This is a genomic window from Pararhizobium sp. DWP1-1-3 (genome assembly GCF_049896125.1).
Taxonomy (GTDB): Bacteria; Pseudomonadota; Alphaproteobacteria; order Rhizobiales; family Rhizobiaceae; genus Pararhizobium.
In genome coordinates, this window is record NZ_JAFCTR010000014.1 from 1 (window position 1) to 54996 (window position 54996).

The following is a 54996-nucleotide window of genomic DNA, read 5'->3' on the forward strand; positions in this document are numbered from 1 at the left end:
GCAAAACCCGCAGCCGCGGGCGATGATCTTCAATCATGTCGGCCTCCAAATCACCGACACACTTGAATCAGACTCGTGAAATTTCCGAAATACCCGTTAACCCGAGTTCAGGGCCGTGGCTTTTCAGCCCCGGCAATTGACTTTCGCGGCCCTTTGCTCTTATAAGCCGCCCACGTCCGGACAAGTCCCCTTGCCCTGTGCAACGCCGTGTCCGGAACGTAACGCTCCCTTGCTAAGAAGCAAACCCAAGAAGGGCCGCACACCGCGGTATTAAAATAAATGACGAAGCGTACCTATCAACCGTCTAAGCTTGTTCGCAAGCGCCGTCACGGCTTCCGTGCACGTATCGCCACAAAGGGTGGCCGCAAGGTTATCGTTGCCCGCCGGGCACGTGGCCGTAAGCGTCTGTCGGCTTAAGGCCGTCTGGCGCGTGCCGCGTCTTCGCGCACTAATCTTCGCGAAACCTGCAAGCGCGGCTTCATGGCGCCGGAGCATCCTGCAAACGTCCGTCTGGACGATGGATGCTCCTGCTCCCGGAAGGAGCGCGGGCGAATGACATCACCCAAGCCTAAATCAACTGCCGGGCGGCTGAAAAGCCGGCCGCAGTTTCTTGCCGTGCGTAAGGGAGAGCAGCGGAAGGGTCCGTTGTTTCTTCTGGAAGTTCTTGATCGCAACGAGCCTGACACCGCCCCCCGCGTCGGTTTCACCGTCACCAAGAAGCATGGCAATGCCGTCGAACGCAACCGGATGCGCCGGCGCCTGAAGGAAGCGGTGCGACTTTCCGCCGGATTTGCAATGAAGCCCGGACTTGACTATGTGATTGTCGCCAGACGCGACCTTTTGAACGCGCCCTTCGAGCGGATCGGCAAGACGCTCTGCGAGCGGATCGAAAGCAAGCAAAAATATTCACGGCCACCGGCCGGCTCCAGGAAAGAATGATGGAAAAAAACCGCAACTACTTCGTGGCGATCGGGCTATCAGTGCTCATCCTGATTGCCTGGCAATTTCTCTATGTGAATCCGAAGATAGAGAAAGAACGGATTGCGGCGGAAGCCCATCAGAAGATCACCCAGCAGAACCAGCCGGCCGTTACGCCGGCTGTTCCAGGTCAGGCCCAGCCGGCCCAGGGTGCTGTCCCCGGCGCTGTTGAAACCCGCGACCAGGCGATCGCCAAATCGGCCCGTGTTTCCATCGACACGGCTGCGGTCAGCGGCTCGATCAATCTGACCGGCGCACGCTTCGACGACCTGAAGCTCAAGGAATACCACGAGACCGTCGACGACAAGAGCCCGCTGATCACCCTGTTCAGCCCCTCCGACACGCCGGACGGCTACTTTACCGAACTCGGCTTTATCGGCAACGAGGCATCCGGCACCGTTCCAGGCCCGGCGACCGTCTGGACGGTCAAGAGTGGCGACAAGCTGACGACGGCGACACCTGTTGTGTTGACCTTCACCAACGAGAAGGGTGTGGTTTTCACCCGCACGATCTCGATCGACGAACATTTCATGTTCCAGATCGTAGACTCGATCACCAACGGCAGCGGCGCGCCGGTATCGCTCTCCACCTATGGCCGCGTCACCCGCTTCAACAAGCCGACCACCCCGAGCGTCTACGTTCTGCATGAAGGCTTTATTGGCGTCATCGGCGAGCATGGTCTCAACGAAGTTGCCTATAGCAAGGTGGAAAACGACGTTCCGGCCAAGCATGAGAAGGCAACGACCGGCTGGCTCGGCATCACCGACAAGTACTGGGCCGCAACCATCGTGCCGCCGCAGAACCTGGCCTACGAATCCAAGTACGAGCACTTCACCGATGGCCGTCCGCGCTTCCAGGCTGACTACAAGCAGGATGCCGTGACGATCGCGCCCGGCCAGTCCACGGACCTGAAGACCCTGGTCTTTGCCGGTGCCAAGCAGGTTCCGCTGGTTGACGGTTACGAGAAGTCCTACTCGATCCCGCAGTTCGACCTTTTGATCGACTGGGGCTGGTTCTACTTCATCACCAAGCCGATGTTCAAACTGATGGACTTCTTCTTCCGTTATTTCGGAAACTTCGGCGTTGCGATCCTTCTGACCACCATCGTCGTCAAGCTGCTGTTCTTCCCGCTCGCCAGCAAGCAATACGCTTCCATGGCGAACATGAAGAAGGTTCAGCCGAAGATGGAGGAACTGAAGAAGAAACACGGCGACGACCGTATGGCGCTGCAGCAGGGCATGATGGCCCTCTACAAGGAAGAAAAGATCAACCCGATCGCCGGCTGCTGGCCGATCCTGTTGCAGATTCCGGTGTTCTTCGCGCTCTACAAGGTGATCTACGTCACCATCGAAATGCGCCATGCGCCGTTCTTCGGCTGGATCCAGGACCTTTCCGCACCGGATCCGACCTCACTGTTCAACCTGTTCGGCCTGCTGCCCTACGCCGTGCCGCACGCGCTGATGATCGGCGTCTGGCCGTTGATCATGGGCATCACCATGTTCCTGCAGATGCGCATGAACCCGACGCCGCCGGATCCGACACAGGCGATGCTGTTCACCTGGATGCCGCTGGTCTTCACCTTCATGCTGGCCAGCTTCCCGGCCGGTCTGGTCATCTACTGGGCCTGGAACAACACGCTGTCGATCACCCAGCAGGCGTTCATCATGAAACGCCACGGCGCCAAGGTCGAACTGATCGACAATCTCAAGGGATTGTTCACACGAAAACCGAAACCCGCCGAATAGGCCGGGACAAGGCGAAAACCACCAACCCCGGATCGGCTGATCCGGGGTTTTTTTCTTGGCCAGACACACCCTTGGCGCTTCGGCCGGTTCCTCGGCGGCTAGACCATCCGCTGCATTTCCTCGCCGAGCCATTTGCGGAATTTCCGGGTCATGCGGTTTTCATGGCGCTGGAAGACCACCCGGTAGTGGCCGAGATCCACCGGCCCGAAGCCCGGCAAAACCACCAGCCCGCCGGACCGGATTTCGCGCTCCGTCAAGAATGCCGGCGCAAGCACCATGCCCAGTCCCGCGGTCGCCGCGTGCAGGGCGGCATCGTCGGTGTCGAACACGTGCTGGATCTGTATGGCGCTGCGCTCGAGACCAAGCGTTCGGGTCCACAGCGCCCAGTCCCAATTGTCCACCGCACATTGCAGGGCTGGAACCTTGCCGAGATCACCGGTCTCCCCATAGCCGACCGCAGCCAGAAGCGCCGGCGATGCGACCGGGCGGCTCATGTCGGCTGCAAGCCATTCTCCCTCCACAGGGGTCGATCCGGCGCGATGATAGGAAATCGCCAGATCGCCGGAACCGAGGGAGATATTGGAACCGGTTTTCGTCTCGACGCGGACACGGGCGGCGGGATTGAGCGTCTTGAACCGCTCCAGCGCCGGGATCAGCCAGCGAACGGCAAGCGAGATCGAGACGCGAACGACAATTTCGTTCTGGTCGCGGCTGAGCGCTTCGGCTGATCGATCGATCGCCGCGATCGCTGCGGCGGCATCGTCGTGAAAGCGGCGTCCGGCATCCGTCAACTCAAGGAAATTGTGGCTTCGCTTGAACAGCGCCACGCCCAGTTCGCCCTCCAGCTTCTTGAGCTGATGACTGACGGCGCTCGGCGTGACGCCGATTTCTCCGGCGGCTTGCACGATACTGAGATGCCGTGCGGTCAGGACGAAAACCCGCACCGCGTTCAGCGAGACACTGCGCTTGTTCTGCATCGAAAATACTCATTCAGGGTTCAAAAATCGAATTTGCAATGTGGTGCGCCGATTTGGCAAGAGTTTCGATTGAAACCATTGAAAGTTATGGCCTTGCGGAAAAGTCTGTTGAACTCGAATGCCGAAGCCATGATCTGGGTCGTGCTCGGAACGGCATTATTTTCCTTGATCTTTGCATCCGGCAAGTTTGGCGGAGACAGCATGTCCGTGGTGCAAATCCAGTTTCTCCGGTACATCAGCGGCTTCGCGACACTGCTTTGCGTGGTTGCCTGCAAACGGGACAGCTTGCGCGTCTATCGCAGCGCCCGGCCGGTTTCGCATGCGATGCGCGCGGCGTTCGGTGTCTCCGGCGGTTTCGCGCTGATCTATTCCTCGGCGGCGATGCCGATTGTCGATGCGACGGCGCTTGGCCTTCTCTATGTGGTTTTCATCATTCCGCTCGCCGTTCTCGTGCTGAAGGAAACCGTGACGAAGCAGCATATGCTCGGCATTACCCTGAGTTTCGCCGGCGCCGGTTTCATCATGATCTCGCGCGGCGCCTTCACCCAGTTCGAGCCCGCCTATCTCGTGCCTGCGGGCATTGCCGTTCTCGGTGCCGCCCTGCTGGCCATCGAGGGCCTGATGATCCGGGTCCTGTCGCATGCCGACCGGCCGCTGACGGTGCTGCTTTATGTCAACGGCTTCGGCATCCTGTTCCTGGCTCTGCCCGCTGTCCTGACGTGGAAGGAAGCGTCCCTCTCCGCCATGGCGCCGTTTCTGCTGCTCGGCCCCATCGCGGTGGCGGCGCAATATTGCGTCGTGCGCGGATACCGGCTGGCCTCGCTGGCGATCGTCGGACCGGTCGATTATGCGTGGCTGGTCTTTGCCGCAGTCATCGGCTTCCTGTTTTTCAACGAAATTCCGACCACGGGCGTGCTCGCCGGCGCGGCCATCATCGCCATCGGCGGCGTGGTGCTTGCCGTGATCAAACCCGAGCCGGAAGCCGCTGCGGCCGAGGATAGATAGCAGCGCACACATGCGCGGAATATTTGCGACAGCGCCCCGTCGCGGATATGCGCGCATGTCGGTTCGCCTGCTCCTACACTTGACCACCGCAACCGGATTCCCGCCATGTCGCAGCCCCTGCCGCAATCCGCAAGCACCGGCCAACCCACTGCCACCCATGGCGCGGCGCTGGTACTTGGGTCCGCCATCGTCTGGAGTTTTGGCGGCACGCTGGCGCGCTTCCTGTCGATCGAAGATGGCTGGACGATCGTGTTCTGGCGTTCGTTGTTCGCCGCCGTCTTCCTCATCGGCTTCATGCTTCTGCGCGACGGGCCACGCGGCACCGTCACGCTGTTTCGCCACATGGGTCTGCCGGGCATTGCAGTCGGCCTGTGTTTTGCCATCGCCTCGACCTCGTTCATCCTGGCGCTCGCCTATACCACCGTCGCCAACATTGTGCTGATCCAGGCCGGCGTGCCGCTGATCGCCGCGCTGATCGGCTGGATCGTCTTTCGCGAACGTGTGTCGCTCCTCACATGGCTTGCCATTGCCGCAGTGATCGGCGGCGTCGCCATCATGGTGTCGGATTCCGTCGGCGGGACGGTCTCGCCGGTTGGCGATGCGCTGGCCGTCCTGATCGCCTTCGTCTTCGCGCTCGCCACCGTCATCACCCGCCGATACGCGCATGTGCGCATGACGCCCGCCGCCTGCTTCGGCACCCTCGTTGCCGGCACGGTTGCGGGCATCATGGCATCGGGCCTCAGCGTCACGCTGCCGGAACTCGGCATTCTCGCGACGTTCGGCGCTCTCAATTTCGGCCTTGGCCTCGCATTCTTCGTCACCGGCGCCCGGCTTATCCCGTCAGCACTCGCGGCCCTTCTCGGCACCGCCGAGACGATCCTTGCGCCACTTTGGGTCGCGCTGATCCATGGCGAAATCCCCAGCCTCAATACGATCCTCGGCGGAGCGGTGGTGCTGGTTGCCTTGCTGTCTTACCTCAGCGTCGAGATGTGGCGCCAAAGACGGGCGATCGGTTGAGCCAAAACCTCGAAAATCGCAAGTTTTCTTGACATGACGGAGCAAAACATCGAAGTCCTCTCCTGAAGCCAAGGACAGGACCGCCATGACAGACGTTAAGCCGCAGGACGACAAGCCCCTTTTCGGGCGGCCATGGGTATTCATCCGCGGCGTGCCGTCGATGAAGTTCCTGCCGCCGGAAGGTCCGCTGGAGATCGCCTTTGCCGGACGCTCCAATGTCGGCAAGTCGTCGCTGATCAACGGGCTGGTCGGCCAGAAGGGTCTTGCACGGACGTCGAACACGCCGGGCCGTACCCAGGAGCTCAACTATTTCGTTCCGGACGGCTATTCCGGCCAGCCCGGCGACCTGCCGCCGATGGCGCTGGTCGATATGCCCGGCTATGGCTATGCGCAGGCGCCGAAGGAACATGTCGATGCCTGGACCAAGCTGGTCTTCGACTATCTGCGCGGCCGCTCGACGCTGAAGCGCGTCTACGTGCTGATCGACAGCCGTCACGGCATCAAGAAGAACGATGATGATGTGCTCGACCTGCTCGACAAGGCAGCCGTATCCTATCAGGTCATCCTCACCAAGACCGACAAGATCAAGGATCCAGCGGTTCCCCGGCTGATTTCCGAGACGCTGGAAAAGATCAAGAAACGGCCCGCTGCCTTTCCGGAAGTCCTTGCGACATCGTCCGAAAAGGGCCTTGGCATCGAAGAACTGCGCGCCGCCATCCGGGTCGCCATCTCGACCTGACGCGCATCTCTGCAGGTCCTCCTTGCAAGCACGCCGCCGAACAATCGGCCACAGCTTTCGCGCGGCGTGCTTTAATTGCGGCTGTCACACTACCCCGACATGACATGTGCTCTATGTTGACGCTCGGGGCGGCCTTGCAGGCACCTCCAATGCGTTGAGCATTCAAGGAGAAAACGACATGTCCGATCTGATTGTTGTGGGTTTTGACAGCACCGAAGAAGCCGACAAGGTGCTTCTGAAGCTGAACACGCTGAAGAAGGAATACCTGATCGACCTCGAGGATGCCGTCGTCGTCGTGCGCGACGAGACCGGCAAGGTCCACTTGAAGCAGAGCATGAACCTGACGGCCATTGGTGCAACGTCGGGACTTCTCAGCGGCTCGCTGTGGGGTGGCCTGGTCGGCCTGTTGTTCCTCAATCCGCTTGCGGGCTTTGCCATTGGCGGCGCAATCGGTGCGGGCACCGGCGCGCTGTCGGGTTCGCTTGCCGATTACGGCATCGATGACGACTTCATCAAGTCGCTCGGTGAAACCATTCCCAACAACTCCTCTGCCCTCTTCGTGCTGGTCCGCAAGGTACAGCCGGAAAAGGTTCTGGCCGAGTTTTCCGGCCTGCGCGGCAAGGTGCTGAAGACCTCGCTGTCGCCCGACCAGGAAGCCAAGCTCCAGGCAGCGCTGTCCGATACCCAGCCGGCATCGCCTACGGCGGGCACCTTCTAAGAACGTTCAGGCAGCCGATGCGGGCATAAACGTCATTGCCATCCCGTTGATGCAATGGCGCATGCCGGTCGGCTGCGGACCGTCGTCGAAGATATGGCCGAGATGGCCGCCGCACCGGCTGCAATGACATTCGGTGCGGGTCATGAACAGTGACGTATCCTCGCGCTTGCCCACCGCATTCGGCAACGAGTCCCAAAAGCTTGGCCAGCCCGTGCCGCTGTCATATTTGGTTTCCGATGAATAGACCGGCAGATCGCAGCCGGCGCAATGGAATGTGCCCTTGCGCTTCTCGGTGTTCAGCGCGCTGGTGAATGGCCGCTCCGTGTCCTCATGGCGCAGGATCTGGTACTGCTCGGCAGTAAGGAGTGCCTTCCATTCCGCATCGGTTTTGGTCACTTCGAACGTTTCGGCCGCGATGGCTTCAGGTCTGAAACCGCGAAACGCCGCAGCCGCGGCAAGGGCAACTCCGGAAAGAAGAAAGAAGCGTCGGCTTGTCATGATACTCTCCCGTCTGCCGAATGGCGTCGGCAACGCCTGAAAGCTAGCGCGGCGGCCGCCCACCCGCAAAACAAATGCCGATCAATCCCGCGTGAGCAACAGCTTGTATACGAACCAAAAAGGCCACCGGTGAGTGAAAAACCGGTGGCCTTGTGGCCGGAGAGGATTTGATCCCCGGCCCGGAGCCGAAAATGCGCTTAGGATGCATCCGGCCCCCAAACCACAAAGGCGTGGATCAGGACTTCGGCAACAGAACCTTGTCGATCACATGGATAACGCCGTTCGACTGTTTGACGTCGGCGATGGTGACGGTGGCAACGCCGCCGGTTTCATCGGTCAGGGTGATCTTGCCGCCGTCGGCTTTTGCCTTGAGCACACAACCGCCAACCGTCTTCACATCATGGGTGCCGCCATCGTCCGCTACCATCTTGGAGATGGCGTCAGACAGTGCGTTGGCAGCCACGACATGGCATGTCAGCACCTTCGTCAGCATGTCCTTGCTTTCAGGCTTCAACAGCGTATCGACCGTGCCGGCCGGCAGGGCTGCGAACGCTTCGTTGGTCGGTGCGAAAACCGTGAACGGGCCCTTGCCCTGAAGGGTTTCGACGAGACCGGCAGCCTTGACGGCGGCGACCAGCGTCGTGTGATCCTTGGAATTGACGGCATTTTCGACGATGTTCTTGTTTTCATACATCGGCGCGCCGCCGACCATCGGATTTTCCGCATGAGCGGCAAAAGCGCCGGCGGCCAGTATCGAAGCGACGGTAACCGTGCGCAGCATGGACTTGAACATTTCTATTCCTTCCTGTTGATCTCTCGGACCCGGGAGCGGGCCTGTCCCGATTTTTTTGAAATTCGTGTTCTCTGCGCAGAGGACAACACAAGGAACGGCAAGGGGTTCGAAAGAGTTTCAGGAAAATTCGCGTTTCTCTAAATATTTGATTTTCTATGGTTTTATGACAAGCCCGGTCGATACAGGCAAAAAAATGCTGCGCTTTTTCGAGCCCAGCAACTGGCCTGCTGACAAAGTCATTTTCTGACCAATTTGCAGGTCACTTGGAAAATTATGCGATCATCAAATCTTCCGTCATTCCTGTGCTCGTCACAGGAATCCAGCCAGCTCAAGTCCTTGAGCTGAAAGAGTCTTTTGACCCGACAGACGTCGGGTCGCTGGATCCCCGCCACAAGGGCGAGGATGACGGAGAGTGGCGTTGCCAATCTCCCCAGACAATCTCATTCAGGGTTTGTCGGCATTCGGTAAGATTAAACTTACAATGAACAGTGAAGGTTAAGGCAGCCGCGTCTTGCCAACGGCAACCACCGGCCCGGTTGCCGTGCCCGTGGGCGAGCCGCCGAAGGGCTCGACGCTGACGGCGAGCGTGATGCCTTCGCCGAACTTCGAGCGAAGTTCCGGCGGGATGATGATTTCGCCCTCGCCCGTCTGCGGCAGGATGCCCAGCGACTTGGCCGGATTGTCCCCCTCGATCAGCCACAGTTCCAGCGACTTGGCTTCCGCCTGCTTGGCCGCGACCGGGGTGATTTTCAGCGCGCCGTTGGCGGCATCGTATTGTGCCAGGAGATTGATCGTCGTGCTGGCATCGCCGGTCAGTTCGGCCACCAGCGGCTTCGTCTGGCTCGCGGGCGTCAGGATACCGGTTGCGAAGGTCGCAACGGTGACAAGACCCGCCACCGATGCCAGCGTCAGCACACGCCACAGCGCCAGCGAATTCCACAACCCCCCTGTGGCAACGACCGGCTTGGCCTGCTCGGCAAACAACCGGCGCTCGACCGCAACCAGAACCTGCGGCGGCGGCGTAATGGGCTCATAGGCGTCGTTGAAAGAGGTGAGATTGCTCTGCCAGTGATGGACCATGGCCGCGAAGGCGCCGTCAAGAACGATGCGCGCCTCGACCTTGCGGCGATCGTCGGCAGACAGAACACCCAGCACATACTCGCCCGCAATCACCTGGTCGCGGCGGGAATCTCCGCTTTCGGGGTTCTGTGTGGTCATCGCTCCATGCACTCTCTGAGTTTCAACAGGCTGCGGCGCAGCCATGTTCGCATCGTGTTCAGCGGCGTGCCGAAAAGTTCGGCCAGTTCCTGGTAGCTCAGCCCCTCGACATAGGCCTTGCGCACGGCGTCGGCGCGGTCTGCCTCGAGTTCACTCATGCAATTGTCGATCCGGCGGCCCTCCGCCGTATTGATGGCGGTTTTTTCCGGGTCCGGCGCAGAATCCGCCAGATCATAGGCGTCGTCAATCGTGTTTGCTACCGGCTTTCTCGCCCGAAGATGATCGATCGCATGATTGCGCGCGATCGCCGAAAGCCAGGACATCGGATTGGTGTCGCCGCTGGCAAAACGGTCGGCCCGTTGCCATATCTTGATGTAGATTTCCTGCAACGCTTCTTCCGCTTCCGTCCGGTCTCGCAAGATACGCACGCAAATGGCAAAAAGTTTCGGGCTGGTCTGGCGGTAGAGAGCGGAAAACGCCGCGCGGTCCCTGAGCGAAACCCGGCCGATCAGCGTTGAGATGTCGTCTGTGGTCATCGATAATCCGGTCCTCGTCCTCAACGGCGAACATAGAGCACAAGCCTGGGGATAAAAAGGGGAGCTGCACGAGATTAAAACGGTTGCAGCAACCGATGTCACACCGGCTTTATCTTTGCCAAGGATCATTCCCTCCGCCGGAAACTTGCGCTAAACAGCACCCGGCTAATTTCGAGGTATTTCCATGTCCGCATCCGAAAGCGAAATCCAGGCAAATCTTCTCGCCAAGGCGCTGCCCTATATGCAGCGCTACGAGAACAAGACGATCGTCGTCAAATATGGCGGCCACGCCATGGGCAATGCCGAGCTCGGCAAGGCTTTTGCGGCCGATATCGCGCTTTTGAAACAGTCCGGCGTCAATCCGATCGTCGTCCATGGCGGCGGCCCGCAGATCGGCGCGATGCTGACCAAGATGGGCATCGAATCGAAATTCGAAGGCGGCCTGCGCGTCACCGACCAGAAGACCGTCGAGATCGTCGAAATGGTGCTGGCCGGTTCGATCAACAAGGAAATCGTCGCACTGATCAACCAGACCGGCGAATGGGCGATCGGGCTGTGCGGCAAGGACGGCAACATGGTCTTCGCCCAGAAGGCCCGCAAGACCGTGATCGATCCCGACAGCAATATCGAACGCGTGCTCGATCTCGGCTTCGTCGGCGAGGTGACGGAAGTCGACCGCACCCTGCTCGATCTCCTCGCCAAATCGGAAATGATCCCGGTCATCGCCCCGGTCGCTCCCGGCCGCGACGGCGCCACCTACAACATCAATGCCGACACCTTTGCCGGCGCCATCGCCGGGGCGCTCAATGCCACCCGCCTGCTGTTCCTGACCGATGTTCCCGGCGTCCTCGACAAGAAGGGCGAACTGATCAAGGAACTCTCGGTCGCCGAAGCCCATGCGCTGATCAAGGACGGCACGATTTCCGGCGGCATGATCCCCAAGGTCGAAACCTGCATCGAAGCACTTTCCCGCGGCGTCGAAGGCGTCGTCATTCTGAACGGCAAGACGGCGCACTCGGTGCTCTTGGAGATCTTCACGGAACACGGTGCGGGAACGCTGATCGCTCCTTAAGTGTGGTGCTTGAATTCAATAATGCCGAAGACACCGAGGCCGAAAAGTATCGAAAAGAGCCCGAAGATAAGAATGAAGAGCGGATAGCCCCGCCACATCTTTTCTTCGGGCTTCATTTTCATTCGAGGATCGTCAGGCCCGTCGCCATGATAGAAATCGGGTCCAAAATCCTTGCTGAAGTCCCAGCCGTTACGGGAATAGAAAAGCAAGGCCCGAACGTACCAGCAGAGCGACCATCCGAAGACAGCAGATGTCATCGCGAAAAATGCAGTTAGCGGCATCCTACTGCCCTTCTTCCTATCGCTTTTCGCCGTACACTCCGCTCGCCTCACCTTTCAGCCACGCGATCATCGCCCGGTAAGGCCCCGGTCCATAGCTGATCCGCGCGACGCCAAGTCCGGCCAGCGTCTTCTGATCCATGCCCGGCTGCATCATGATGTTGACGGGCAGCGACACGGCCTCGCAAACCCGTCCGATCAGGTCCGGGTTCGACAATCCCGGCACGAAGAAACCGCTGGCGCCGGCCTGCGCATACGCTGCCGCCCGCTCGATCGCCTCGTCCACCAGCGGCGCATGCCGGACGGGGTCGGAAAGCTTGAGGAACAGATCGGTACGGGCATTGATGAAGAAGGGAATGCCCTTTGCGTCCGCCTTGGCCCGGATCGCCTTGATCCGCGCGGCCTGGGCCTCGATCGTATGCAGCCCGCTTGCGCCGACCACCTGATCCTCGAAATTGATGCCGACGGCGCCGGTATCGATGACATGACCGACATTCTGCCCAGTCGCGTCAGGGTCTTCGGCATAGCCGCCCTCGAAATCGATCGACACCGGCAGATCGGTCGCCGCCACAATCGAGCGGGCGATATCGACGAGTTGCAGCATCGGGATTTGCTGGCCGTCGCCATAGCCGTTGGCATCGGCCACCGACCAGCTGCCGGTTGCCAGCGCCTTGGCGCCGGACGCTGTCACAGCTTGGGCGGTACCTGCATCCCAGATATTGTAGAGCACCACCGGATCGCCCTTGCGGTGCAGTTCCTTGAACGCCTTTGCCTTGTCCGTCTGGGTCATCGTCTTTCCTCCAAAAACAATTCGCCCCTGTCATGCCACAACAGCAGCGGCCTGCGCCAGAGCCAAGGGACGGCTCACGTCCACATCAGAAGCAGCAGGATACCCGCCACGATCAGCAGGCATCCCGCGGTTTCCATCCGGTTGATGCGCTCCCGGAACAGGAAGATCGAGGCCATGAAGGTAAACACCAGCTCGATCTGCCCGAGCGCCCGCACATAGGCCACCTGTTGCAAAGTCATCGCCGTGAACCAGCAGGCCGATCCGGTGACGCCCGCCAGCCCGACAAGCGCTGACGACCGCCAGGACCGCGCCACGCGGCCAATTTCGCTTTTATCCTTGATCACCATCCAGACCAGCATGAACACCGTCTGGAACGTTGTGACGCAGGCAAGGGTCACGGCGGCCTGCATGACCGCGTTCGGCCCGTTGAGCGACAACGATGCCGAGCGATAGGCGACGGCGGAAATGCCGAACACCGCCCCGGAGGCAATGCCGATCAATGCCGTCCGCCCAGTCAGCGCCACCAGAAGATTGCGCCAGGACAGCGGCATCCGCGCCACGGAAATCATCATCACGCCGGCGACACCGACGATGATCGCCGCGATCGCGCCCGGCGTCAGCCGCTCGCCCAGAAGGATCAGCCCGAAGATCGCCGCCTGCACCGGCTCCGTCTTCGAATAGGCGGTGCCGACGGCAAAGTTGCGCAGCGAGAACAGATAGACCAGCAGGATGGTCGCAAAGATCTGCGCGAGCCCGCCAAGCACCGCCCAGAAGACGAAGCTGCCGTTCAGCTGCGGAAAGGCATAGTCCGCAAGATAATGCAGACCGAGGACATAGGCGATCGCCAGCGGAAAGCCGAAGCCGAACCGCACGAAGCTGGCACCCGTCGTTCCGAGTGACCCCTGCAGGTGTTTTTGCAGCGCCGAACGCAGGTTCTGCAAAAACGCGGCGGCGATTGTGATGACGATCCAAGCTTCCATCCCTGCCCGCTAGCACGCCGTTATCGCAGAATCCATATCCACGCGCAGCAGAGCGCGGTTGCCGCCTTTCGGTCGCAGCAAGGCGCGCCCGGTTTCATCCAGCGAGCCCCTGCCGTCTCGCGGACGGATATCGAGAAACGATTGACTGTATCGGGACCGCGGGCCGGACAGGTTTTTGGAACTGGCAAGCCCAACCGGCCGACGCGGCCGTGCCGGAGGAAATGGTCTTCATCGTTCGGGCCGACTGATCGGACAGGCGGTTCAGACCGACTTTTCCCGGGCCTCCGGCGGTACCGCAGTCTGACGGAATGTCAGCGGCGGCGCCTCCTCCTCGGTCTTTTTCACGCGCTGGTCGTAATCCGGCGAAACGGTGCCCAGCACCCGATCCCAGAAGGAGAAATAGTTGCCGTAATTGTAGCGGAAGCCCGAATGGTGCTGGTCATGGAATGTGGTGCACAGCATCGGCGAGGGATAGCGCGCCGTCGAGGAGGCGAAATACTCGAACCCGCAATGGCCGAACATGCCGTTGAAATGCTCGAACACCCTTTGCCCGATCAGGATCGCCGGCGGAAACGGCACGACGAAGACGATGACGGCGGTAAATCCCTGCAGCAGGAAATTATCGAGCACATCTTCCGAATAGGTGCTCCAGACCGTCGGTGCGAGGCTTTTGTGGTGCAGCGCATGCAGCGGATAAAGCCACTTGGTGTGCAGCAGCCGGTGCATGAAATAAAACCAGGTATCGTAGAGGAACATGATCAGCAGAAACAGCGGCAGGGCCGTCCACCAGTTGAAATCCCAGGGCGTCAGCGCCCAGCCCTTCTCCTGTACGTAGAGGCCTATGGTCAGCGGCAGGCAGGCGCTGAACATCGAGGCCAGGCTCTGGCGGATTTCCGCATTGCGACGCTTGCCGGAGCCGCGGCCCTTTTGAATTTTCCGCTCCGGGTTGCGATCGTTGACGAAGGTCACGGCAAAACCGAAGGCAAAATATGTAACGACGGATGCCGCATAGAAGCCAAGCAGAAACAGACTGTAGAAGAGTTCGTCCGACATCGCCATTACAGCTCCTGGGTTCAAACCACCCGGGAGGAAACGTGCCATACCGTCCTGGCAATTCAAAGGAGAAATGCGAACGACGCTCAGAAAGCCCATTTCCTCGCCAGATTTGCCATGGCATAACGCGCCCATGACACAGCTCGACCGCCTGCCGACCAAAGCCGATTTCGCCCACGTCACCGACTGGGTGTTCGATCTCGACAACACGCTCTATCCGCATCACGTCAATCTGTTTTCGCAGATCGACCGCAACATGACGGCCTATGTGGCAGCGCTTTTGACGCTGGACCCGGTGGCTGCCAAAACCTTGCAGAAGGAATATTACCGCGATCACGGCACCACCCTGCAGGGCCTGATGATCCATCACGGCATCGATCCCAACGAGTTTCTGCAGAAGGCGCATGCGATCGACTATTCGGTCGTCCCGGCCGATCCGGCGCTTGGCGATGCCATCAAGGCGCTGCCGGGCCGCAAGTTCATCTTCACCAATGGCAGCGTCAAGCATGCGGAGATGACGGCGCGGGCGCTGGGCATCCTCGATCATTTCGACGACATTTTCGATATTGTCGCCGCCGAGTATGTGCCGAAGCCCGCCGGCGATACCTATCATAAGTTCATGAGCCTGCACCGGGTCGATACCAAACATGCCGCCATGTTCGAGGACCTGCCGCGCAATCTGGTGGTGCCGAAGACGCTCGGGATGAAGACGGTTCTGCTGGTGCCGCGCAATTTCGAATACGAGTTTGCCGAAGCCTGGGAAAAAACGGAGGATGGCGATGCGCAGGTCGATTTTGTTACCGAAGACCTGACGGGTTTCCTCAACCGGCTTCTGTCCGAAGGCTGACACCAGTCTTGCAACACAGTTTCGACACGGAAAAACCCCTTTCTTGTCAAACACTTAAATTACCAAAGTTTAACTGGCCATCCTGTTCAGGCTGTCTATCTTCCACTCAGGGACATTGATCACTGAAAGGATTTCGACATGCGCAGGAACACTTTGATTCTCGGAGCCGTCGCCGCCAGCCTCGCACTCACCGGCTTTGTTGCCCCCACATTCGCCGCCCGGCAGAAGCCGACGCCGGAGCAGCGGGCTGAATGGACGATCAAACGCTTCGATACCAATGGCGACAACAAGGTCGCGCTGGACGAAGTTCATGTCCGCACGGCAGAAACCTTCAAGGCCTTCGATACCGACGGCAACGGCCAGGTCACCCGTGAGGAAATCAAGGCGGTGCGCAAGGCCCACGGCCAGGAATGGCGGGCTGCCAAGGAAAAGACCGGCGCTGACAAGACTGCCGCGATGGAAAAGCTCCGCGAGACACGCGCGGCCATGCTGCCCGGCATGCGCCATAAGGGCTTCAAACGCGCCGATACCGACAAGAACGGTTCGCTGAGCCTTACTGAGGTTACAGCGCGGGCCGACGCGATGTTCAAGCGCCGCGACACCAATGGCGACGGCGCCATCGATGCCTCGGACTTCACCAAGACCAGGAAGATCTGATTCTTGTCGCCCCGGCCAGCTGATGGCCGGGACGTTCAGACTGCTAACAAACCCTGAAGCCGATATTTGACGAAAGCGGTACCCCCACTCTCCGTCATCCTCACCCTTGTGGTGGGGATCCAGCGACCCGACGTCTGTCGGGTCAAAAGACTCCTTCATCCCAAGGACTTGGCTGGCTGGATGCCCGCCACGAGGGCGAGCATGACGGAGGAAATTAAGTGCCCGAATGTTCAATACAGAACTCAGGCCCTCCCCCTTATGGGGAGGGGTCTTTCCTTCCTAAGCTACCGCCCTGCCCTTCAAGCAAACCGGATCGCGCGGCGGAAGTGCGGATAGCTCCAGTCGAGCGCAAGCATCACCACCAGCGAGAGCCCGACCAGCGGAAAGATGATGCCGCCGATCGCCAGCATTGCGATCAGGCCGCCGAACACCCGCTTGTCCGCAGGCATCGGCGGCACGCCGAGCGAACCCTTCGGCCGGCGCTTCCACCACATGATCGCAGCCGAAACCGCCAAGAGCACGATGGCAATGCACGCAGCGAGCAGCACCAGCTGGTTGGCCAGGCCGAATTGCTGGCCCATATGGACGTTGATCCCCCATTCCAGCGCCTTGCCGAGCGGGCCGTAATCCGCATAGCTCATGTCGATCAGCGGCTTGCCGCTATATTGATCGAGATGCACCACCCGTTGCTGCGCAACATCGTCCGGATAGACGGAGCCGGTATAAACCCCTTGCGGCTTCGTCGGGATATTCACCGCATAACCGTGATGCAGTCCCAGCCCGTCGAAGATGGCGACAGCCTGATCGAGGCCGATTGCCGCTCCCTCGCCTGTCGACTGCGGCACCTTTGCCTGCTCCAGCGACCACGTCGTCTTGGCAACATGGTCGAGATGCTCGCCCGACATCGGCACGGCAGTCCGCACCCCGGCCGGATAGCCGAAATTGCTGCCGTTTGCCCATTCATTGACCTTTGCGCCCCAGACGCCGGACCAAGGCATGCCGGTGATCGCCAGGAAGACGATGAAGAAGCCGACGAAAATGCCGCTGACCGCATGGGTATCGCGCCAGAACACCCGCCGCTTCGGCGTGCCGCGCACGCTTAAGACCCCGCCCGTCTGGGTGCGCGGCCACCAGAGATAGATGCCGGTGGCGACCAGAAGCAACGACCAGCCCGCAGCGATCTCGATCAGCGACCGCGCAAACGAGCCGAAATATTTTAGGCTGTGCAGGGTGCGGATGGTCCACATGATGGTGCCACGATCGGGCAGCGCGCCCAGCACCTTGCCGTCATAGGGGTTGACGTAAACCGCCAGTTTGCCCTCCGCCGGTGAATTGACGGTGATCTCGACCGAATCCGCAGGCGAAGACGGGTCGGTATATTTGACCGCCTTGCCGGGATAGGCGGAAAGGGCGGCTGCGACCATCGCCGACGGTGCGGCGGTGACGGTATTCTCCTGAACCTCGACATGTTTCAGGTCGGCGTAGACAAGGCCGTCGATCTCGTCGCGAAACAGGTAGAGAGCGCCGGTGACGGCCAGCGTGATCAGGAAGGGCAGGACGAGCAGGCCTGCGTAGAAATGCCAGCGCCAGACGGCGCGGTAAAGGTCGGACGGCGAACGCACCGCAACAGCAGCGTCCGCGCGGCCGATGGTGAAGTCGGACATGGATATCTCCAGATGAGCAAAAATGACGGCCGTCGCCTTGCGAACGGCTCTGATTTTATGGCGTCATGCGGAGATCAACGGAGGTGCCCTGGCTTCAGCAAAGAAACTGCGCAGGTCAATCCGGGGCACAGGCTTTGCAGCGAAATGGATTTCAACCACAACGCTGAGCGCTGGAGAAACGATATCGACCGAGCGGCCGGGCAAAGCCGGCGTATAACCAGCGGCAAGCTGACAGAGCGTCGCGCACAGGTCGTGCGCCGCCTTTGCCGGCCCGCCGTCCGGCAAGGTCTGCTGCGGGCCGTCCTGATGTGCGATGCAGAGAATGTTGAACGGATCGGCGGCAGCGCTTGCCATCGTGCCCTGCGCAATACCGGAGAGAAGCCCCTGCATCAAAAGCATGGCAGCAAACAGCGCGGCAATGGCGCCGGCCGACACTCTATCTCTCAAGATTGGCCGCAGGATTTTCATCCCGGCTCATTGCCACAGCCGCGACCCGCTGTCACTGCGACACAACGCCGGTTTTCGGACCGATGCAGTCGGCTTGAACCGGCGAATGCCTTAATGACGCCGCTTGGCACCGTCCAGCTTGATCTCGCCCTCGTCCTCCCCGTCCCAGTAATGCGCCCTGACGGCACTGACCTTGATCAGGACCAGACCCTTGGTATCGACGCCGTCCTTGAACCAGTCGTCGAGATCCTTCGTCCAGTGCTCCTTGAACGCCGCCTTGTCCTTGATGACATCAGCCTCGCCTTCGACGGCGACCATGAAGGTCTTCTTGCCCTGAAAGGAGAGCGCGACTTTCGGGTTGCGCTTGATGTCGTCGACCATGCGCGATTTTTCCCAGGTGAAATAATAGGAATCGCCGTCGTAATCGACCTCGCCATTGTTGCTCATCGGACGGCCGGCGATGGCGCCGCCGTCGGTGTGGGTCGATAGCATGGCGATATCGATATCGCGCATTTTCTTGGCTATTTCGGAAAGGCTCTTCGAAGGCATGATCGTCTCCCGTGTCGATGAATGACGGAAGAACGCAGCCCGCGCCGATTGGTTCAGGCGCGGGCTGGAGAAGATGGGATCGTTTTATCGTTCGCCGGATGCCACCGGCACCGTTGACGGATCGACCGTCTCGTAGAATTTCGCGATGATCTCCCAGGCCTCTTCGGCGGTTTCGACGAACTGGATGAGATCGAGATCGTTGGGTGCGATGGTGCCGAAATCGGCCAGCGCCTCGAAATTGATGACGCTGCGCCAGAATTTCTCGCCGAACAGGATCAACGGCACCAGCGCCATGCGGCCGGTCTGCATCAGCGTGATCGTCTCGAACAGCTCGTCAAACGTGCCGAATCCACCCGGAAAAACCACAACGGCCTTGGCGCGCAACAGGAAGTGCATCTTGCGGATGGCAAAATAATGGAAATTGAACGACAGCTCGGGCGTCACATAACGATTGGGCGCCTGCTCGTGCGGAAGCACGATGTTCAACCCGATCGACGGCGCGCCGATGTCGTCGGCACCCCGATTGCCGGCTTCCATCACGCCCGGCCCGCCGCCGGTGGTCACGACATATTCCTTGTATCCGGACTGCGCCGAATGCAGCGAGCAGAGCCGGGCAAATTTGCGCGCTTCCTCGTAATAGACCGAGGCGGCCGTCAGGTTCTGGCGCTGGGTGTCGTTCTTGGCCGCCCAGGCATCGCCGCCCGGCTCGGGAATGCGCGCCCCGCCGAACATCACCACCGTCGAATTGATGCCGCGCTCGGCCATGATCATTTCGGGCTTCAGCAGTTCCAGCTGCAGCCGCATGGGGCGCAGCTCTTCGCGGGCCATGAAATCATCGTCCGTATAGGCGAGCCTGTAGGAGGGTGACATCGATTGTGGCGTCTGCGGAACGCCTGCCGCGCGCTGACGGGTCTGCTGGCTGTCGACCAACGGGTCCCAGACCCCATCCTTGCGCCGCAGATTCCGCTTCTTCATTCTTGCCATGTCAAACTTTCCTGCCGCAAACCGACAGCAAATCATCGCTGCCGGATGCTCCTTCCAACATCCTGGTCGCTACGGATCAAATCACCCGCGCCCATTCCGGGACATACACCTTCATCCAGCCCCGACCGCAACCGAAAACCACTTCAATTTTTTGGGATCATGCTCTAGAGCAGGTTACGATAGCCGCCGAAGTTTAAGGAATTCCGATGACGACCCATGATCTCGCCTCTCTGTCGCAAACCATCGACACCGCTTTCGACAACCGCGACACCGTCACCATCAACACCAAGGGCGAGATCCGCGATGCGGTGGATACGGCACTTGATCTGCTTGACGGCGGCAAGGTGCGTGTCGCCGAGCGCGGCGCCGACGGCAACTGGACCGTCAATCAGTGGCTGAAAAAGGCCGTTCTCCTGTCCTTCCGGCTGAACGACATGGAAGTCGTCAAGGGCGGCTCGGGCCAGTCCACCTGGTGGGACAAGGTTCCCTCGAAATTCGAAGGCTGGGGCGAAAACCAGTTTCGCGAAGCCGGCTTCCGTGCTGTGCCGAACGCGATCGTTCGCCGCTCCGCCTATATCGCCCCGAACGCCATCCTGATGCCGTCCTTCGTCAATCTCGGCGCCTATGTCGGCGAGGGCACGATGGTCGACACCTGGGCGACGGTCGGTTCTTGCGCCCAGATCGGCAAGCATGTGCACCTGTCCGGCGGCGTCGGCATCGGCGGCGTGCTGGAGCCGATGCAGGCCGGTCCGACGATCATCGAGGACAATTGCTTCATCGGCGCCCGCTCGGAAGTGGTCGAAGGCTGCATCGTGCGCGAGGGTTCGGTTCTCGGCATGGGCGTGTTCATCGGCAAGTCGACCAAGATCGTCGATCGCGCCACCGGCGAAGTCACCTATGGCGAAGTACCGCCCTACTCCGTCGTCGTTGCCGGCTCGATGGGCTCCGGCGCCGTCATGCCGAACGGCGTGGCCGCTCCGAACCTCTACTGCGCCGTCATCGTCAAGCGCGTCGATGAAAAAACCCGCTCGAAGACCGGCATCAACGAACTTCTGCGAGACTGATCCATATGCGCACGGAGGGGCAGCAGAGCATGTCCTGGCTGTTCTTCAGCCCCTCCGGCCGCGTCAGCCGCCTGCCCTATCTGCTCGGCTGGCTATTCTGGGCCGCAGCCGGCGGCTTCGTGCTGTCCCGCGTGCTGGTCCATCAGGGTAACGATATTCCGCTGGCGCTCTGGACCCTGATCCTCGTCGTCACCGCCCTTGTCTCCACCGCGTCGATCGCGCTGATGACGATCAAGCGGCTGCACGATATCGGCTATCCCGGCCATCTGGCCATCTGCCTGTTCATTCCGGTGCTCAGCCCCATCCTGTTCCTCGCGCTCTGCCTGTGGCCGGGCACGGAGGGGCCAAACGACTACGGCCGCTGATTGGCGGAGACAGGCCCGGGTTGCAGGAAAGGTACGGCTTACTGCTGCGGCATCTGGAAGGTGAAGCAGGTCTCGTCCGTCGTTGACGTGACCAAAAGCCTACCCTTGTGGGCTTTGGCGATTTCCGAGGCGATGTAGAGCCCGAGGCCGAGCCCCTGTAGGTTTGCCCTGGCCGAAGCGCGCACGAACGGCTTGAACAGGTCCTTGACCACCGCTTCCGGGATCGCCTCGCCGGCGTTGGTCACCGCAATCTCGAAAAGGCCACCCGATGTGGTGGAGCGCACCCGGATCGGCGCCTCGGGATCGCCATGGGTCAGCGCATTGGCCAAAAGGTTCGACAGCAACTGGCCGATCCGGCCCTCATCGCAGCGGACCATCGCCTCCGTCAGGTCAGCCTCGATCCGCCGGCCCGGATTGGCCAATGTCAGCTCCGCGACAACCTGTTCCAGAACGGGCCGGAGCGGCACGCGGTCCGCCTGTTCGATGGAAATACCGCCGCCCAGCCTGCCGCGGGCGAAATCGAGCACGTTGTCGATCAGCCCGGACATCCGCGAAATGCTGTTCTGCATCAACCCGAGTACCGTCCTGCTCTTGTCGTCGGTCACCGAGCGCTGCAGCATCCGGGTACCAGCATCGAGCGATGCCAGCGGATTGCGCAGATCGTGGCCGAGCACGGCGATGAACTGCTCGCGCAACTCGCTGCCCTGCCGCTCCTGGTCGATCCGGTCGTGGGCGTCGAGATGGAAGGCGATCAGATTGGCAAACAGCTGGAACATGCCGGAGATTTCCGGCGTGTTTAACTTGCGCGGCACCGTATCGATGGCGCAGAGCGTGCCGAAGAACGACCCGTCGGCAAGCGTGATCGGCACGGAGATGTAGCTCTGCAAGCCGTAGTGCGCCGGCGTATGATGACTGGAATAGGCCGGGTCCTCGGCGACGTTGTCGATGATCACCGGCTGGCGGTGATCGCGGATTTCGTTGCAGATCGTCGTTTCGATCTTCAACTCGCCGCCCGGCTCCAGCCCAAAGGCCAGATTGTCCTGAACGCCGCAGGCAATCCACCGGTCGGCGGTGACCCGCGCCACCGCCGCAAAGCGCATGCCCGTCGTTCTGCAGACCACATCGAGAATGGTCGGCACGGCGGTGATCTGTGCGATAGCCTCAACCGCAGCGGCGGGATTGTCGTTCAATGCATGACTTTCGATAGGAGGCATTCAAAGCAGTTCCCTCTTTCTCTGCGGAATGCTCCTCAGATGCAAGTCTGATGATGGCAAGGGCGGCGACAACCGCCGCCCTTTAGCCTCATGCCTTGGCTTCGAACGGCTGCGGCCGGCGCGCTGCCCCCTGCCGTTCCAGCATCCAGCCCGGATATTCCGGCGGCAGCGCGCTGACGGCGTCGAGCTTGGCCAGATCGTCGGCATCGAGCCGCAGCTTCACCGCCTTCAGGTTTTCATCCAGCTGTTCCACCCGCTTGGCGCCGATGATGACGCTGGTGACGAAGGGGTTGGCCAGGATGAAGGCGAGCGCCACTTCGGCGACGCTGGCACCATGCTTTTCCGCAACCTCGCGCATCGCCGCAACGCAGGCCCAGGCCCGGTCCTTGTCAACAGGCGGAAAATCGAAGCTTGCCCGGCGGCCTTCGCCATTGCCCGGTGCGCCCGGTCCATACTTGCCCGACAGCAGCCCGCCGGCGAGCGGCGACCAGACCATCAGACCCATCTTTTCCTCAGTCAGCAGCGGCACGATATCCCGCTCAAGATCGCGGCCGGCGATCGAGTAATAGGCCTGCAGCGTCTCGAACCGGGCAAAACCCTTGCGCTCGGAAACGCCCAGCGCCTTGGCGATCCGCCAGGCCTGCCAGTTGGACATGCCGACATAACGAACCAGTCCGCCCGAGACCAGATCGTCCAGTGCCCGCAGCGTCTCGTCGATCGGCGTCACCGTATCGGTTCCGTGGATCTGGTAGAGATCGATATGGTCCATCTGCAGCCGGTCCAGGCTCTCCTCGACCGAATCCATGATATGGCCGCGCGAGGCGCCGCGGTCGTTCGGGCCGTTGCCCATCTGGCCAAAGACCTTGGTGGCGATCACCACGTCCTTGCGCTCGACACCGAGATTGATCAGCGACTGCCCGAGCAGCCGTTCGGATTCACCGGCCGAATAGACGTCGGCGGTATCGATGAAATTGACGCCGGCGGCCAGGGACCGCTCGACGATCCGGTCGGCGGCATCCTGATCGACACCGGCGATGTCGCCCCAAAAGGCGCCTTCGGCCGATCCGAAGGTCATCGTGCCCAGGCAGATTTCCGAAACGAACAGGCCGGTATTGCCAAGCTGATTGTAACGCATGGGGTGCTCCACAGTTCTTGAAATTAAGGGTACGGAAGGGCCCGGCAGCGCGGGCAATGCTTTTGAGAGACGTAGGGCGCAACGGCTGCGTTGCCACCCCGGGGCTTTTCGAACGCCGCTCTGCGCGTCCAAAACGGTTTTTGCTATTCGGCCGCGACCTGCGTGCGCAGCATCGAGACGTCGCGCAGCGGCGATTGGCCGTAGAAGCGGGTATATTCCAGTCCAAACTGCGACGGGCTCTGATAACCGACGGTATGCCCGGCCATGCCGGCGTCCATGTTGTCGACCAGCATCAGCCGGCGCGCCTCGTTGAGCCGCAATTGCTTTTGATACTGCATCGGCGTCATCGCCGCGACCGCCTTGAAATGATGATGCAGCGACGAAACGCTCATGCCGCAATGCTCCGCCAGATCCTCGATCCGCAGGGGCCGGACATAGTGTTCCCGCAGCCAGGCGATCGCCTTGGCGACCCGGTTTCCCGGGCTGTCGGCCGTGGCGATCTGGATCAAGCGCGGCCCGTACGGTCCCGTCAAAAGACGATAGAGAATTTCCTGTTCGACGAGGGGCGCCACCCCTGCAATATCATTCGGAGTATCAAGGAGCTTCAAGTATCTGAGTGTCGCGTCCACCAGGGCTGGCGATGCCTTGTGAACGACAAGACCCCGCATGCCATCGGCCGTTGCTGCGACGGATGGAACGGCGATCCGCTGCAGCACCTCGCGCAGCCGGTCGGGATTGATCACCATGCCAAGCCCCAGATGCGGCGCCTGCGGACTGGCGACGCTGACCCGCGAGATAACCGGCAGGTCGAACGACACCACGACACAATCGCCAACCCCGTAATGATAGACATCCTGCCCGAGCGTCACACTTTTCTGGCCTTGGGCAATGAGCGCGAAGGCCGGCCGGTGTGCCAGATGAACAGGGTTGGTCGGTGCGGTCTGGCGTCCCAGCAGCAGGTTGTCGATCGCGGTCTCGAACATGCCTGTTCCAGGCGTGTGCCGCGCAATGATCTCAGCGATTTCACCGAAACGTTCTGTCTGGTTCTGCATGGCGCGGAAACGATACCCTGATGTTCGACTGATCCGACGCTACTCCGGAATATCGGACCGGGAAATGCCCACTCCTGCACATTTGCAGGATCGCATAGAAATCTCGGAGTATCGTTGTAACGCTATAGCCCTTGTCTGCCGCATGCTTGGCTCATCGGATCAGCAAGTCCGAAGAATCAAGGAAATCGCCATGACCAGATTGACCGGAAAAACCGCCGTCGTCACCGGCGCTGCCAATGGACCGGCGGCCCGGATCGCAGCCCGGCTTGCCGCTGAAGGCGCAGCCGTCATCATCAACGATGTCGCCGATAGCGACGGTGCATCCCGCCTTGCCGCCGGGATCGTCCGGCGCGGTGGCCGGGCTGTCGCCGTCGAGGGCGATGTCTCAAAGGCGCAGGATGTGAAACGCATTTTTCGGGCGACGATCGAGATATTCGGCCGGCCTGACATCGTCGTCAACAATGCCGGCATCGTCCGGGTCGATCCGCAACAGGCGGAAGCAGACGCCAACCGGACCTTTGCCGTCAATGTCTTCGGCACGTTCCTGATGTGCCAGGAAGCGGCCCGCCAGTTCGCCGGCAAGGGCGGCATCATCATCAATATGAGCGCCATGGCCAATGCCGCCCCGCAAGCCGGAGCGCCGGATGCGGAAACGCAGTCCACCATCAGGAGCGCCATCGACATGCTGACACTTGGCCTTGCCCGCGAATTCGCCGAGCGCGGCATCCGCGTCGTCTCGATCGATCCGGCCGGTTTCGATGCGGAAAACCTGTGCAGCCCCAATCTTCCCGAAAAGACCGCACGCCGCATTCCCGCACTAAGGTCGCTGCGCCGGGGGCGTCTGCCCGGAGCCGGCACGCAAGCCGCCTCCGACGATATCGCCTTCATCCGCAACGAGCTGGTGGCATCCGCCGGCTGGCGCGGCTGGTGAAGCGCGGCCCGTAAAGGCCATCCATGCCGGACGTGCGCCGAATGCCCGCGCTCCGGCAAATTGGGGGCCTGCGCAAGACCGGTGTCAGCCGCGGCGAGCCGCTTCGATCGCCCCGACGTCGATCTTCTTCATGGTCATCATCGCATCGAAGGCGCGCTTTGCTTCACCGCCGCCGGCCGCCATCGCTTCCATCAGGACGCGGGGGGTAATCTGCCAGGACACGCCCCATTTGTCCTTGCACCAGCCGCATTCGCTTTCCTGGCCGCCATTGCCGACAATGGCGTTCCAATAGCGGTCGGTTTCCTCCTGATCGTCCGTTGATATCTGGAATGAGAAGGCTTCGTCCTGTTTGAACGCGGGGCCGCCGTTCAGGCCAATACAGGCAACACCGGCAACCGTGAATTCAACAACCAGCACGTCTCCCTGCTTGCCGTCCGGATAGTCTCCAGGGGCACGCATGACGGCACCCACTGCGCTATCGGGAAATGTCTCTGCGTAAAAGCGGGCGGCGGCTTCAGCGTCTTTGTCATACCAGAGGCAGATGGTATTCTTTGCCATTGCAGTGTCCTTTCGCGCTTCATTCTCCAATTCCATCGGAACCGAAAACTAAACCGAATTGTCCAGGCCGTCCAAACCAATTCACGAGCACTATAGGCAGGGGTCGTTCTGGCCCAATTGCGGCATAAGCTGAGTCCGAAGTTTCGGAGACCCCGCAGCCGTTGAAATGCCTGCAGAACCATAGCCGTCACATGCTGGCGGGTATTCTAGGCAATCGCGATGATCTCGAGTTCCTGATCACCGGCGCCCACGACATCGCCGACGGCCTTGCCCGTCAAAAGCCGCGCCACCGGCGAGACATAGGAAATCGATCCAGCCTTGGGATCGGCTTCATCCTCGCCGACAATCCGGTAGGTCTGCACACGCCCGTCGTTACGGCTGAACGTCACCGTGCTGCCGAACGAGACTTTGTCGATCGATGCCGGCGCGGGCATAACCTCGGCCGTATGAACCCGTGCCGCAAAATAGCGCGTATCGCGCAGCGGGGTGGCCGCCTGCCTGCGCCGTTCGTTGACGTCCTCGATCGTACTCGTGGACTCGTAGGCCGCACGGGCTTGGCTGAGTTCCAACTCCAGCGCCTTCAATCCAGCCTCCGTCACCCGGTTCGGGTGCGGCGAAATCGGCCGGTCCGGCAAATGGGTTTCCGCAGCCGTTTCAGCACTATCATCCTTGGCAAAGGCAACACTCAATCTCAAAACTCCATTTCGGCACGATGCGCCAAGGGCAAGGGCAAGGGCAAGGGCAAGGGCAAGGAGCCATCGCCCGCATGTTTGTCAGAACCGTCTATCGCAAGACAAGGGGTTATCCGCCGATAGTTTACTATCGGTCGCCCACGCCGCTCACGTTTCGGGTTATTTCCCAATAAGCAGCATACCATACACCGAGCCATTATCCTCACATGCCGCAGGAATTCAGACACGGCATTTGCCCAATAACACATCATCCTCGGGTCAAGCCCCTTGGATGAGGGAGGAAATATGCACCTCCTCAGTGCTCAGCAGTCGTCCCGCGTTAGTGGGAGAAAACGGCCTGCCTTCATTTAACTTCAAGCACTTATCGCCCCGTCCTCCTCGCGAGCACTGCCCACCCCACTTAAAAAATCATCCCCGCAAATCCCCGCCCTCAAAACCCGTGCCATCATCAGTGCGTCCTGTCATCGGCGAGACTGCTAGGCGTAGCGGTGAGACAGGGCCGGTGCCGGGTGAAGGACAGACGTAAGCCTTTGCCCGGTGGATGGTCAGAAAGTGGTTTCCCTCCCGTCTGCAAAATGGCGGGGCGTGCCTGTGAGGCACACATGAGGACCGGCGACTGGTGTGTCGAAAGACAGGCCTTTCGCGGCGAGACGGCGAACAGCCGTAAACGCCGCCCCGTATCAAAAGGGCGCCGCCATCCCCGCAGAGAAACCGGAGTTGCCCATCGGCAAACACTGAACGGGGCGCTGGAAGGCGTCATATAAACAAACTTAGCTCCGGCACTTTCCAGCGCCCCGGCCAAGTGAATGAAAGCAAGCAGACCCACGACGGATTTTCCGGGCGTGGCTTGAGGTGTTGAGGGAACCGCGATCACCCTCTTCTCCCCCGCTGGGGAGAAGAGGCAAACCCACCTCCCCCTTGAGGGGGGAGGTCGCGACGCAGTCGCGGGTGGGGGTGACCACCGCGAGCGCCATAGTCAATTGCATATGCCGCAGATCACCCCACCCCGGCACTACGTGCCGACCCTCCCCCTCAAGGGGAGGGTAAAACTGCCGCAAACGCCAAGGGTAACCCCGTGACAGCCCCGTATGGATCGGCTAAACCAAGCCCCGCGAAACAACAGGCTTCCTTGATGACCGCTACCGATCCCGTCGCCAATCTCTCCGCGCTGATCCGCTGCCCGTCCGTGACCCCTGCCGAAGGTGGTGCGCTGACGGCCCTCGAAGCGATGCTGAAGCCGCTCGGCTTCGTTACCGACCGGGTGACGGCGACCGAGGACGGCACGCCGGATATCGAGAATCTCTATGCCCGTCTTGGCACCGAGGGCCCGCACCTGATGTTTGCCGGCCATACCGACGTCGTGCCGGTTGGCGACGAGAGCGCCTGGACGCATGGACCGTTTTCCGCCGATATCGCCAATGGCGAAATGTATGGCCGCGGCGCCGTCGACATGAAGGGCGGCATTGCCTGCTTTGCCGCCGCCGTTGCCCGTCATATCGAGAAACATGGCGCGCCCAAAGGCTCGATCTCGTTCCTGATCACCGGCGATGAGGAAGGCCCGGCGATCAATGGCACCACCAAGCTGCTCGAATGGGCAGCCGCCAAGGGCGAGCGCTGGGACGCCTGCCTGGTCGGCGAGCCGACCAACCCCGACCATCTTGGCGACATGATCAAGATCGGCCGGCGCGGCTCGCTGTCCGGCACCATCACCGTGCACGGCGTCCAGGGCCACGCCGCCTATCCGCATCTGGCCGACAGCCCGGTACGTGGCATTCTCTCGCTGACGCAGGCGCTGATGGACCCGCCCTTTGACGGCGGCACCGACAATTTCCAGCCGTCAAACCTCGAAGTGACGACGATCGACGTCGCCAACAAGGCCGTCAACGTCATCCCGGCCAAGGCGTCGGCGAGCTTCAACATCCGCTTCAACGACACCTGGGACGCCGATAGCCTGAAGGCGGAGATCATCGCCCGGCTGGATCGTGCCGCCGCGGAAAGCCCGCTTCGTCCCGGCCGGCTGCCGGTCCGCTACGATCTTGTCTGGAGCGAACGCCCGAGCCACGTCTTCCTCACCCGCAACAACGCCCTGATCGCTTCACTGTCGGGCGCCGTCGAGGCCGTCACCGGCCGCGAGCCGAAACTGTCGACCACCGGCGGCACGTCGGATGCACGCTTCATCAAGGATTACTGCCCGGTGGTCGAGTTCGGCCTTGTCGGCCAGACCATGCACATGGTCGACGAGCGCGTCGCCGTCGCTGACCTCGAAACCCTGACGCAGATCTACGAAACCTTCATCAGCCGCTGGTTTGGCCATGCCGCAGATTGAGGAAGTCGGGGCCTATCTGAAGGGTGTGTGGCTGCTGGTTCTCGGCGATAGAAGCGGCTTCGACTGGCTCGACATCACGGCGACCGGCGTCTGGCGCTCGTTTGCCGCCTTCCTCTGGTGCCTCCCGGCCATGGCGGTGGGCTGGGCGGCGTGGCGTCTGTTTTATCTGGAACAGATGCCGACAGGCACGGAAACCGGGCTCGGCTTCATTGTAAGGCTGTTTCTGGTCGACATGACGATATGGATCGTGCCGCTGGTGCTGGTGGCGGTGCTGGCAAAACCGCTCGGCTACGGCGACATGCTGGCCTCGATCATCATCAGCACCAACTGGCTCGCCGTCCCCACGGTCTACGCGATGGCCGTTCCCCTGGCGATACGGCTGGTCATCCCAGGCGGCCAGGGGCTGGCTTACCTGTTGTCGCTGATCCTGCTGCTCGCCAATTTCACGGTGGTCTTCAAGCTGGTGAAGACGGTGACCAACAACCAGCTTCTGCTCGCCTCGGCGATCTCGGCCCTTTTGATCCTGCCGTCCCTGATGCTCAGCGAAGCCCTGCCGCCCCTGCTCGGCCTGATGCCGATCTATCCCACGCCCCTTTAGAGCCTCTTACGATCTAATAATCGACCTGCATGAAATAAAGCCCGTCGGGCGGCGCAACGGGACCGCAGGCCTTGCGGTCCTTGGCCTCAAGTGCCGCCCGCACGTCATCCGGCGTCCAGCGCCCGTCGCCGACCATTTTCAAGGTGCCCGCGAACGAGCGTATCTGATTGTGCAGGAAACTCTGGGCCGTCGCCCGGATCTCGATGACATCGCCATCCCGCGTCACATCCAGCCGGTCGAGCGTCCGCCACGGGCTGTTCGCCTGGCAATGGGTGGAACGGAACGTTGTAAAATCGTGATAGCCGACCAGCATCTGGGCGGCCGCATGCATGGCTTCGTGATCGATCGGTTTCGACACCCACCACGCCCGCTTGGCCTCCAGCGCCAAGGGCGATGGCCGCGATATGATCCGGTAAAGATAGTGCCGCCGCAGCGCTGAAAAGCGGGCGTCGAAATCATCGGAAACCTCTGCCGCCTCGATGATCGACACCTGCTGCCCGGCCCGCCCGAGATAGGCGTTCAGCGCATTGCGCAACGTCTCCGGCTTCCAGGCCCGCGACAGATCCACGTGTGCCACCTGGCCCCAGGCATGCACGCCGGAATCGGTGCGCCCCGCACCCCGGATCAAAGCGGGCTCGCGGGTCAGGGCCAGGATCGCCTTTTCGACGGCACCCTGTACCGACGGCCCATTGTCCTGCCGCTGCCAGCCGACATAATTGGAGCCGTCATACTCGATCAGCATGCGAAACCGCGGCATCAGGACAGCCTTGTGCCGGCGGGAATGGGCGTGCCGCGCCGGAAATCCTCGGCATTCAGCACCTTGCCCCCCGCCTTCTGCAGCCGGGTCAGCCGCACCGACCCCTCGCCGCAGGCAATCGTCAGGTCGTCGAACAGCGCGGTGCCCATCGGGCCGCCGGCGGTTTCGACCACCGAAGACAGAACCTTGATCCGCTCCGGCTTGCCGCCGATCTCCAATTCGAACCAGGCGCCCGGAAAGGGCGACAGTCCGCGAATGTGATTATGGACTTCAATCGCGGGCTTGCGGAAATCGATCCGCGTCTCGGCCTTGCTGATCTTGGCCGCATAGATGACGCCATCATTGGGTTGCGGCGTCAGCGGCAGGTCGCCGCCATCGAGCTTGTCCATGGCCTCCTTCATCAGGCCAGCACCGGCCAGCATCAGCTTGTCGTGCAGTTCACCGGCCGTCATCTCGTTGCCGATGGCGACCACCTTGGTCAGCGCCACGTCGCCGGTGTCGAGACCCTTGTCCATCTTCATCACCATCATGCCGGTCTCGTGGTCGCCGGCCATGATCGCCCGCTGGATTGGCGCCGCACCACGCCAGCGCGGCAGAAGCGACGCGTGGCCATTGTAGCAGCCAAGCCTCGTGCCGCTCAGAATCTCCTCCGGCAACAGCAGGCCGTAGGCCACGACGACGGCGACATCGGCGTCGAACTCGCGAAACGTCTGGCGGTCAGCTGCATCCTTGAAATTGACGGGCGTCAGAACCTCGATACCAAGCAGTTCGGCCGCCTGATGCACCGGCGATTTCTGCAGGTCGAGGCCACGGCGCCCGCCGGGACGCGGCGGCTGGGTGTAGACGGCAACGATCTTGTGACCAGCCTGCGCCAACGCTGCCAATGTCGGGACCGAAAATTCCGGCGTTCCCATGAAGATGATGCGAAGCGGCATGGTGCGCGGTTCCCCGTTCTGATCAGGCCCCTTCAAACGGGTTTACGAGCTTCAAATCAAGCCCCTCGAAGTCTTTTGTATTGCGCGTCGCCAGCGTCGCATCCTGCGACAGGCAGATTGCGACGATCATGGCGTCCTTGGTTTCCATCGCTCTTCCCGCCCTCTGACGTTGAGCGGCAATGGCCCCGTAAAACCCTGCTGCCGTTTGCGAAAAGCTCAGGATTCGTCCGGAGAACTCATTTTCAATGCGCAAAAACGTCTGGCGCAGGCTCTCTTGCCGGGCGCTCGGATCCAGTAGGGCGATACCAAAGTGAATTTCCCCCAGCGCGATTGCCGTCAGAAAGATCACCTCGCTATCATAGCCGTCCAACCATCGCAGAATGCGTTCGCTGTGGTGTCGTCCCTGAAGCTCCGAAATGACGTTGGTATCGAGAACGATCATGTGAAGTCCGGCGGCGCACGATCGGGGTGCCTGCGAAAGGCATCGATGGCGCGCAACTCCTCATCCGCAAATTCGGCCTCGCCCAAAACGGCGCGAAGCCGTTGCCCGGCTGTCTGTGCACCGCGCTGCTCTCTCTCTAAGGCAGCACGAATCTGCACGATGGCCTCGTCAGAAAGACTGCGGCCGTTGCGGCGCGCACTTTCCTTCAACTCGACCTTCAAGGCATCGTCAATTCCACGAAGAAGCAGATCGCCCATGCGCACCACCCTATGATATCGCTGATATCATAGGCTCGCTGGCACGGGTTTTCAAGGAAAGCGTCAGATCGCCTTGGCGCCGCGGGTCTTGGCGGCCTTGGTGAACTTGCGGATCACCATTTCGCGCTTGAGCTTGGAAATGTGATCGATGAACAGAACACCGTTCAGGTGATCGATCTCGTGCTGCAGGCAGGTCGCCAGAAGGCCATCGGCCTTGGCCGTCAGTTTCTTTCCTTCGAGATCGATATATTCGATCGTGATGGCCGCTGGCCGTTCGACTTCGGCATAGTAATCCGGAATCGACAGGCAGCCTTCTTCGTAGACGGACGGCTCGTCGGATGTGGTCAGGATCTTCGGATTGATAAAGACCAAAGGCTGCTTTTCCTCGCCGTCCTTCGACACGTCGATCACCAGCATCTGGCGCGGGATGCCGATCTGGATCGCCGCAAGCCCGATGCCCGGCGCGTCATACATCGTGTCCAGCATGTCGTCGGCCAGACGGCGGACATCGGCATCGACCGTTTCCACCGGCTTGGACAGCTGGCGTAGCACGGGATCGGGAAGAATGATGAGCGGCTTGATGGTCATCTGGCTCCCATAACCGATCTTTTGCGCCGATGGAATTCTCGTTTTCAAGATTTTTGCAGCAAACGCAGCAGTTTGTATCGATCGATTCACCAATGTTCTTGTTTTGATCTAGTCAACACATTCGAATCCCCCTACGCTAGGCCGATGGAACCGACAATTATCACGCTCGATCAGCCGCTTTTCATTCTTGGCTCCTATACGGTCACGCTGGGCATGTGCCTGTTCGGCGCCGTCGTCATCCTGCTTTTTGCGGGTATCCCGGCGGTTCTTGGCAGGCGGCGGGACCGGCGGACGGCTGTCGATGCCGAACAGCGCATGACGGCGCTCCTAGCGGCGCAGACCGAGATGCAGGGCCGTATCGCGGCGATGGCCGACGTGTTTGGCGCGCGCCAATCCGAGCTCAACCAATCGATCAGCCAGCGGATCGACGGCATGACGCACCGGCTCGGCACCTCGATCACCGAGCAGACGAAGGCGACGCATGAAAACCTGCGGCGGCTGCAGGAGCGGCTGGCGGTCATCGACACGGCGCAGACCAATATCCAGTCGCTGGCCAAGGACATGGCCGGGCTGCAGAGCATCCTGTCCAACAAGCAGACCCGTGGTGCCTTTGGCCAGTCACGCATGGAAACGATCATTGCCGATGGCCTGCCGATGGGCGCCTATGCCTTCCAGGCGACACTGTCCAATGGATCACGGCCGGACTGCACGATCCGCATGCCGAACGGCCAGCCGGTATTGGTGATCGATGCGAAATTTCCGCTCGAAGGCTGGAACGCCATTCGTAACGCCGAAAACCCGGAGATGGTCCGCCAGGCGCAACAGCAGTTCCGCCGCGACATGGAAGTGCATATCCGGGATATTGCCGGAAAATACCTGATCCCGGGAGAGACACAAGACACCGCCTTTCTCTTCGTACCCTCCGAATCGATCTTCGCCGAGATCCATGAGCATTTCGAGGGGATCGTTCAGAAGGCGCACCGGTCGCGCATCGTCATCGTCTCGCCGTCGCTTTTGATGCTGTCGATCCAGGTCATCCAGTCGATCCTGCGCGATGCCCGGATGCGCGAACAGGCCCATCTGATCCAGGGCGAGGTGATCCGGCTGATGGAGGACCTGACCCGGCTCGACGACCGGGTGCGCAAGCTGCACGGCCATTTCCTCACCACACAGAAGGATGTCGACGACATTCTGGTATCGTCGGACAAGCTCAAGCGTTGCGGAACGCGCATCGAGGCGCTGGACCTCGAAACCGCCAGCAAAGCGGCAGACGGCAAGACGGACCAGAAATCCTTCGACACGCGGATCGGCCAATTGAAGCTGCGGGTGGTTGACGAGGACTGACCCTCTCGGGCACTGTCCCGCAAAAATCGCCTGCCCCGGGAGACACTTCAGATGATCACAGTTTTCGGCTCCATCAACATGGACCTGATCGCCACCACCGCACGCCTGCCCAAGCCCGGCGAGACCGTGACCGGAACAGGATTTTCTACCGCTGCCGGCGGCAAGGGCGCCAACCAGGCGCTGGCAGCGCGGCGAGCCGGAGCAAGCGTCCGCATGGCGGGCGCAGTCGGATCCGATAGTTTTGCCGATGGCGCGCTGGCTCTCCTGAAACAGGCGGAAACCGATCTGTCATTGACCAAAACCGTCAGCGAGCCGACCGGCACCGCGCATATTCTCGTGGGTGGCGATGGCGAAAACGTTATCGTCGTGGTGGCAAGCGCCAATGGCACGGTCAGCGTTGACGATGCGCAGTCCACTGTCGGGACGATGAGCCACGGTGATACGCTGATGCTGCAGCTGGAAATCCCGGCTTCCTCGGTCGAGGAAGCACTCGTTGCTGCCAAGAGCAAAGGCATCATCTCGATCATCAACATCGCGCCTTTGACGGCAGATGCTGCGCGGCTTGGCCGGATGGCGGATATCGTCGTGGCCAACGAGACGGAATTCGAGCTGCTGGCCGGACGCGACGGGCTATCGGCAACGGAGCGTCAGGACGCCATGCAGGCTCTGTCGCGGGAAACAGGCCAGACCGTCATCGTCACCCTGGGCGCCGAGGGCGTCGTGGCCGTGCGCAACGGCAATATCCATCATGCCAAAGGCTTGAAGATCGAGCCGGTCGATACCGTCGGCGCCGGCGATACCTTCTGCGGCTATCTCGCCGCCAGCCTTGATGCCGGGCTCGATTTCGATGCGGCGCTGCGCCGTGCTGCCGTTGCGGGATCGCTCGCCTGCCTCAATCCGGGCGCCCAGCCGGCCATTCCGCTGGCCGCCGAGGTGGACGCCAGACTCTGACCGGCGGCACGGTCAAACCGGCCGTTGCGCAATCAGGACAGCCAAAGTCGCCGACGCGGCACTCGGATCGAAGCCTGGTAAAAACTACGGGATCTCGGTCCCTCACGTTGTTCTAATTTTAATAAATATCGCGCTATCAAAAACCTGCAAAGGCTGCCTTCCCAGGATCAAAGGCGGCCTCACGATGTCGGTCGGCATCTGGCGCTCCATGAGGGGGCATCTCCCATCCAAAGATCGCGTCATTCCGCGGCTTGAAACCCGTGGATCTCTCACAATGCGGGGACACCCATGTTCAAGTTCCAGGCCAAATCGCTGGCGACAAAACTTATAGCGGTTACGGGCGGCACCATTGCGCTCGTACTTCTTGCTTCCAACTATGTGCTGATCTCCCAGACGCAGGACCGCGTCGAGACACTGGTTCTCGACCAGGCGCGCACGGAAGCGAAATCCATTGCGTCCGACATTGCCAGCAACATCGCCGAATTGGCAGGTGCTGCCCGCTCGACCGCCGGTATCATCGGGCGCGGCCAGCAAGGCGGCTATCTCGACCGCAAGGCCGTCGTCGATTTGCTGAAGGCCAATGTCGAAAAGAACACGTTCGCGTTTGGCAGCTGGTTTGCCGAGGAACCGAATGCCTTCGACGGAAAATCCAAGGATTATGCGGGCCAGAAGGATTTCGGCGCCAACAAGGATGGAACGCTGAACCCATACTGGACCAAGAGCAAGACCGGCATCGCCTTCTCGACATTCGATTCCGACTATCCGGCTGACTGGTATGGACTGGCGGCTAAAAGCCTCAAAGGTGCGATGTCGCCGCCCTATACCGAAAGCACCACGGGCGACAACAACTCGATGTCCTCGATCGCCTATCCGGTCCTCTCCAACGGCAAGCTGATCGGCGTCAGCGGCGTCGATGTTTCGCTGTCCTCGCTTGCCAACAAGGTGAAGGATATCCGCCCCTTCGGTACCGGCCGCGTGACGCTGCTGTCGCAAACCGGCAAATGGCTGGTCGCCCCGATCCCGGACCTGCTGATGAAGGACTATGACGGCATCGGAGCGGATGTCGTCAAGAACGCCCTGTCCTCCGCAAAGCCGGGCATGATCCATGACCTGACCTATGACGGTAACGAGACCTTCGAGCGCGTGGTCTATCCGTTCAGCCTGCCCGACGTGAACACCACCTGGGTCGTTCTCGTCGACGTCCCGCAATCAGCCATCAACGCACCGGTCGTCGACCAGACCTACATGATGATCATCGGTGGACTGATCGTGCTCGGCGCTGTGCTTCTCGGCCTCTACCTCTCCGTTCGCAGCTTCGTTCAGAAGCCACTTGCGGGGCTGGTCAGCGATGTCGAGAACCTCAGCAAGGGCGTCTATGCCACCGCCGTTTCCGGTCAGGATCGCACCGACGAAACCGGCTCCGTCGCCAAGGCTCTCGAGGGCTTCCGCCATCGGCTGGCCGATACCAAGCGCCTGGAAGCCGAAGCACTGCAGGAGCGCCAGTCTTCCGAACAGCAGCGCAGCCAGTCCGAAGCCGAACGCGCCCAGTCGAACGCCACCCAGCGCGAGATCGTCGCGAAGCTCGCCAAAGGCCTGTCGCAGCTTTCCTCCGGTGACCTTGCCTATCGCATCACCGACGATTTCCCCGGCGAATATGCCCAGCTGAAGACCGACTTCAACTCCGCCATGGACAGCCTCGAAGAGACGATCCAGACCGTCAACAGCTCGGTGGTCAACATCGGCACCGGCACCAGCGAAATCAGCAACGCCGCCAACGACCTGTCGCACCGCACCGAACAGCAGGCCGCAAGCCTGGAAGAAACGGCGGCAGCGCTCGATCAGCTGACCTCGCAGGTCAATGCCAGCGCCGACAATGCCAAGGTCGCGGCGAAATCCGTCGAGACCGCCAGCAGCGATGCCGAACAGTCCGGCGAAGTGGTACAAAAGGCGATTGCCGCGATGAAGGGCATCGAGCAGTCTTCGGGCGAAGTCAGCCGCATCATCGGCGTCATCGACGAAATCGCCTTCCAGACCAACCTGCTGGCGCTGAACGCCGGTGTCGAAGCCGCCCGCGCCGGCGATGCCGGCAAGGGATTTGCCGTTGTTGCCCAGGAAGTGCGAGAACTCGCCCAGCGTTCGGCCAATGCCGCCAAGGAGATCAAGCAGTTGATCAACACCTCGGCCGGCCAGGTTCGCGACGGTGTCGATCTCGTCGGCCGTGCCGGTGGAGCGCTGCAGAAGATCGCCGACCAGGTGGTCCAGATCAACGGCCTGATCCGCCAGATCTCGGGCTCTGCCTCCGAACAGGCCGTCGGCCTGAAGGAGATCAACACGGCGGTCAACCAGATGGACCAGGTGACCCAGCAGAACGCTGCGATGGTGGAAGAAACAACCGCCGCCAGCATGGCGCTGAACGAGGAAGCGCGCGCATTGAGCACGCTCGTCTCCCGCTTCCATGTTGCCCGTCAGGCGCAGTCTTCCACCGACATGCTGCGCAACACTGCCGACCGGATGCGCACGCCCGCCAGAGCATCCACGCCGAGCTACAGCGCGCCTGCGAAATCGGCCCCGGCCCGTTACAGCGCCCCGGCGCCAAGGGCAGTGCCGCAGGTTTCCGGCAACACGGCCCTTGCCCAGGACAATTGGGAAGAGTTCTAAGCCGCAGGCGCTCGACCATTCAGACGAGATGCAAACGGCGCCCATGTGGCGCCGTTTGGTTTTGTGCGCCGCACACCCCAATGACGGCCAGCCGCCGCCTCTGCTCGCTCGCCAACCTCAAGTGGAACTTTTAGCAACCTTCAGCGTTAAGGGTGCATTATCAACGCGGAGGAATTCGAGATGACTGATCGTGGACCCACAGTTATCAATACGGGCCGCAGCAACACCGGTTGGATTGTTGCTGTCATGCTGGCGCTTGCCGTCATCGCCGGCATACTGATGTATACCGGCGTTATCAACCTCAACGGTGGTGGCCGTACAGAGGTGAACGTCAACGTTCCGGCAGTGGAAACCCCATCGACCGACAAGCCAGCAACGGACACCCCGGCAACGGGTACGCCTGCGACCGGCACGACAACGACGCCCACAACGACCACACCCACAACAACAACCACACCTTAGATGTGACGCTCGATTGGGAGTTATGCTCTCAAAACTCGAAAAACGGCGCCCTTGCGGCGCCGTTTTTTTATTGGCCGTATTACCAGCTCCTAGAGACGCGCTAGGCGCTCCGTCAGGAGATCGAAAAACCCCTGATCATCAACTTCGCGCATCACCTTGGCATTGTGTTTGCGGCCGGTGACCTGCCACCAATCGACAACGGTCATGCCGACGGTCAATTCCGACTTGGTCTCGATCTCGACATTGCAAGCGCGGCCCTTGAACAGCTCGGGACGCAGCAGATAGGCAATGACGGTCGGATCATGCAGCGGGCCGCCATCGGAGCCGTATTTCTCGATATCGAAGCGTTCGAAGAATTCCAGCATTTCGGCCATGGCGACCGCCGCCGGCGAGCCGATCGCTCTGATCTTTTCGACGCGGGTCTTGTAGGTCAGTACCCGGTGTGTGACATCAAGCGGCATCATGACGATCGGAATGCCGGACTTGAAGACGATGTCAGCGGCATCGGGATCGACGTAGATATTGAATTCTGCAGCCGGCGTGATGTTGCCCCCCTCAAAGAAACCACCGCCCATCATCACGATTTCGCAGACGCGCGGCGCGATCTGCGGCGCCTTGTTGAGCGCCAGCGCGATATTGGTGAGCGCGCCCAGCGTGCAGAGCGTGACGGTGCCTGACTCCTCAGTAAGCAGGGTCTCGATGATGAAATCGACCGCATGCTGCGCCTGCATCGGCATGGTCGGCTCTTCGACGACGGGACCGTCGAGGCCGGTCTTGCCGTGCACGTGCTCCGCCGTCACCAGCTGGCGCACCAGCGGCCTGTCAGCCCCGGCATAAACCTTCACGTCGCGGCGATTGCACAGCTCGCAGATCACCCGAATGTTGCGGGACGTCAGCGCGACCGGCACATTGCCGGCGACGGCGGTAATCCCCAGCACATCGAGCTCGCCGGGGCTGCCGAGCGCCAGCATGATCGCGGCGGCATCGTCCTGCCCCGGATCGGTATCGATGATGATCTTTCTCGGCACGGCCATGCGGGTCTCCTCCAAATCGGCGAGCGGGACTATGATTTGCCTCTCGGCCCAGTGCAAGCGCCTTGCACTCGCTACGCACAGCTACCATATTAAGCCTCGCGGATGCTGCCTCGCAGGTCCGTCAAAACAGTCGCTTGAGCTGCAAGGACTAGATATGACCCGGATCACGCCCTTCACGAGCCCGCTTTTGCTCGGTTTCGACGCGATGGAAAAGACCCTTGAGCGCATCGCCAAGGGCAATGACGGCTACCCTCCCTATAATATTGAGCGCGTGCGCCACGACGATTCATCCGTCGAGCCGGACAGTCTGCGAATCACCCTGGCCGTCGCCGGTTTTTCCGAGGACGATCTCGACGTCACGACCGAGGAGAACCAGCTGATCATCCGCGGGCGCCAGACCGAAACCGGCGATCGCGACTATCTGCACCGGGGCATCGCCGCGCGCCAGTTCCAGCGCATGTTCGTGCTGGCCGACGGAATGCAGGTTTCCAAGGCCGAGCTGAAGAACGGCCTGCTGTCGGTCGATCTCATTCGTCCGGAACCCGTCCGTATGGTAAAGAAAATTAATATTTTGGTCCCAGAGTAGGATGACCGGCAGCTTGTGCCGGCTGCACCAAGGACCCGGCCGCTCCCAATGGCCTCGAACTTCGTACAGGAAAATCAATGTGTTGCGGATTTTATTGTCCTAAGGACGACGAAATCGGCAAAGCCACGGAGTACGACTCATGGGATTGAAACACGTCAGCTCACATCTGTCGAAAAATGACCTGGCGCATCTGGGCGCCGGCGAAGTTGGCTATATCCGCAAGATGCGCTCGGACGAAGTGTCCCGCGTCTTCCCGGAAGCCCCGAATATGGACCCTGATCTTGACCTGTGGGCCCTGTTCGGCGCCGACGGCACGCCGATCCTTTTGACCGACAACCGTTCCAGCACCTTCTTCAAGGCCGCAGAAGACGATCTGCGTACCGTCAGCCTGCATTAAGGCGACGGGCTGACGTGACATTCCGGCCTAGACGCGCCGGAATGTCAGATAGGCGGACTTGCGGCCTTCCCGGCGCGCCTTGGCCTCGTAGCGCGTGCTCGGCCAGCCGGCATAGGGCGTCAGCCAGTCTGAGGCATTTTCCGCAGTCCATTCGAACGCCGCGTGATCGTGGCAGTGCGACAGCGTCCAGTTGACGTAAGTGTCGATATCCGAGGCGAAGCAGAAGATGCCGCCCGGCTTCAGCACGCGGGCGAACCGGTCGAGATTGACCGGAGACACGAAGCGGCGCTTCCAGTGTTTCCGCTTCGGCCACGGATCCGGATAGAGAAGATCGATCTGATCGATCGAATTTTCCGGTAGCCAATCCAGGACCTGCGTGGCGTCATCATCGTGCAAGCGGATATTTTCAGCACCGCGCTCCTCGATATACCCCACCAGCTTTGCCATGGAATTGACGAAGGGCTCGACGCCGATAAAGCCTGTATCCGGGTCTTCAACGGCGCGGTGAATCAAGTGCTCGCCGCCGCCAAATCCGATCTCCAGCCGCCCACGTCCGACGGGATGGGTAAACAGCGTCTTCACGTCTGCGGGTGCGGGCGCGGCCAAGTCGAGCCGGAACAAGGGCAGGACCGTATCAAGATGCGTCGCCTGCAGCGCGCGCAACGGTTTGCCCTTGCGGCGGCCGAAGAAAGCTTCGGTCGAGCGGCTGCGATGCTGTTCAGTCATGGCAATGGTCTTTCACGATAAAAGCGGACGTCTCCGTCAGGAAACATCCGCTTTACAGTTTTATCGGCAGGTCCGTAAAGAGCCGGATCAGGCGGCCTTCAGCCCTTCTTCCTTCAAAGCATCCTTGAGCGGCTTGACCAGATCAAGCTTTTCCCAGGAGAAGGAGCCGTCGCGCCCAGCCTTGCGGCCAAAATGACCATAGGCCGAAGTCTTGGCATAGATCGGCTTGTTGAGATCAAGATGGCGGCGGATGCCTGATGGAGACAGATCCATCGTCTTGCGGATTGCGCCTTCGACCTGGTCTTCCGTGACCTTGCCGGTGCCATGCAGATCGACATAGATCGACAGTGGCTGCGCGACGCCGATCGCATAGGCGATCTGGATCGTGCAACGGTCTGCAAGGCCAGCGGCCACGACGTTTTTGGCGAGGTAGCGTGCAGCGTAGGCTGCCGAACGGTCGACCTTGGTCGTGTCCTTGCCGGAGAACGCGCCGCCGCCATGCGGGGCTGCGCCGCCATAGGTATCGACGATGATCTTGCGGCCGGTCAGGCCCGCATCACCATCCGGACCGCCGATGACGAACTTGCCGGTCGGGTTGATGTACCAGTTGCAGTCGTCGGCAATGTCGATGTCGTGCAGCGCTTCGCGGATATAGGGCTCGACGACTGAGCGGACTTTGGCCGAATCCCAGCTTTCGTCGAGATGCTGGGTGGACAGGACGATCGAGGTTACCGCGGATGGCTTGCCATCGACGTAACGGACCGTCACCTGGCTCTTGGCGTCAGGACCAAGGCGGCCAGCTTCGCCGACGCCCTTCTTGCGGGCCGTCGCCAACAGATCAAGAATGCGGTGCGAGTAATAGATCGGCGCCGGCATCAGCTCTGCCGTTTCCTTGCAGGCGTAACCGAACATGATGCCCTGGTCGCCGGCACCTTCGTCACCCTGCTTGTCGGCGGCATTGTCCACGCCCTGGGCGATATCGGCCGACTGGGGATGCAAAAGCACGTCGATCTTGGCGGTCTTCCAGTGGAAGCCGGCCTGCTCGTAACCGATTTCACGGATCGCCTTGCGGGCGGCGGCCTTGAACTTCGCAGGATTGATAACCGGATGGCCGGCGGCGTCCTTCAGGACATTGCCGTCCTTGTCCTTCTTCAAAAGCGTGTCCGGCACGCGGACTTCACCGGCGATGATGACCCGGTTGGTCGTCGCCAGAGTTTCGCAGGCGATGCGAACACCCCAGGGATCCACGCCGGTTTTGGCGGCTTCACGATACACAAGATCGACGATTTCGTCGGAAATCCGGTCACAGACCTTGTCTGGATGGCCTTCTGCCACGGATTCACTCGTAAACAGGTAGTTAGCGCGCATGCGGGAAGTCCCCTCAAAGAAAAAACTGCTTCAAACGTGTTAGTGATTTTGCCAGGAAATGACAAGCACACAAGGACATAAATATATCTTTATATCAGCAAAAGAGGAACGATTTTCCGGGCATTCGACGCTTTTACGTGGCATTTCAGCAGTCTGCCACTTTCAAGATAACCGTCGTGTCGTGCATCAGCGCACAAAAAAAGCGGCACTGTCGGCCGCTTTCTTTCACTCTGTGCCGTCACGTCAGCCTTATTCGGCTTCCGCTTCTGCTGCCAAAGCCTTGACGAGGTCCACGAGCTTACGGCGCACCTTGGGATCGCCAATCTTGACGAATGCACGGTTGAGCTGGAGACCTTCGGAGGATGACAGGAAATCGACCACGTAGTTCGAGCTCGAGGCTTCTGCCATGCCAGACGCACCGGTGGACGAATCGCCCGGAGCATCTTCGAAAAAGAAGGATACCGGAACATTCAAGATGCTTGAGATGTTCTGCAGACGGCTGGCGCCGACCCGGTTCGTGCCCTTTTCATATTTCTGAATCTGCTGGAAGGTAATCCCGAGGGCCTCTCCGAGTTTCTCCTGGCTCATGCCCAGCATGGTACGCCGAAGACGAATCCGGCTACCGACATGAATGTCGATAGGGTTCGGCTTCTTCTTGTTCTCTATCATAACGGTTTCCTAATAAGAGAAGTTTCAATTGCTCCATAACCTGGACACTTGCCGAGAGCAGACTACACGTCACGTGTGCAGCCGGGGCGGAAACCCCTCGAACATAGGTGAAGATCGATGGTGAATGCCACTATGCAATTTTAGGGGTTTTTGGTCAATTCTCTCGCAGAATAAAACTTGCGCGGGAAATAATCGCTAAACCGAGCAGAAGGCACCCAATCAGGATTGCGTTTCGTTCTTGCTCCTCATGGCTCATTAGCAAAGCAAACTTTCCCGGCAAAAGTGTGTCCACGAAGCCCCTTGTTCCGAGCGGAAACCCGGTGACGATCTCTCCGCGTCCGTTGATAACTGCCGAAACGCCGGTATTGGCGTCGCGAATGAGCGGCAGGCCTGTCTCCACCGAGCGTACCTGGGCCTGCTGGAAATGCTGGTAAGGTCCGGGCGTATTGCCGAACCAGGCGTCGTTGGTGAGATTGAGCAGGGCGTCGGCCTGGCGCGCATCCCTGCCGATTTCGCCAGGAAAAATAGCCTCATAGCAGATCAGCGGATAGAGCGTCGTACCGCCCGGCAGTGTCAGCAACGAGCGTGTTGCCGCGGCGGAAAAGCCGCCGGGCATGGCGACCGTATCCAGCCCGGCCGCCTGCAGCAGGTTTTCCAGCGGCAGATATTCCCCGAAGGGAACAAGGTGCACCTTGTCGGACGCGCCAACTATCTGGCCCCGGTCGTCAATCACATAGATCGAATTGTAGTAGCGCGGCGGCTGGCCGGGGCCACTGGCTTCAGCCCGCACGGCGCCGGCGATGAGCAACTGGCCATCCTGTAGCACATCGGAAATTCTCAGCAAGGCATCGGGATTTTCGGTCAGGATGAACGGCACTGCGGTTTCCGGCCAGACGACGATATCTGGGCGCTTGCCGCCATCGGCGGGTGGCGCCTGTGTCAGTGCAAGATGCTCTTCAAAGATCTTCATCCGCTCGTTATCATCGATTTTCTGCGATTGATCGATCAACGGTTGGACAAGCCGGACCATCAGAGCGGGATCGGCAGGCGGTGGCAACGGCTGTTCCAGCCGGTAAAAACCGTAGCCGAAATGTGCGCATACCAGCAGAACAGCAAGACCCAATCCGACACGCAGTCCCTTGCGGGTGCCCAGCAGCGCCGGCGCTGCGAAGACGAAGACAGCCAGCATATTGACGCCGGCAAGGCCGATCACCGCGGCCGGCTGCATCATCAGCGGAACGGGCATGGCCGCATAGCCGATCGCATTCCAGGGAAAGCCGGTGAGGACAAAGCTGCGCAACCACTCAAAAAGCCCGAAGGCAAAGGCGAGCGCAGCAATCCGGCCGAGGCCGTCGGACCAGAGGATGCGGGAGATCGCGGTTGCGAACGCATAGAAAAAAGCCAAGAACGCCGGGACACCGATAACAGCCAGTGGCACCGCCCAGGCAAAATCATCGGCTTCGACGAGAAGCGCGTTGCCCAGCCACCACAGGCCGCCAAGGAAATAGCCGAAGCCGAAACACCAGCCGATCCAGAACGCCGGAAAGCTGCGCCTGATCATGCCATGGTCGGGATTGCCCGATGCGCCATCGATCAGCCAGACGAGAATGGGGAAAGACAGGAACGGCGCCGCGAAAATGCCGAAGGGCGGCAAAGCGAAAACGGCAATCAAACCGGCGACGAAGGCGACAAGAGCCCGGCGGGCTCCCGACAACAGCATAATCCTGCCCGCAAGCCACTCCATTCACTTCCCCCAATCGGCACAAGCCGCCACCCGGTCATTCGCGCGGCAAACAGAAACGCGCAAAAACCGTCGATCCGAATCAACGTGGCGGCAGTGTTCCAAAAAAGCAGCGGCTTGTCGTGCCTGGAAACGGCGTTTTAGGCGAAGAGCGTAGGGGCTCAGCCGGTTTCGCGCAGTGTTTTTTCCGGCTCGGCGGTTGGTGATGCCTCGAAAGGCACATCCTCTTCGCCCTTTGCCGGACGGCGGCGAGCCGGTGGACGCTTTCGAACGATCCGCACGCGCTTCACACGGCGCGGATCGGCATCCAGAACCTGGAACTCGAAACCGGGGATCGCCTGGACCACTTCGCCACGGGCGGGAATGCGGCCGAGTGCTGCAAAGACCAGGCCACCGAGCGTATCGACATCCTCCAGCTGCTCGCGCACATCGAAATCCGGTCCGATCGCTGCGGCAATCTCTTCCAGTTCGACGCGGGCATCGGCCACGAAGACATCATCGGAGGTTTTTGCGAACATGACTTCTTCATCGTCATGCTCGTCTTCGATATCGCCGACGACCATTTCGACGATATCCTCAAGCGAAGCGAGGCCATCGGTGCCGCCATATTCGTCGATCACCAGGGCCATCTGAATACGGGCGGCCTGCATGCGCTGCATCAGATCCGAGGCGTGCATGGACGGCGGCACGAACAGGACCTGGCGGATGATGCCGGCCTCTTCGACTGTCTTTGACAGATCGATACGGCCGAGATCGAACCCGGCTTTAGGCTGGCGAACCGGCTTTTCCGCCGTGCTGGCTGTTGCGCTGGCCGTTGAACGGCTGCCGTTGCGCCGCTTGTTGCGGGCCTGTTTGGTGACATAGGACAGCAGGTCGCGGATATGGACCATGCCGCGCGGGTCATCGAGGCTTTCGCTGTAGACCGGCATGCGCGAGCGGCCGGATTCCTCGAAAATGACCATCAACTCGGCGATGGTTATGCTGAGATCCACCGCTTCGATATCGGCCCGGGGGACCATGACATCCTCGACACGGACCTCACGGAAACGCAGAATATTGTTGAGCATGGCACGTTCGGCCGGCGTAAAAGCCGTATCGCCATCGGCCGCACCAGTCATCAACGCGTCGGTAAGATCTTCACGAAGGCTGGAGGCATTGCCCGCACGCCAGATCCGGGCTGCACGGCTCCAGAAGGAGGAGCCAGACTTGCCGTTCTCAGGTTTCGGGACGGTGCTACTACTGCCCGCTTCGTCCTGACTGGAGGCTTCCGCCTCGTCTCTTACAGCCGGGGCCGGCTGTGCTCTAAAATCGCTCATTGTTCCAAACTATCAAACGGGATCGCTGTCCCCATAGGGATCAGATAAACCAAGACCGGCCAAAATGCGAGTCTCCAGGCTCTCCATTCTTTCGGCATCGCTCTCATCGAGGTGATCATAACCGAAAAGATGCAGAAATCCATGCACCAGGAGATGGGTCAGGTGCTCGTCGAAAGGCTTGCCGAGATCATTGGCCTCGCGCACCAGCGTCTCATGGGCAAGGATGATATCGCCGAGCATCGGCCCCGGCATCTTGCCCGGCGTCACCGGAAAGGCTGGAAAAGACAGCACGTTGGTCGGCTTGTCCTGGCTGCGCCATTCCGCGTTGATCTCGCGAATGGAGGCGTCGTCGGTAAAGACCAGTGACACTTCCGGCGGCATTTTCGGAAACGGTTGTTTTTCTTCGCGCGTGAGGAAATCGGCGCTCGCGCCAAGGACGCGCTCGCTGAGCGACGCAAGGTCCGCCTCGGAAGGCCATGGGCCTTCCTCGACGCTGATCTGGATATCAAGGCTCGTCATGATTGGCTTGCTTCCGCCTCTCAGCGGTCGCCCTGCTCGCTTTCGTCATGCACGGCGGTCGTTGCCTCATAGGCACGAACGATGCGGGCAACCATCGGATGGCGGACAACGTCGACATCCTTGAAGCGGACCACCGACACGCCCTCGACCCCCTTGAGGATCTGCAGGGCCTCGACAAGGCCGGACTTGACGCCGCGCGGCAGATCGACCTGGCTCGGGTCACCAGTGACAATCATCCGGCCGTTTTCGCCAAGACGCGTCAGGAACATTTTCATCTGCATCGCCGTGGTGTTCTGCGCCTCATCGAGGATGACGGCGGCATTGGCGAGCGTGCGTCCGCGCATGAAGGCAAGAGGCGCGATTTCGATGACACCGGCAGTGATAGCCCGTTCGACCTTGTCGCCGGGCATCATGTCGTAGAGCGCATCGTAGAGCGGCCGCAGATACGGATCGACCTTGTCCTTCATGTCGCCGGGCAGGAAGCCGAGGCGTTCGCCTGCTTCGACGGCAGGACGCGAAAGCACGATGCGGTCAACCGCGCCGCGCTCCAGAAGCTGTGCAGCGTGTGCCACCGCCAGATAGGTCTTGCCGGTGCCGGCCGGACCAACACCGAACACCAACTCGGACCGCTCCAGCGCGCGCATATAGGCGTCCTGCGTCGGCGTGCGGGCCGCGACGGTCTTTTTGCGCGTCGAAATCTGCGCGAGGTTCAGCTTGGCTTTCTTTTCCATGGTCGGCAACTGTAGCTGGTCATCGGCGGCAACAGCCATGCGGATGGCGCCTTCGACATCGGAGGATTCAACGGTGCTGCCGTTCTGCAGGCGCCCGTAGAGATAATCGAGCGCACGGCGGGCCTGATTGGTGGCGACCACTTCGCCCGAGATCGAAACGGAATTGCCGCGCGGCCGTGCATCGATATGCAGGCGCTGTTCGATCAATTTGAGATTCTGGTCGAACTGGCCAAACAACTCGCTGGCGAACCGGTTGTTCTCAAATGTGAGCACGAAGTGATTGACGTCTGTCGCGGATGTTTTCGACTGGCGCGGCGAGGATGAAACCAATTCGTGTCCGTTCAAGCGGTCAGGCTCCTTGAGTTAGCGGTCCTTCAGCTTACCACTTCGGCAAACAGACTGTTAGGGCCCGCACCAGTGATTCGTACAGAAACAATGTCACCGATTTGCGATGCGTTTGCATCAACATTCACCGACTGGAGCCAGGGCGAACGGCCGATCAGCTGCCCCGGCATGCGGCCAGGCTTCTCCAGAAGCAGGTCGATGGTCTTGCCGATACATTGCTGGGCAAATTCGTTTTGCTGTTTTAGCAACAAAGCCTGCAATCTTTCCAATCGCTTGGCCTTGACGTCTTCCGGAACCTGATCGCCGAGGTCGGCGCCGGGCGTTCCCGGGCGGGTCGAATACTTGAACGAAAATGCCTGTGCATAACCAACGGTTTCCACCAGGCGCAACGTATCCTCGAAGTCCTCGTCGGTCTCGCCGGGAAAACCGACAATGAAATCGCCCGACAGCGCAAGATCGGGCCGGGCTGCCTTGATACGGGCAATTAGCGCGATGTACTCGGCCGTCGTGTGCCGCCGGTTCATCGCCTTGAGGATGCGGTTGGAGCCGGACTGGATCGGCAGATGCAGGTAGGGCATCAGTTGCTTCAGGTCGCGATGGGCCTCGATCAGGCTGTCTTCCATGTCGCGCGGGTGGCTGGTGGTGTAGCGCAGACGGGCAAGGCCCTCGATCTGGGTCAGGCGATGCAGCAGTTGGCCCAGCCCCCACTTTTCGCCATCGGCTCCAAGGCCGTGCCAGGCATTGACGTTCTGGCCGAGAAGCGTGATTTCGCGTACGCCGGCATCGACCAGCTTCTGGGCTTCGGCAACGATCTGAGCAACCGGCCGGGACACTTCGGAGCCGCGCGTATAGGGCACGACGCAGAAGGTGCAGAACTTGTCACAGCCTTCCTGCACGGTGAGGAATGCGGTGACGCCCCTCGCCTTGGTCTTGGCCTTGTCAGGCGCCGGCAGGTGCTCGAACTTGTCTTCGATGGCATAATCGGTTTCCAGAACCCGCTCACCGCGCTGGACGCGCTTCAAAGCTTCGGGAAGCCGGTGATAGGTTTGCGGGCCAATGACGAGATCGACGGCGGGCGCCCGGCGCAGGATTTCGTCGCCTTCGGCCTGCGCCACGCAACCGGCAACGCCGATCATCATTTCGCGGCCTTCGCCGGCCTTTTTCTTCTTCAAATCACGCAACCGCCCGAGCGCCGAGTAGACCTTCTCGGCGGCCTTCTCGCGGATATGACAGGTATTCAAAAGCACAAGATCGGCGTCTTCCATGACGTCGGTCGAGACATAGCCGTCCTTGGCCAGCGCATCCGTCATCCGGTCGGAATCGTAGACGTTCATCTGACAGCCGTAGGTCTTCACAAAGACCTTGCGGACCGGTGGGCTTTCGAGAGCCATTTCGGGCTTTGCGGATAAAACGGCGATTTCCTGTGTCATGCCCGGTTCCATAGAGCATCGAGGCCCAAAATTGAAGCCCCTTCCCTTGCCCCGGCTGCGTCAGCGGCCGCGCAACTTGAGAGCCAGCATCGAGCGGATGCTCTTTTCCACCTGGCGGCTGACGACCTTGCGATTGCTCTCCGACGTATAGGTGATCTGCTCACCGTAGATCACATCGACATCGACAGCACCCTCGTAGAGGATGCCGAGCAGATGCGGCGCCAGCGCGATGTCACCCGGCCAGGCGGCGACCGGCCGGTGATAACGGCCCATCGGCATGCCGTGAATGCCGGTATAAGCGATGGCGACCGGCTGGACATGGACGGCACCGGTTGGCGACATCGGCACGGCGGCGGCGGCGGCGCCGAACAGCGAGGTCTTGATCTCCAGCAACCGGTTGCCATCCGATGTGGTGCCCTCGGGAAACAGAACGACGATCTCGCCGTCGGCCAGCCGCTTGCCGATCTCGTTGACCTGATTGCCGGTAGTGCGTTTCTGATCGCGATCGATGAAGATCGTTGCCTGCAAGCGTGCCAGAAGGCCGAAGACCGGCCAGGCCTTGACGTCGGACTTGGCGACGAAGACCACATCGGCGATCGAGCCGAGAACAAGGATATCCTTCCAGCTGGCGTGATTGGATACCAGCATCAGCGGCCGCTGCCGGTCCGGCGTACCGTGGACGCGCACCCGGATACCGACGAGACGGCAGGCCAAGCGGTGCCAGAGGCGCGGCAGCGTGCGCCGTTGCGGCGTGTCCAGCCAAAGGAAAACGATTTGCACCGGCGCCATGACAAGGGTCGCAAGCACGAGAATCGTCATGCACAGCGTGACGCGCAGCCAATTGATCACGCGCTGTTTCCCAGCACGGCGGCCGGCATAGCCGCCACCCGCAACGAGCCGCGTCTATCGTGATCTCTGCATGGTCTGTGGGGATTGCAGCGCAAGCGCGTTTCTCTTCCAGGTCCGCTTCACATCAGTCGGGTCAAGCGGGTACGGCTAGCCAAGATCGAGACGCATGACAAGGGCGCCGGTTTTGGCGCCGTTAATATCTTGATAATATGCACGTCTCTCACCAACCTTGGCAAAGCCGAGTTTCCGGTAGAGAGCGATGGCGGCAATATTGGTCTCGTCAACTTCAAGAAAAACCGCTTCGGCCGCCTGATCGCGCGCCTCGCGCAACGCGGCCCGCATCAAACGCCAACCAAGACCGAGGCGCGAAAATCGTGGATCGATACCGATCGTCAGGATTTCCGCCTCACCGCCCGCCACCCTCGACAGCACGAAGCCACCGACAAGCGGTTGCGTAATGAATGGTCGCGTATAGGCGTTGTTCTGACGGGCGATGAAGCCGAAAACGGTGTCCTGGATCAGCAGCGAATGCAGTTCGCCGTCGCTCCAGGCATGGGTAAAGCGCGATTTGTGGATCGCGGCTGCCTGCGGCAGATCAGCTGTTTCCAGGGCGAAGATTTCGAATTCCGGCTTGCGGACGAAATAGTCGGACAGCGACATCTTATGCTCGCGCCACCGCAAAACCGGCCTGCGACTTGACGTCGGGACCCCGCAGATAGAGCGGGCTCGGCTTGCCGCGCGAAGGATCGGCTATGGCACCCAGGCGGGCGACAAGACGGATGTCGGTCAGATCCGTTTGCGCGGTGTTTTCCGGCGGGTTGTCCTTCAGATGCCTGGTGGCGGTGCCGCAGATGAGGCCGTCGAAATCGGCAAACAGTCTTTGGGCCTCTGGAATTTCAAGCATCAGCGCTTCACTGCGCGGCCTGCCGTCGGCTTCAAAACTCTGGCAATAAAGCTCGTCGCGCTTGGCATCGATCGTCGCCAATATGGCGCGTCCCGGATGCGTTTCTCGGGCAGATTCGGCGATGGCGGCAAGTGTTGTCACGCCGACGGCGGGCACGCCAAGCGCCAGGGAAAAACCACGCGCGGCAGCGACGCCGACACGGATACCGGTGAAGGAACCGGGGCCGACGGTGACGGCGATGCGGTCGATATCCGCAAGTACCTTGCCACAGGCCGCCAGCGCCTCATCGATAAAGCCCATCAGTTGCTCGGCGTGGCCACGGCCGATATCGGCGCCGGCAGAGGCCAGAACCATGTCGTTGCCGCTGTCATAAACCGCAGCAAAACAACCCGTCCCAGCCGTGTCGATGGCCAGGACGATCATGCTTTTTCAACTTTGATGGATAGTCGCGGCACGGATGAACGCTCGCTCAGACGGCTTCGACCGCCTGCACTTCGGGGATGAAATGATGCAAAAGGTTCTGCACGCCGTGCTTCAACGTTGCCGTCGAGGACGGGCAGCCGGCGCATGCGCCCTTCATGTTGAGGAAAACCGTGCCGTCGCGAAAACCCTTGAAGGTGATGTCGCCACCATCCTGGGCCACGGCCGGACGAACGCGGGATTCCAGCAATTCCTTGATGGTCGCGACAATGGTCTCGTCGCCCTCATCGAAGAACTCGCCGTCCTGATCGCTTTCTTCAGCGCGCGTATGGACTGCCATCACCGGCTGGCCGGACATGAAATGTTCCATGATCGAGCCGAGGATAGCAGGCTTCAGGTGCTGCCATTCCTGCGCTTCCTTGGTGACGGTGATAAAATCATAGCCGAAATAGACGCCGGTCACGCCGGGGATCATGAACAGGCGCGCAGCGAGAGCCGATCCGGCTGCAGCTTCTTCCTCATCGCGGAATTCCGCCGTGCCATTTTCCATCACCACCTTACCCGGCAGGAATTTCAGCGTGGCGGGGTTCGGCGTGGCTTCGGTCTGGATGAACATGTTTTCGCTCCGCGTCGGCCGGGATCGCGTTCAACCAGCCTGTTTAGAATTGTTCAAAAGAATATAAGCCGTTTGGACGGCGGCTTCAAGATGCGTGGGCCAGCGTTTCGGCCGCCCAGGATCAATTCCGTTGATCCTGGCATTAACGGCAGGGCTCAGCTCAGCGCGTCGATTTCCTCGTCCGTCAGCAAATCCGGTATCACCGTCACCGGAATCGGGAAAGCCGCAGTTTTACCGGCAATCGACGACACCAGCGGACCGGGGCCATCCTTGGCGGAACCGGCGGCCAGCACGAGGATGGCGATATCGCGATCCTCCTCGATTAGGCTGTAGATCTGATCGGTTGCGCCACCTTCACGGATGACCATTTCCGGCTCGATCCCGATCGTTTCGCGCACAGTCTGGGCGATCTTGGCAAGCGTTGCCTCGGCTTCGGCGCGGGCTTCCGCCCGCATGATGCCCTCGACACCCAGCCATTGCTGGAAGTCTGCGTCGGCAATGACATAAAGCAGAACAAGACCGCCATTGGAGTTTTTGGCGCGCATGCCGGCATAGTGGACAGCGCGGCCGCATTCCGGGGTATCGTCGATCACCGCCATGAATTTGCGGCGGTGACCTTCCAGTCTTGAGAGTCGCGTTGAAACCATGAGGCGACTCTTACACCCGATATTTTTGGCTGCAAGGTTTCTTTTGCGGCGAATTATTGCAGAAAGCCGACGATTTCCCGGACCTGTTTCATCGTCACTTCCGCCCGTGCCCGTGCCCGCTCGCCACCATCACGCAGGATGCCGTCGATATGGGTGGTGTCATCCATCAAGCGGCGCATTTCGCCGGAAATCGGCGCAAGAACAGTGACCGCCAGATCGACCAGAGCCGGCTTGAACACCGAGAACTGCTGTCCGCCGAATTCTGCGAGCACCTCGGCCTTGGTCTTGTCGGACAGGGCTGCATAGATGCCGACGAGATTATCGGCTTCCGGGCGGCCCTTCAGGCCATCGACTTCGCTCGGCAGGGCATCCGGATCGGTCTTTGCCTTGCGGATCTTCTTCGAGATCGTCTCGGCATCGTCCATCAGGTTGATGCGCGACAGGTCGGAAGCGTCCGACTTCGACATCTTCTTGGTGCCATCGCGCAGCGACATGACGCGCGGCGCCGGACCGCCGATCAGGGGCTCGACCATCGGAAAATAGGCATGCACCGGCTCATCGCCGACCTTGATATCAACACCGTAATCGGTCCGGCGGATATGGTCGCTGAAATCGATGTTGAACTTCTGAGCAATATCGCGGGCGAGCTCCAGATGCTGCTTCTGGTCGTCGCCGACCGGCACATGCGTACCGCGGTACACGAGAATGTCTGCAGCCATCAGGCTCGGATAGGCGAGCAGGCCCAGCGAAACCTGCTCGGCATTCTTGCCGCCGGACTTGTCCTTGAATTGGGTCATCCGCTCCATCCAGCCGATACGGGCGACGCAGTTGAAAATCCACGCGAGCTCGGCATGCTGAGGCACGGCGGACTGGTTGAAGACGATGTGCTTCTTCGGATCGATGCCGGCTGCAATGAAGGCGGCAGCGATCGAGCGGATCTGGTTGCGCAAATCGTCATGAACCAGCTGTGCGGTCAGCGAATGCAGATCAACGACGCAATAGATGCAGTCGTTGTTTTCCTGCAGCGCCACGAACTTGCGGATCGCGCCGAGATAATTGCCGAGATGGAGATTGCCTGTCGGCTGAACGCCGGAAAAAACGAGCGGCTTGAAGTCTGACATCGTGTCCTCATTCGGGCTTGTGGAGGGCCCGGCCTCTGTTGCTGTTGGCGGCTTATGCACATTGGAACAGCGGCGATCAAGAGGCGTGCGGTCGACGCCGGCGGCAAATTCCCTGCAGAGTGGAGGAACGGCCTGCCAAGATATTGAAACCAAAGATCCAATTTGGAATTTTTTCCTCTAATATTCCATTAGAATTAACAAGTATGGCGCCAATACGGCATAGCTCTTTAGAGCTAGAAGAAGAAAATTTCATAAAATTGCTTCATTTCGGATGAATTTACCAATTTGTCACCGCAACCAGGTTCTCAGCCGAGCTCGTTCCGCTGTACTGCGCACTCCAATAGCGCGGCGAACCAACATCTGGATGGGGCCTGCTCCAAAAAGGACACCGAGCAGAGCCATGCCAAGAGGATTGTCATGCGCAACCTACTATCGCTCGCGCTTGCGTGCCTGCTCGCCGTTTCCAATTTCGCCGTCGCCGAAGCCAAGGACGACCGTCCGCGTAAAGTGAGGCTTCCCGTGCACAGCAGAACCACGGCCTATGCCGTCCAGACCGTATCGGTCAAAACCGGCTGCTTTTCCCCGCGTCTCGAGGGCATACTGGCACATATCGCTGCGAAAACCGGACGCCGGCCGTTGGTCACCTCCGGCCACCGGCCGCGCTCACACCGTTCCGGTTCGATGCACCGGTTTTGCCAGGCAGCGGATATCCGCGTGTCCGGTATTTCGGATAGCGCAATCATCGCGGCGGCGAAAACAGCACCGGGCATTGGCGGTATCGGCCGCTATTGCAACGGTATCATTCATGTCGATACCGGGTCCCGGCGCCAGTGGACTTATTGCGGCAAATCGAAACGCCACTTCCTCAGCGCCAAGCGCCGTTCCGGAAAGCGGGCTTGAAGCCTGCTGCTCGCCTCACGTATCCGTTGGCGGCGGTGTCTTGGCGGCACCCTTGCGCTTGATGTTTCGCCGGATCATCGACAGGTCTGCTCCGCCGATCAGGAAAGCGACGGCGAAATAGACGACCATCGAGACGCCGATCAAAATTCCGAGCGCACCCAGTTTCGTCCAGAACGGCGACCCTGACGCCAATGAGACGGCGAACACACTGCGCAGATAATAGAGAACGCCACCCATGATCGACGCGGCAACAATCAGCAGAACCGTGCGGCGCAGCAGCGCCCATTCCCACATCAGATGACCGCGCCGCAGCAGCGTGACGAAGAGCAGGACCGTGCTGATCCATCCGGCCGTGGCTTCGGCAACCGCGATGCCCGGCGCACCCAAGCGGGGAAACAGCGTGATTGCCAGAGCGCAATTGGCAGCAACGGCAACGGCCGAGAAGCGCATCGGCGTCTTGGTATCCTCGCGCGCGTAAAAACCCGGCTGCAGCGCCTTGATCAGCACGAAGGCCGGCAGGCCGATACCGTATATGGCAAGGATGGAGCCGACGACGGCGGTATTGCCGGCATGGAAGGCACCGCGTTCGAACAGCACCCGAATGATCTCGTCGGAGAGAATCCACAGGGCGATGGCAGCCGGAATGGTGAGGAACAGCACGAACTCGATTGACCGGTTCTGCAGGTTTCCGGCCTCGCGCAGATGGCCGCCTTTCAGCGCCCGCGACAGTTCCGGTAGCAGCACGACGCCGACAGCGACCCCGACAACACCAAGCGGAAGCTGATAGATACGGTCGGCATATT

61 protein-coding genes (1 of these 61 only partly in view) are annotated in these 54996 nt (G+C 60.7%); 22 read left to right on the top strand and 39 right to left on the bottom strand.

From position 1 onward, the window contains the following. The first annotated feature begins 279 nt into the window (after positions 1-279). From rpmH to yidC, 3 genes are all read left to right on the top strand, one after another. The gene (gene rpmH, locus ACP7BS_RS23015) at positions 280-417 is read left to right on the top strand and encodes a 50S ribosomal protein L34 (RefSeq protein WP_037104763.1); all 138 of its coding nucleotides are present in this window, start codon (positions 280-282) and stop codon (positions 415-417) included. Between the two features lie 135 nt (positions 418-552). Beyond that, positions 553-939, top strand: a complete 387-nt coding sequence (gene rnpA, locus ACP7BS_RS23020) for a ribonuclease P protein component (protein ID WP_068951673.1) — start codon at positions 553-555, stop codon at positions 937-939. Further along, a complete protein-coding gene (yidC, locus tag ACP7BS_RS23025; protein ID WP_426229383.1) occupies positions 939-2723 on the top strand; it encodes a membrane protein insertase YidC in 1785 nt (594 codons plus the stop codon). The genes rnpA and yidC overlap by 1 nt, the downstream gene beginning before the upstream one ends. A 98-nt stretch (positions 2724-2821) precedes the next feature. Here yidC and ACP7BS_RS23030 read toward each other — a convergent pair whose 3' ends face one another. After that, positions 2822-3700 (bottom strand): LysR substrate-binding domain-containing protein, encoded by an 879-nt coding sequence (locus tag ACP7BS_RS23030; protein ID WP_426239955.1) that lies wholly within the window; start codon positions 3698-3700, stop codon positions 2822-2824. Between the two features lie 108 nt (positions 3701-3808). Here ACP7BS_RS23030 and ACP7BS_RS23035 point away from each other — a divergent pair, with 108 nt between their 5' ends. From ACP7BS_RS23035 to ACP7BS_RS23050, 4 genes are all read left to right on the top strand, one after another. Then, positions 3809-4705 (top strand): DMT family transporter, encoded by an 897-nt coding sequence (locus tag ACP7BS_RS23035; RefSeq protein ID WP_426239956.1) that lies wholly within the window; start codon positions 3809-3811, stop codon positions 4703-4705. A 105-nt stretch (positions 4706-4810) separates the two neighbouring features. Beyond that, positions 4811-5722, top strand: coding sequence for a DMT family transporter (locus tag ACP7BS_RS23040; protein WP_426239957.1), 912 nt, complete (start codon positions 4811-4813; stop codon positions 5720-5722). A gap of 85 nt (positions 5723-5807) precedes the next feature. Beyond that, complete coding sequence (gene yihA / locus ACP7BS_RS23045; protein ID WP_426229387.1) at positions 5808-6461, top strand: ribosome biogenesis GTP-binding protein YihA/YsxC; 654 nt, start codon at positions 5808-5810, stop codon at positions 6459-6461. A gap of 178 nt (positions 6462-6639) precedes the next feature. Then, positions 6640-7179, top strand: coding sequence for a DUF1269 domain-containing protein (locus ACP7BS_RS23050; RefSeq protein WP_426239958.1), 540 nt, complete (start codon positions 6640-6642; stop codon positions 7177-7179). A 6-nt stretch (positions 7180-7185) separates the two neighbouring features. On the opposite strand, the gene msrB is transcribed toward ACP7BS_RS23050, so the two are convergent. The 4 genes from msrB to ACP7BS_RS23070 all read right to left on the bottom strand — a co-directional run bounded on the left by msrB (position 7186) and on the right by ACP7BS_RS23070 (position 10224). Next, a complete protein-coding gene (gene msrB / locus ACP7BS_RS23055) occupies positions 7186-7677 on the bottom strand; it encodes a peptide-methionine (R)-S-oxide reductase MsrB (RefSeq protein ID WP_426239959.1) in 492 nt (163 codons plus the stop codon). Between the two features lie 235 nt (positions 7678-7912). Further along, positions 7913-8470 (bottom strand): fasciclin domain-containing protein, encoded by a 558-nt coding sequence (locus ACP7BS_RS23060; protein ID WP_426239960.1) that lies wholly within the window; start codon positions 8468-8470, stop codon positions 7913-7915. Between the two features lie 495 nt (positions 8471-8965). After that, entirely contained in the window at positions 8966-9688 is a 723-nt protein-coding gene (locus tag ACP7BS_RS23065; RefSeq protein ID WP_426239961.1) for an anti-sigma factor, read from the bottom strand. Then, positions 9685-10224, bottom strand: a complete 540-nt coding sequence (locus ACP7BS_RS23070; protein WP_426239962.1) for a sigma-70 family RNA polymerase sigma factor — start codon at positions 10222-10224, stop codon at positions 9685-9687. The genes ACP7BS_RS23065 and ACP7BS_RS23070 overlap by 4 nt, the downstream gene beginning before the upstream one ends. Before the next feature lie 184 nt (positions 10225-10408). Here ACP7BS_RS23070 and argB point away from each other — a divergent pair, with 184 nt between their 5' ends. Next, positions 10409-11296 carry an acetylglutamate kinase gene (gene argB / locus ACP7BS_RS23075; RefSeq protein ID WP_426239963.1) on the top strand — a complete coding sequence of 296 codons (888 nt, stop codon included), beginning with the start codon at positions 10409-10411 and terminating at the stop codon, positions 11294-11296. Here argB and ACP7BS_RS23080 read toward each other — a convergent pair. The 4 genes from ACP7BS_RS23080 to ACP7BS_RS23095 all read right to left on the bottom strand — a co-directional run bounded on the left by ACP7BS_RS23080 (position 11293) and on the right by ACP7BS_RS23095 (position 14403). After that, positions 11293-11577 carry a hypothetical protein gene (locus tag ACP7BS_RS23080; RefSeq protein WP_426239964.1) on the bottom strand — a complete coding sequence of 95 codons (285 nt, stop codon included), beginning with the start codon at positions 11575-11577 and terminating at the stop codon, positions 11293-11295. The two genes, argB and ACP7BS_RS23080, sit on opposite strands and share 4 nt — an antisense overlap. 16 nt (positions 11578-11593) lie before the next feature. Next, positions 11594-12364 carry an isocitrate lyase/PEP mutase family protein gene (locus ACP7BS_RS23085; RefSeq protein ID WP_426239965.1) on the bottom strand — a complete coding sequence of 257 codons (771 nt, stop codon included), beginning with the start codon at positions 12362-12364 and terminating at the stop codon, positions 11594-11596. A 74-nt stretch (positions 12365-12438) separates the two neighbouring features. Then, entirely contained in the window at positions 12439-13344 is a 906-nt protein-coding gene (locus tag ACP7BS_RS23090; RefSeq protein WP_426239966.1) for an EamA family transporter, read from the bottom strand. A gap of 261 nt (positions 13345-13605) precedes the next feature. Continuing rightward, positions 13606-14403: a sterol desaturase family protein gene (locus tag ACP7BS_RS23095; protein ID WP_426239968.1), complete on the bottom strand. Its 798-nt coding sequence runs from the start codon at positions 14401-14403 to the stop codon at positions 13606-13608. 127 nt (positions 14404-14530) lie between these two features. Between ACP7BS_RS23095 and ACP7BS_RS23100 the strand changes: the two genes are divergently transcribed. After that, complete coding sequence (locus ACP7BS_RS23100) at positions 14531-15244, top strand: pyrimidine 5'-nucleotidase (protein ID WP_426239969.1); 714 nt, start codon at positions 14531-14533, stop codon at positions 15242-15244. Between the two features lie 138 nt (positions 15245-15382). Beyond that, the gene (locus ACP7BS_RS23105) at positions 15383-15901 is read left to right on the top strand and encodes an EF-hand domain-containing protein (RefSeq protein WP_426239970.1); all 519 of its coding nucleotides are present in this window, start codon (positions 15383-15385) and stop codon (positions 15899-15901) included. A 299-nt stretch (positions 15902-16200) separates the two neighbouring features. On the opposite strand, the gene ACP7BS_RS23110 is transcribed toward ACP7BS_RS23105, so the two are convergent. From ACP7BS_RS23110 to ACP7BS_RS23125, 4 genes are all read right to left on the bottom strand, one after another. Next, positions 16201-17565, bottom strand: coding sequence for a PepSY-associated TM helix domain-containing protein (locus tag ACP7BS_RS23110; RefSeq protein ID WP_426239971.1), 1365 nt, complete (start codon positions 17563-17565; stop codon positions 16201-16203). Positions 17566-17628: 63 nt separating this feature from the next. After that, on the bottom strand, positions 17629-18000 hold the full coding sequence (locus ACP7BS_RS23115) for a hypothetical protein (protein WP_426239972.1): 372 nt from the start codon (positions 17998-18000) through the stop codon (positions 17629-17631). 123 nt (positions 18001-18123) lie between these two features. After that, a complete protein-coding gene (locus tag ACP7BS_RS23120; RefSeq protein ID WP_426229404.1) occupies positions 18124-18561 on the bottom strand; it encodes a pyridoxamine 5'-phosphate oxidase family protein in 438 nt (145 codons plus the stop codon). Positions 18562-18645: 84 nt separating this feature from the next. Then, positions 18646-19545 (bottom strand): LOG family protein, encoded by a 900-nt coding sequence (locus ACP7BS_RS23125; RefSeq protein WP_426239973.1) that lies wholly within the window; start codon positions 19543-19545, stop codon positions 18646-18648. A gap of 206 nt (positions 19546-19751) precedes the next feature. Between ACP7BS_RS23125 and dapD the strand changes: the two genes are divergently transcribed. Beyond that, positions 19752-20609 carry a 2,3,4,5-tetrahydropyridine-2,6-dicarboxylate N-succinyltransferase gene (dapD, locus tag ACP7BS_RS23130; protein ID WP_426239974.1) on the top strand — a complete coding sequence of 286 codons (858 nt, stop codon included), beginning with the start codon at positions 19752-19754 and terminating at the stop codon, positions 20607-20609. 5 nt (positions 20610-20614) lie between these two features. Beyond that, positions 20615-20974, top strand: coding sequence for a DUF805 domain-containing protein (locus ACP7BS_RS23135; protein ID WP_426239975.1), 360 nt, complete (start codon positions 20615-20617; stop codon positions 20972-20974). 38 nt (positions 20975-21012) lie between these two features. Here ACP7BS_RS23135 and ACP7BS_RS23140 read toward each other — a convergent pair whose 3' ends face one another. From ACP7BS_RS23140 to ACP7BS_RS23150, 3 genes are all read right to left on the bottom strand, one after another. Next, complete coding sequence (locus ACP7BS_RS23140; protein WP_426239976.1) at positions 21013-22188, bottom strand: GAF domain-containing sensor histidine kinase; 1176 nt, start codon at positions 22186-22188, stop codon at positions 21013-21015. 88 nt (positions 22189-22276) lie between these two features. Further along, entirely contained in the window at positions 22277-23323 is a 1047-nt protein-coding gene (locus tag ACP7BS_RS23145; RefSeq protein ID WP_426239977.1) for an aldo/keto reductase, read from the bottom strand. Positions 23324-23466: 143 nt separating this feature from the next. Beyond that, a complete protein-coding gene (locus ACP7BS_RS23150; protein ID WP_426124103.1) occupies positions 23467-24375 on the bottom strand; it encodes an AraC family transcriptional regulator in 909 nt (302 codons plus the stop codon). 190 nt (positions 24376-24565) lie between these two features. Between ACP7BS_RS23150 and ACP7BS_RS23155 the strand changes: the two genes are divergently transcribed. Continuing rightward, positions 24566-25306, top strand: a complete 741-nt coding sequence (locus ACP7BS_RS23155) for an SDR family NAD(P)-dependent oxidoreductase (protein ID WP_426239978.1) — start codon at positions 24566-24568, stop codon at positions 25304-25306. An 84-nt stretch (positions 25307-25390) separates the two neighbouring features. Here ACP7BS_RS23155 and ACP7BS_RS23160 read toward each other — a convergent pair whose 3' ends face one another. Together ACP7BS_RS23160 and greA are read right to left on the bottom strand one after the other, a co-directional pair. Then, positions 25391-25864: a VOC family protein gene (locus ACP7BS_RS23160; RefSeq protein WP_426229413.1), complete on the bottom strand. Its 474-nt coding sequence runs from the start codon at positions 25862-25864 to the stop codon at positions 25391-25393. Positions 25865-26070: 206 nt separating this feature from the next. Next, on the bottom strand, positions 26071-26553 hold the full coding sequence (gene greA / locus ACP7BS_RS23165; protein ID WP_426239979.1) for a transcription elongation factor GreA: 483 nt from the start codon (positions 26551-26553) through the stop codon (positions 26071-26073). A 1135-nt stretch (positions 26554-27688) separates the two neighbouring features. On the opposite strand from greA, the gene dapE reads away from it, so the two are divergent. Continuing rightward, positions 27689-28882, top strand: a complete 1194-nt coding sequence (gene dapE / locus ACP7BS_RS23170; RefSeq protein WP_426239980.1) for a succinyl-diaminopimelate desuccinylase — start codon at positions 27689-27691, stop codon at positions 28880-28882. Further along, the gene (locus tag ACP7BS_RS23175) at positions 28869-29480 is read left to right on the top strand and encodes a hypothetical protein (protein ID WP_426239981.1); all 612 of its coding nucleotides are present in this window, start codon (positions 28869-28871) and stop codon (positions 29478-29480) included. The genes dapE and ACP7BS_RS23175 overlap by 14 nt, the downstream gene beginning before the upstream one ends. 13 nt (positions 29481-29493) lie before the next feature. On the opposite strand, the gene truA is transcribed toward ACP7BS_RS23175, so the two are convergent. The 5 genes from truA to def form a co-directional block, all read right to left on the bottom strand. Beyond that, the gene (gene truA, locus ACP7BS_RS23180) at positions 29494-30237 is read right to left on the bottom strand and encodes a tRNA pseudouridine(38-40) synthase TruA (protein ID WP_426239982.1); all 744 of its coding nucleotides are present in this window, start codon (positions 30235-30237) and stop codon (positions 29494-29496) included. Continuing rightward, positions 30237-31172 (bottom strand): methionyl-tRNA formyltransferase, encoded by a 936-nt coding sequence (gene fmt / locus ACP7BS_RS23185; RefSeq protein ID WP_426239983.1) that lies wholly within the window; start codon positions 31170-31172, stop codon positions 30237-30239. The genes truA and fmt overlap by 1 nt, the downstream gene beginning before the upstream one ends. A 22-nt stretch (positions 31173-31194) precedes the next feature. Then, positions 31195-31614: a type II toxin-antitoxin system VapC family toxin gene (locus tag ACP7BS_RS23190; protein WP_426239984.1), complete on the bottom strand. Its 420-nt coding sequence runs from the start codon at positions 31612-31614 to the stop codon at positions 31195-31197. Then, entirely contained in the window at positions 31611-31871 is a 261-nt protein-coding gene (locus ACP7BS_RS23195; protein WP_426239985.1) for a FitA-like ribbon-helix-helix domain-containing protein, read from the bottom strand. The genes ACP7BS_RS23190 and ACP7BS_RS23195 overlap by 4 nt, the downstream gene beginning before the upstream one ends. 63 nt (positions 31872-31934) lie before the next feature. After that, a complete protein-coding gene (def, locus tag ACP7BS_RS23200; protein WP_426231166.1) occupies positions 31935-32459 on the bottom strand; it encodes a peptide deformylase in 525 nt (174 codons plus the stop codon). 144 nt (positions 32460-32603) lie between these two features. Between def and ACP7BS_RS23205 the strand changes: the two genes are divergently transcribed. The 4 genes from ACP7BS_RS23205 to ACP7BS_RS23220 all read left to right on the top strand — a co-directional run bounded on the left by ACP7BS_RS23205 (position 32604) and on the right by ACP7BS_RS23220 (position 37874). Beyond that, entirely contained in the window at positions 32604-33803 is a 1200-nt protein-coding gene (locus ACP7BS_RS23205; protein WP_426239986.1) for a DNA recombination protein RmuC, read from the top strand. Between the two features lie 51 nt (positions 33804-33854). After that, the gene (locus ACP7BS_RS23210; RefSeq protein WP_426239987.1) at positions 33855-34754 is read left to right on the top strand and encodes a ribokinase; all 900 of its coding nucleotides are present in this window, start codon (positions 33855-33857) and stop codon (positions 34752-34754) included. A gap of 288 nt (positions 34755-35042) precedes the next feature. Then, on the top strand, positions 35043-37412 hold the full coding sequence (locus tag ACP7BS_RS23215; protein ID WP_426239988.1) for a methyl-accepting chemotaxis protein: 2370 nt from the start codon (positions 35043-35045) through the stop codon (positions 37410-37412). Positions 37413-37592: 180 nt separating this feature from the next. Further along, on the top strand, positions 37593-37874 hold the full coding sequence (locus ACP7BS_RS23220) for a hypothetical protein (protein WP_426239989.1): 282 nt from the start codon (positions 37593-37595) through the stop codon (positions 37872-37874). Positions 37875-37963: 89 nt separating this feature from the next. Here ACP7BS_RS23220 and ACP7BS_RS23225 read toward each other — a convergent pair whose 3' ends face one another. Next, positions 37964-38908, bottom strand: a complete 945-nt coding sequence (locus tag ACP7BS_RS23225; protein ID WP_426239990.1) for a nucleoside hydrolase — start codon at positions 38906-38908, stop codon at positions 37964-37966. Positions 38909-39062: 154 nt separating this feature from the next. Between ACP7BS_RS23225 and ACP7BS_RS23230 the strand changes: the two genes are divergently transcribed. Both ACP7BS_RS23230 and ACP7BS_RS23235 read left to right on the top strand, forming a co-directional pair. Then, positions 39063-39494 (top strand): Hsp20 family protein, encoded by a 432-nt coding sequence (locus tag ACP7BS_RS23230; protein WP_426231160.1) that lies wholly within the window; start codon positions 39063-39065, stop codon positions 39492-39494. A 139-nt stretch (positions 39495-39633) separates the two neighbouring features. After that, a complete protein-coding gene (locus ACP7BS_RS23235) occupies positions 39634-39891 on the top strand; it encodes a DUF1150 family protein (RefSeq protein WP_037104558.1) in 258 nt (85 codons plus the stop codon). A gap of 27 nt (positions 39892-39918) precedes the next feature. Here ACP7BS_RS23235 and trmB read toward each other — a convergent pair whose 3' ends face one another. From trmB to trpS, 14 genes are all read right to left on the bottom strand, one after another. Then, positions 39919-40617 (bottom strand): tRNA (guanosine(46)-N7)-methyltransferase TrmB, encoded by a 699-nt coding sequence (trmB, locus tag ACP7BS_RS23240; RefSeq protein WP_426239991.1) that lies wholly within the window; start codon positions 40615-40617, stop codon positions 39919-39921. Positions 40618-40704: 87 nt separating this feature from the next. Beyond that, on the bottom strand, positions 40705-41985 hold the full coding sequence (gene metK / locus ACP7BS_RS23245) for a methionine adenosyltransferase (RefSeq protein ID WP_426231158.1): 1281 nt from the start codon (positions 41983-41985) through the stop codon (positions 40705-40707). A gap of 249 nt (positions 41986-42234) precedes the next feature. Then, the gene (locus tag ACP7BS_RS23250) at positions 42235-42654 is read right to left on the bottom strand and encodes a helix-turn-helix domain-containing protein (protein ID WP_113246676.1); all 420 of its coding nucleotides are present in this window, start codon (positions 42652-42654) and stop codon (positions 42235-42237) included. Between the two features lie 154 nt (positions 42655-42808). Next, positions 42809-44398, bottom strand: a complete 1590-nt coding sequence (gene lnt, locus ACP7BS_RS23255) for an apolipoprotein N-acyltransferase (RefSeq protein ID WP_426239992.1) — start codon at positions 44396-44398, stop codon at positions 42809-42811. Positions 44399-44556: 158 nt separating this feature from the next. Beyond that, a complete protein-coding gene (locus ACP7BS_RS23260) occupies positions 44557-45711 on the bottom strand; it encodes a transporter associated domain-containing protein (protein ID WP_426239993.1) in 1155 nt (384 codons plus the stop codon). Between the two features lie 12 nt (positions 45712-45723). Continuing rightward, on the bottom strand, positions 45724-46230 hold the full coding sequence (gene ybeY / locus ACP7BS_RS23265; RefSeq protein ID WP_426239994.1) for an rRNA maturation RNase YbeY: 507 nt from the start codon (positions 46228-46230) through the stop codon (positions 45724-45726). A gap of 20 nt (positions 46231-46250) precedes the next feature. Continuing rightward, complete coding sequence (locus tag ACP7BS_RS23270; RefSeq protein ID WP_426231154.1) at positions 46251-47306, bottom strand: PhoH family protein; 1056 nt, start codon at positions 47304-47306, stop codon at positions 46251-46253. A 29-nt stretch (positions 47307-47335) separates the two neighbouring features. Then, positions 47336-48736, bottom strand: a complete 1401-nt coding sequence (gene miaB / locus ACP7BS_RS23275; protein ID WP_426239995.1) for a tRNA (N6-isopentenyl adenosine(37)-C2)-methylthiotransferase MiaB — start codon at positions 48734-48736, stop codon at positions 47336-47338. Between the two features lie 60 nt (positions 48737-48796). After that, positions 48797-49585: a lysophospholipid acyltransferase family protein gene (locus tag ACP7BS_RS23280; protein ID WP_426239996.1), complete on the bottom strand. Its 789-nt coding sequence runs from the start codon at positions 49583-49585 to the stop codon at positions 48797-48799. A 147-nt stretch (positions 49586-49732) separates the two neighbouring features. After that, a complete protein-coding gene (locus ACP7BS_RS23285) occupies positions 49733-50245 on the bottom strand; it encodes a GNAT family N-acetyltransferase (protein WP_426239997.1) in 513 nt (170 codons plus the stop codon). Position 50246: 1 nt separating this feature from the next. Next, positions 50247-50912, bottom strand: a complete 666-nt coding sequence (tsaB, locus tag ACP7BS_RS23290; RefSeq protein WP_426239998.1) for a tRNA (adenosine(37)-N6)-threonylcarbamoyltransferase complex dimerization subunit type 1 TsaB — start codon at positions 50910-50912, stop codon at positions 50247-50249. Positions 50913-50958: 46 nt separating this feature from the next. Then, positions 50959-51525: a NifU family protein gene (locus ACP7BS_RS23295; protein ID WP_113313971.1), complete on the bottom strand. Its 567-nt coding sequence runs from the start codon at positions 51523-51525 to the stop codon at positions 50959-50961. Between the two features lie 155 nt (positions 51526-51680). Next, the gene (locus ACP7BS_RS23300; protein ID WP_037104521.1) at positions 51681-52172 is read right to left on the bottom strand and encodes a universal stress protein; all 492 of its coding nucleotides are present in this window, start codon (positions 52170-52172) and stop codon (positions 51681-51683) included. A 53-nt stretch (positions 52173-52225) separates the two neighbouring features. Then, positions 52226-53293, bottom strand: coding sequence for a tryptophan--tRNA ligase (gene trpS / locus ACP7BS_RS23305; protein WP_426239999.1), 1068 nt, complete (start codon positions 53291-53293; stop codon positions 52226-52228). 417 nt (positions 53294-53710) lie between these two features. Here trpS and ACP7BS_RS23310 point away from each other — a divergent pair, with 417 nt between their 5' ends. Further along, the gene (locus tag ACP7BS_RS23310; RefSeq protein ID WP_426240000.1) at positions 53711-54193 is read left to right on the top strand and encodes a YcbK family protein; all 483 of its coding nucleotides are present in this window, start codon (positions 53711-53713) and stop codon (positions 54191-54193) included. A gap of 15 nt (positions 54194-54208) precedes the next feature. Here ACP7BS_RS23310 and murJ read toward each other — a convergent pair whose 3' ends face one another. Next, a protein-coding gene (gene murJ / locus ACP7BS_RS23315) for a murein biosynthesis integral membrane protein MurJ (RefSeq protein WP_426240001.1) crosses the window boundary here: on the bottom strand, positions 54209-54996 show its 3' portion. Its footprint extends 805 nt past the window's final position; only the last 788 of its 1593 coding nucleotides appear in the window; its start codon lies beyond the right edge, outside the window; the stop codon is at positions 54209-54211.

Coding starts and splice junctions, on each gene's coding strand:
- rpmH (WP_037104763.1), top strand. CDS start 280: ATGACGAAGCGTACCTATCAACCGTCTAAGCTTGTTCGCAAGCGCCGT.
- rnpA (WP_068951673.1), top strand. CDS start 553: ATGACATCACCCAAGCCTAAATCAACTGCCGGGCGGCTGAAAAGCCGG.
- yidC (WP_426229383.1), top strand. CDS start 939: ATGGAAAAAAACCGCAACTACTTCGTGGCGATCGGGCTATCAGTGCTC.
- ACP7BS_RS23030 (WP_426239955.1), bottom strand. CDS start 3,700: ATGCAGAACAAGCGCAGTGTCTCGCTGAACGCGGTGCGGGTTTTCGTC.
- ACP7BS_RS23040 (WP_426239957.1), top strand. CDS start 4,811: ATGTCGCAGCCCCTGCCGCAATCCGCAAGCACCGGCCAACCCACTGCC.
- yihA (WP_426229387.1), top strand. CDS start 5,808: ATGACAGACGTTAAGCCGCAGGACGACAAGCCCCTTTTCGGGCGGCCA.
- ACP7BS_RS23050 (WP_426239958.1), top strand. CDS start 6,640: ATGTCCGATCTGATTGTTGTGGGTTTTGACAGCACCGAAGAAGCCGAC.
- msrB (WP_426239959.1), bottom strand. CDS start 7,677: ATGACAAGCCGACGCTTCTTTCTTCTTTCCGGAGTTGCCCTTGCCGCG.
- ACP7BS_RS23060 (WP_426239960.1), bottom strand. CDS start 8,470: ATGTTCAAGTCCATGCTGCGCACGGTTACCGTCGCTTCGATACTGGCC.
- ACP7BS_RS23065 (WP_426239961.1), bottom strand. CDS start 9,688: ATGACCACACAGAACCCCGAAAGCGGAGATTCCCGCCGCGACCAGGTG.
- ACP7BS_RS23070 (WP_426239962.1), bottom strand. CDS start 10,224: ATGACCACAGACGACATCTCAACGCTGATCGGCCGGGTTTCGCTCAGG.
- argB (WP_426239963.1), top strand. CDS start 10,409: ATGTCCGCATCCGAAAGCGAAATCCAGGCAAATCTTCTCGCCAAGGCG.
- ACP7BS_RS23080 (WP_426239964.1), bottom strand. CDS start 11,577: ATGCCGCTAACTGCATTTTTCGCGATGACATCTGCTGTCTTCGGATGG.
- ACP7BS_RS23085 (WP_426239965.1), bottom strand. CDS start 12,364: ATGACCCAGACGGACAAGGCAAAGGCGTTCAAGGAACTGCACCGCAAG.
- ACP7BS_RS23090 (WP_426239966.1), bottom strand. CDS start 13,344: ATGGAAGCTTGGATCGTCATCACAATCGCCGCCGCGTTTTTGCAGAAC.
- ACP7BS_RS23095 (WP_426239968.1), bottom strand. CDS start 14,403: ATGGCGATGTCGGACGAACTCTTCTACAGTCTGTTTCTGCTTGGCTTC.
- ACP7BS_RS23100 (WP_426239969.1), top strand. CDS start 14,531: ATGACACAGCTCGACCGCCTGCCGACCAAAGCCGATTTCGCCCACGTC.
- ACP7BS_RS23105 (WP_426239970.1), top strand. CDS start 15,383: ATGCGCAGGAACACTTTGATTCTCGGAGCCGTCGCCGCCAGCCTCGCA.
- ACP7BS_RS23110 (WP_426239971.1), bottom strand. CDS start 17,565: ATGTCCGACTTCACCATCGGCCGCGCGGACGCTGCTGTTGCGGTGCGT.
- ACP7BS_RS23120 (WP_426229404.1), bottom strand. CDS start 18,561: ATGCCTTCGAAGAGCCTTTCCGAAATAGCCAAGAAAATGCGCGATATC.
- ACP7BS_RS23125 (WP_426239973.1), bottom strand. CDS start 19,545: ATGGCAAGAATGAAGAAGCGGAATCTGCGGCGCAAGGATGGGGTCTGG.
- dapD (WP_426239974.1), top strand. CDS start 19,752: ATGACGACCCATGATCTCGCCTCTCTGTCGCAAACCATCGACACCGCT.
- ACP7BS_RS23135 (WP_426239975.1), top strand. CDS start 20,615: ATGCGCACGGAGGGGCAGCAGAGCATGTCCTGGCTGTTCTTCAGCCCC.
- ACP7BS_RS23140 (WP_426239976.1), bottom strand. CDS start 22,188: ATGCCTCCTATCGAAAGTCATGCATTGAACGACAATCCCGCCGCTGCG.
- ACP7BS_RS23145 (WP_426239977.1), bottom strand. CDS start 23,323: ATGCGTTACAATCAGCTTGGCAATACCGGCCTGTTCGTTTCGGAAATC.
- ACP7BS_RS23150 (WP_426124103.1), bottom strand. CDS start 24,375: ATGCAGAACCAGACAGAACGTTTCGGTGAAATCGCTGAGATCATTGCG.
- ACP7BS_RS23155 (WP_426239978.1), top strand. CDS start 24,566: ATGACCAGATTGACCGGAAAAACCGCCGTCGTCACCGGCGCTGCCAAT.
- ACP7BS_RS23160 (WP_426229413.1), bottom strand. CDS start 25,864: ATGGCAAAGAATACCATCTGCCTCTGGTATGACAAAGACGCTGAAGCC.
- dapE (WP_426239980.1), top strand. CDS start 27,689: ATGACCGCTACCGATCCCGTCGCCAATCTCTCCGCGCTGATCCGCTGC.
- ACP7BS_RS23175 (WP_426239981.1), top strand. CDS start 28,869: ATGCCGCAGATTGAGGAAGTCGGGGCCTATCTGAAGGGTGTGTGGCTG.
- truA (WP_426239982.1), bottom strand. CDS start 30,237: ATGCCGCGGTTTCGCATGCTGATCGAGTATGACGGCTCCAATTATGTC.
- fmt (WP_426239983.1), bottom strand. CDS start 31,172: ATGCCGCTTCGCATCATCTTCATGGGAACGCCGGAATTTTCGGTCCCG.
- ACP7BS_RS23190 (WP_426239984.1), bottom strand. CDS start 31,614: ATGATCGTTCTCGATACCAACGTCATTTCGGAGCTTCAGGGACGACAC.
- ACP7BS_RS23195 (WP_426239985.1), bottom strand. CDS start 31,871: ATGGGCGATCTGCTTCTTCGTGGAATTGACGATGCCTTGAAGGTCGAG.
- def (WP_426231166.1), bottom strand. CDS start 32,459: ATGACCATCAAGCCGCTCATCATTCTTCCCGATCCCGTGCTACGCCAG.
- ACP7BS_RS23205 (WP_426239986.1), top strand. CDS start 32,604: ATGGAACCGACAATTATCACGCTCGATCAGCCGCTTTTCATTCTTGGC.
- ACP7BS_RS23210 (WP_426239987.1), top strand. CDS start 33,855: ATGATCACAGTTTTCGGCTCCATCAACATGGACCTGATCGCCACCACC.
- ACP7BS_RS23215 (WP_426239988.1), top strand. CDS start 35,043: ATGTTCAAGTTCCAGGCCAAATCGCTGGCGACAAAACTTATAGCGGTT.
- ACP7BS_RS23220 (WP_426239989.1), top strand. CDS start 37,593: ATGACTGATCGTGGACCCACAGTTATCAATACGGGCCGCAGCAACACC.
- ACP7BS_RS23225 (WP_426239990.1), bottom strand. CDS start 38,908: ATGGCCGTGCCGAGAAAGATCATCATCGATACCGATCCGGGGCAGGAC.
- ACP7BS_RS23230 (WP_426231160.1), top strand. CDS start 39,063: ATGACCCGGATCACGCCCTTCACGAGCCCGCTTTTGCTCGGTTTCGAC.
- ACP7BS_RS23235 (WP_037104558.1), top strand. CDS start 39,634: ATGGGATTGAAACACGTCAGCTCACATCTGTCGAAAAATGACCTGGCG.
- trmB (WP_426239991.1), bottom strand. CDS start 40,617: ATGACTGAACAGCATCGCAGCCGCTCGACCGAAGCTTTCTTCGGCCGC.
- metK (WP_426231158.1), bottom strand. CDS start 41,985: ATGCGCGCTAACTACCTGTTTACGAGTGAATCCGTGGCAGAAGGCCAT.
- ACP7BS_RS23250 (WP_113246676.1), bottom strand. CDS start 42,654: ATGATAGAGAACAAGAAGAAGCCGAACCCTATCGACATTCATGTCGGT.
- lnt (WP_426239992.1), bottom strand. CDS start 44,398: ATGGAGTGGCTTGCGGGCAGGATTATGCTGTTGTCGGGAGCCCGCCGG.
- ACP7BS_RS23260 (WP_426239993.1), bottom strand. CDS start 45,711: ATGAGCGATTTTAGAGCACAGCCGGCCCCGGCTGTAAGAGACGAGGCG.
- ybeY (WP_426239994.1), bottom strand. CDS start 46,230: ATGACGAGCCTTGATATCCAGATCAGCGTCGAGGAAGGCCCATGGCCT.
- miaB (WP_426239995.1), bottom strand. CDS start 48,736: ATGACACAGGAAATCGCCGTTTTATCCGCAAAGCCCGAAATGGCTCTC.
- ACP7BS_RS23285 (WP_426239997.1), bottom strand. CDS start 50,245: ATGTCGCTGTCCGACTATTTCGTCCGCAAGCCGGAATTCGAAATCTTC.
- tsaB (WP_426239998.1), bottom strand. CDS start 50,912: ATGATCGTCCTGGCCATCGACACGGCTGGGACGGGTTGTTTTGCTGCG.
- ACP7BS_RS23295 (WP_113313971.1), bottom strand. CDS start 51,525: ATGTTCATCCAGACCGAAGCCACGCCGAACCCCGCCACGCTGAAATTC.
- ACP7BS_RS23300 (WP_037104521.1), bottom strand. CDS start 52,172: ATGGTTTCAACGCGACTCTCAAGACTGGAAGGTCACCGCCGCAAATTC.
- trpS (WP_426239999.1), bottom strand. CDS start 53,293: ATGTCAGACTTCAAGCCGCTCGTTTTTTCCGGCGTTCAGCCGACAGGC.
- ACP7BS_RS23310 (WP_426240000.1), top strand. CDS start 53,711: ATGCGCAACCTACTATCGCTCGCGCTTGCGTGCCTGCTCGCCGTTTCC.